Raw genomic sequence first — 53376 nt, 5'->3', positions numbered from 1 at the left:
CCGCGCAACAGATATAGCTTCTCTGTCAGATTTTCTGTTTCTTCCGCAACATCGCGTGTAGATGATGCCCAGATTGCCAAACCTGCAACAGCAGTTACGGCCAGCCCGGCGGGGCCGCCGAAGAAGGCAAGCGTGGAGCGTGCAGCGGCAGCGGCGTTGCGCAGCACAATCATGCGCGCGGCGGTGACGGCCGAGGCACGCTGTACGGTGACCAGGCCGGTGGCGGCACTGCGGCTGGTAACGGTGAGCGCGGCCATCTGCGCACTGAGCATGCCGACGCCTGCACTGACGGTGCGCGCCACGATCAGGGCCGCCAACATGGCGACCGCTTCGCCGGTGTAACCGACCATCGTCTGCATGCTCTGCACGGTTGATCGCAGTGCGGGCTGCAGATCGTCATAGAGCAACAGCGCCTCCTCTTCGGTGGCCGAGAGGAAGAGCTTCCAGTCACCGAGCAGGGTGTTGGTCTGAGCGTCGGCCATCTCCAGCGCCTTGCCGGTGCCGGTGATCGCTTCGCGCATGCGGTTGAACTCATCGGCACCCTGGCCAACCATCGCCAGCATCGCCGGTGCGGCCTCAGAGCCGAACAGGGTGGCGGCCTGGTTGAGATCGAGCTGCTCCTCTGCGAGCTGTTCGATCATCGACTGATAGCCGACAAACTTGCCACTGACATCGGTCACCTTTAGACCGATCGCTTCGATCAGTCCTGCGGCCTCCTTGGAGGGTTTGTTCAAGGCGATCAGAGAGGCGCGCAGTGCGGTGCCTGCCTGTTCACCTTTGAAGCCTGCGTTTAACAGCATCGAGACGGCGGCGGTGGTCGATTCAATATCCTGGTTGAGTGACTTGGCCACTGGTCCCACATAGCGCATCGCATCGCCGAGCTTCTGCATGTTGGCCTGGCTGCCAGAGATGGCGGCGGCGTAGACGTTGGCCACGCGCGTCGCCTCGCTCGCCTCGAGTTCGAACTGCGAGAGTGATGAGCTGACGATCTCGGTGGTTCTGCCCAGGTCGGATTGGGTGGCGGCGGCCAGTGCCATGACACCGTTTTGCGAGTCGATGATCTCGTTGACCGACTGACCGACTGACCGACTGACCGGCCGAGGCGAGGTGGTACTGCGCCTCGGCGACCTGGCTGGCAGAGAAGATCGAGACCTTGGCCTGATCGCGTGCCGCCGAGGTGAGGCGCTCCATCTCATCGGCACCGGCACCGGCGACGCTGGCGACGTTGGCCATCTGCTGGTAGAAGCTCGCGCCGGTGGTGATCACGCTCCTGATGGCGACCGAGGCGGCCGCGACCGAGGCGACCTGCAGCGCCATGCTCTTGAAGTCTGCCGCTGCCGATCGGGCCAGGTTGCCTGCGCCCCTGGTGTCGTTGCCCAGGCGGTCGACATTGCGGCCAGCGGTCTTTGCCTGGCGGCCGGTCTGCTCGACCTCTGCGCCCAGGTGATCGAACTCCCTGGCAGCGACGCGCACCTCGCCGACCATCTGACCGTTGTCAGCTTGTAGTCGGAATTTTACGGTGCGCTCTGTCATTTCGCCTCAATCAATAGTTGGTTGAACTTCTTGGCGTAGTGTTGCGAGAAGATATGCAGCCCTCTCATCAGCTCGTTGCCCTGCTCGACCTCGTGGTAGCCCATCAGTCGATCGATGGCGCTCCAGTCCAGGCGATGCAGTTGGCCATTCGGCACCAGGTGCCACTCGTTGCCGACCACCTCGAAGAGTTCAACGACCGGCCAGTTCTCTGGCAGTACTTCGACGTCGTCGCTGTGCTGCCTGCGCTTGATGATGTTTAAAAAGATCTCGGCGGTAGCGTCATCGACCAGACCATCAAGCTGCTCTTGTATGGGTGCCTGTCGTCCTTGACGGGCATGGTGAAAATGCTCAGCGGCCAGGTGCTCGGCCGCCTCGGTTAGTTTTTTCCGCGTCCACCGTTGAGCTTGGCGAAGTAGGCGCGAACCATCGCGGCGGTGTAGGGCGTTGCCTCGAACACCTCGGCCTGGTTCTCCTCGCTGTACTCGATCAGATTGCCGTCGAGATCTCGCAGGCCATCCCAGCCGAGCAGCACCTGGTTGAGCAGGGCTGCATCGCCACCGTCGTCGCTGTTGGCGTTGACCAGTGCGTCGATCTCGGATTTTTCCAGCGACTTGAATCGCGCGTTAAAACGGCGCTTCACCATCTTGTCGTCGTCGGGCAGTGAGAGTGAGACCTCGGCGGTGAAGTTGTCGCTCATCAGTTTTAGAGCCATCTGTCTGTTCCTTTATCGGTTATTTAATGGGGTGTTAAATCGCGCTTGATGCTTAGTAGAAGATCAGCATCAGTTCGTCGTCACCGTTCACGCCTTTGGCGATGAAGGGCAGCTCGTATGCCTGGTTGCCTTCGCGGCCGCCGACGCTCACCTCCTCATACTGCGCGGCGCGCACCAGGGGGCGGCAGCGGTTGCCCGTGCTCTGGCCGATGGTGGCGTAGATCTTCTGCGCGGTGCCGTCCTTCCAGGCGGTGAAGGGGTCGAAGTCGGTCAGGGCGATCGCCTCGGGGTCGACGCTGCCACCGGCGTTGCGCATGCCGGAGATCTCCAGCCCCTTGCGACCGTCGGCGGCGTTGATGTCGTTGCGCACCTTCACCTCGTTGCCGATGCGCAGCTTGAGGCTGTTGACGGCGGTCTTGGTCATGTCGACGCTGGCGATCTGCAGACCTGCGTTTTCGCAGGGCTCTGGATCGTGGTCATAGACCGCTGCCTGGGGGATGGGGATATTGGTCGGGTCGTTGTAGATCCCCTTCATGTCGAAGTTAAAAAGGCCATAGCCGCCGACGGTCATCTCCAGCTCGAAGGTGCCGCGCACGCCGGTGACGGGATACTTGAAGCCGTCGTGGTGGAAGTAGGCGGTGAGCGACTTCATCGCGGTGCGATCGGAGAGCGGTGCGTAGATCCAGGAGTCGTCGGGGGTGCCGGTGACGCTGGTGAGGGCGATCACATAACCGGCCTCGACGCTCATCGCACACGCCTGCAGCAGGTGGTCGATCTCTGGCTTGCGCAGGGTGCCATCGATGCCACCGCCCTTGAGTTCGATCGGTAGCTTGAGGTCGTAACCCTTCGCGCCGATTACGTGGCCACTCGGTGAGCGGTTCCAGTTGACGGTGTCGCGTACGCGCTTGTCGCCGGTCGGCTTAATCTCTGAGCCCTTGTTGATCAAGATGCCCTGATGGCCGCTGCCGGGGTCGGTGCCGTAGGTCGCCTCGAGTACGGTTAGTAGCGCTTTTAATTCACTGTCGTATGACATGGTGTTCTCTCCTCAGTTGTTCTTACTTGCTACGCGCAGCGCGTTTCTTCACGGCGGCCTTTTTCTTCGGCGCGGCCCTCTTCTCGGGCTTCGGTGCGGGCACCTCTTTGCCGAGCACGTTGTGCTGCTGCAGCAGGGCGGCCTCTTTGGCCTCGTACTCGATCGAGTCGCCGACCTTGACGGGCTTCTTGGTCGTGGGGTGCTTCATCGCTTGCAGTACTTCGTAGAAAGGCATCGCTGTGCTCCTCAGTTGAGTTGTCTGATCTGGTTGCCTGGAAGGGTGTAGATCTCCTGCCAGAAGATGCGGCCGCCCTTGATGGTGACCAGGCGACCACCGTCATATTCGAGGCCGCGCTTGCCGCTGCCGGGTATCCAGTTGAGCAGTGCGCTCTGGATCTGTTCGCAGTGCGCCTCGATCAGATCGGAGGCGTCACCGCCGCGCGTGTCGCGGCCGGTATCTTCAACGATGACCACGGCGTAGCTGTCGTTGACCTTCTGCACCACGCCAGTGCCTGCGGTGTTGGCTCCAGCCTGGCGGCGTAGGCGGAAGACATAGACGCCAGGCGTCGAGGTGCGTCCCTTGGTGATGGCGTTGATATCCGAGACACCGGCCACCTCTTTGAACACCTTGGCGGTGTCCTGGTCGCTGATGCGGTCGATGATCTCCTGGCGTGTGGTCAATGGAGTAGCTCCTCTGCCCAGTCGAGCGCGATCGCATCGAGGTCGTTGGCGTTTCCTCTGGATAGGCCGAGATACTCACGCGCTGGCACGGCTGCTGGTCCTGGGGCCATGTCGGCTGTGCCACCGTGTTGATGGATGGCGGCATAGATCAGGTTGCTGCCCCACTCAACGGCGTCACCACCGACCACCTCATACTGGATCGAGTCGAGCAGGTTGCCTTCACCCTGCAGCAGGCTCTGGCCCTGGTGGCGCGTCTCTGCGTAACGCTCAGACCACTCATCCCAGGGCGTGCCGTCGGGTGCCGTCTTCTCATCGGAGATCCTGCGACGGGTCTGGCTCTCCAGCTCCATGCCCAGGGCATCGAGCAGCGGCAGCAGATCGGGGTTCTCCAGGGTGTGGAGTACTTCGCGAACCTGATGGAAGCCTTCACCTTTAATGCGGTAGCTGGTGCCGGTCATTTAGAACACTCTCCCACCGCCGCGCTTGAAGCGACGACCGGGGCCGGTCACGACGGCGGCACCGCCCTGGCTGGTTGATGGTTCACCGCCGCCGAGGCTCGCCTTGCCGTCGGCGAGATCTCGCAGCCAGCGCAGCGCACGATCGTGGCGCTTGGTGACCTTCTCCAGCTCCTGGTCATCGTTGAGCAGGTAGCGGGCGATGTCTTCGCAGTAACCAGGCAGGGGGCTCGATGAGATCTGCGAGGCCGAGAGCGGCAGGGTGTGACGCTTACCGAGATAGGAGTCGATGGTCTGGCTCGCCGTTTCGAGTGCCTGGTTGATGTTGACCAGGGCCGCGTCGGCCGCCTCGATATCCTCGGCTGCATAGGCCGAGCGATCGCCACTCTCGGCGGTCAGTTCGAGCAGCAGCGCATCGACCACCGGGTAGCGCTTCGGCGTGGCGAACTGCGCGACCTCGGTGGCATCGAAGCGGTTGATCAGACTGGAGGCGGTTGAGTACATGGTCGGCTAGTTACTCTGCAGGGATCGTGACCGCTTCAACGATGAGGTTCTTCTCATCCTTGAGCTGCTTGATCTGCTCCTTGTTCAGTGCGTCGAGCGCGATGCCGTGACCCTGTTCGTCGAACTTGTGACCGGCACGGCGGAATGATGCGACGCCTGGCTTGGTCTTGATGTAGAGCGCGTCGATCTCTTTGCGCTGTGGTTTGGCTGCTGCCTTCTTCTTCGGCGCGGCCTTCTTTGCGACCTTCTTCTTCGGTGCTGCCTTCTTAACTGTTGCCATGATGGTGGCTCCCTTGTTCGCTATTCAGAGAAAGAGGCGGCGGAGTGTGCCGCCGCCTCTGTCATTCACCGGGTGGGCGTTTAGCCTGCGCCGGTTGAGCCGTAGCTCAGCTGCCAGAGGCCGTATGCACTCGCGGCACGCGCCTCGACGGAGTAGAGGAACTTGCGGTTGAGGAACACGTTCGGGCTGTCAGCACTATCCATCGCGACGAAGACCGGCTTCTTGCGCTCCTGGATGATGAAGGGCTTCATCTGGCGCTTGGTCACATGCAGCATCCACTGGGTATCGCTGGTGATGCGGGTATTGACCTTGAGCTTGGCGGTGCCCTTGTAGGGGTTCTTGGTGCCGTCATCCAGCTCGTCGTTCTCGAGCAGTACGCGCGCCACATCCTCAAGTGCTGGGCCGACCTCCAGGGTGTCTGGCATCAGGCCGAGTGGCTTGCCGCCATCGCGGGTGAACTTCATGATCGCGGTGCGGGCTGCACCGTAACTGGCACGCGCTGCGGCGACAGTGGCTGATGAGAGTGCAGCAGTGCCCTTGTTGCTGACGCTCTGCACATCACCGTTCGCATCTTCAACCGGGTGGTCGGTGTCGTAGTAGAACTGGCCGTCGTAGCACTTGTTGGTGAAGGCTCCGTTCTTGGCGTCGGCATCCAGCTCGTCATAGAGTTCTGCACCGGACTCACCGGATGCAGCCGCCTGGATCGAGTAGCCGCCGAGGTTGCCATCTTCGATGTCGTTGCGATCGACCTCGATGGTGTCCTCGAAGTCTTCGTTGGCGACGACGTAGTTGTTGGCCTTGAGTGCGTTGATCACCTTGTCACCGATCCACTTCTTCATGCCCTTCCAGCCGGTCAGCCACTTGTAGTCGTTCTCTGAGCCGGTGGAGGGCACGATCATGGTGGTGTCTTGCCAGCCGCCAGTGACAGCATCGAACGCCTTCTGGAAGGTCGCCTTGATGTTTCGACTGAGGCCGTCGAGTGACTCCTTGTTAACGATCATGCCTGCCATGCCCATCATGCCGAGCGACTCTGGTTCAAACATTGCCAGCGCCATCTCCGGCGAGGCTGCTACAGGCACTGCAAAAGCAGCGCCCAGGATGCCGACGGCTAGCGCGGCGGTGAGTGCGAGGATCTTTTTCATTGCTGCTATCTCCCTGGTGGATAAATTAGGTTGTTGGCTCGATTACTCGACCCAGACAAAGTTGCCTTCGATGCCGACGACCTTGCCGCACGCTGAGAGCGTGCCGGTGCCGTCGGTCTTGGCGACGGTCTCGTCGTCCTCGATGTAACAGCTCTTGCCCAGTTCGGCCTGGGTGACCGCATCGGTGCCGGAGTTCTTGAACTTGAACGCCTTGCCACGACGCACCTTGATGTTGAGATCACCATCGACACCGGCTGAGTTATCGACCTGCTCTTCGGCGCGGCCGAGATAGGTGAGAGTGGTGGCGGCTGCGCCGCCCTGGGCGTAGCCGGTGGCGTTGGCGGCGACCAGGGCACCGGCGAAGATCTTGGTGCTGGCGGCTACGGGTACAGAAAGGATCTCTGCATCCTGGTATGGGGTCTGTCGGTCTTCGGTCAGGGCCATGTTGGCTCTCCTTTAGTTGGTTGCTAACAATGGCCCGGCTTATGCCTGGCCGAACTTCTCCAGATCCTCGGCGGTGTTGCCGAAGATCTCCGAGATCTCTTGAGTCTCCGCGTTGAGCGCGGTGGCCTTACCACTACCGTCGGGGATCTCCTTGCCGCCGAGGGCGCTGTCGGGTGCGACGACGGGGGCAGACTCAACAAACGCCTTGAAGCGATCGAGGCCACCCTCTTCACGACATGCCGCCGTGTGGTACTCCTTCGTTGCGGGCGTGATCTTGCCTGCCTCCAGGGCGCTGTTGATGGCGGTCTCGATGTCGGTGTCGAGCTGCGCCTGGTCACGATCGGCGAGCTGCTGCTCGGCGTTGTTGGCGCGTTCGACGGCGGCTTCGTAGTCGCCACGCGGGATAAACTTGTCGAGGCTGGGTGCAGCGCCTGCGCTGTTGAGTGCGGTTTGCAGATCGCCGTTGATCTTCTCGATGGCGTTGAGCGCATCTTCGTTGGTGGCGTCGTCGCTCAGGCCGAGCGCCTTTAGGATCTCTTTCATTGCGGTTTCCTCGTGGTCGATTGAACCGGGATTTGCCTCCCGATTAAGGGCGGTTAAATGGAGGTTGGGGCGATTGGTGAGCCCAACCGATGAGAGGCCGACGATGCGGCGTGTCGCCTTCTCGAAGACCAAGACGGGGGAGAGGTAGCGGTACTCCTTGGCGGCGATGGCGTTGCGGCCGTTCTCGGTCCACTCGACGCGCGCCCAGATGGCACCGTCGCGGATCTCGAACGCCTTGCCCCAGCCGGTGGCCGGTGCCTTCTCGCCCTGGGGTGCTTTGAGTTCGGTGGCGTGCTCCCAATCGAAGGGGAGGTCGCGACCTGCTTCCTGCTGCAGAGCGTGTAGATAGTCGAGCACGCCCTGGGGGTTGTCGTTGAGCCAGGCGCGCTTGTCGCGGCCAATGACCTCGGGACCGGCCGGGATCAGCTCGACCCACTCGGGCACGCTGCCATCGGTGGGCAGCTCAAAGCAGAGCGCCACGCGCTCGGTGGGGGCGAGTGCGTGGCACATGGCGGTGGCTAGGTGTGCGTTTCCGTACATGCCGCCAGATTAGGCGGCGGGCGATCTCGAGTGACGGGGGAACGTGTTCCGGGGGAGAGGTATGAGGTTCTATTTCACGCTATCAGCCGATTTGGGGTGGATGCAAGGTTGAATGTTTATTGTTGTAGGAAGTAGCTCACGGTATCTTCATGTAGCCCTGTCTTGGTGTGTTTTATTGCCAATATTTCATGCAGGTATGTGAGCTTAAAATATTTCACAATTGTATCGATCTCAGAGAGCCTGTCATATTCCGAAAGATATTCATGTAAATGAGTGAACAGTAGCGATATTCCAAGGAACACTTCCTCGTTCTCTTTCTCAAAAAGTTCAACATCATGTATGCACTTTAATTGCAATACGGCTCCTATAGACAACGTATTTGGAGTGGGTTCATTAGTTCCTTCGAATGGAGCAAACAATTCCGAGTCGAGTAGTTCCTGTAGTTCTCGATGAAGGAGTTCGATCATTCTGAAGATGTCTTGTTTGTTATCTTCAATTTTTCGTCGCTCTTCTGCCTCCTGCGCAATTTCGTGCGCTCTCCGAAGCTCGGCACGTGTTGCTGATAGTTCTTTCTGATTTTGATAGATCGTCCAAAGGAGGCCGATGACACCTACTAGGCCGATAATGGGGTTGAGGGTGCCACCGATGAAGTCACCGAAGACTCCCCAGTCGGCTGGATCGTTGGAGAGATCGTGCCCGGCCTGCAGGTGGAAGTGGTTGTAGTAGATCCAACCGACGATGCAGGATGAAACGATGGCCAGCGCGGCGAGCATACCAAGGATGATCCTAGTTCCACGGCCCTGTTTGTCTGAGTCATTCATCTGCAGTCCTTTTCCTTGATATTGAATAGAGCCGACGCTACCAGCGAGAGGTTTGGTTAGCAATATAGGGAATGGTGTCGTGTGTTCCACGCGGTTAGTGTCTGATGCGTATGGAAAATTGCGCGGATAGGTTGGCCGTGGAACATCTGTTTCACACCCTGGCCAGTAGGTTGATCAGCAGGCGAGACACTTTATGGCCTACTTATGTCCCTGTTGGCCGTTGAATAATCCAAAAAAACAGACTCGACTCGGGTTAGGGTTACCCCTGGCCACTACCGGATGAGAAGCACGCTAATCATGATGCAGAAGATCACCATCACCAGCACGATCTCACGGTGCGCACTTCGCACCTGGGGCGGCCTGTGCCTGGTGAGCGAGGTGATCGGTGTTTGGGAGGTGCTCAAGCTGATCTGGGGTGAGGCGCACCCTCCAGATAAGCAGGTAAGGGTACTGACCCCTTATCCAGACCCCTTATCCATTAATTGTTCCTATCTCTTTGATTAATACCTTCAATTTTATTCTCAGGTAAAGTGTTATAGATTTCATCAATTTCTCTTGGCTCAGTTATCATTTTGTTAGCAATAAAGTTAACAAGCTTAAATAACTTATTAACAGTTACCAGATCATCTTTTAGATCAATCTCGCCTGGATGTACTGCTTCATTTCCTATGACTCTAACGCTGTCTAATGCTTGCTGAACTTTTGGAGGTAATCCTGATTCAACTAAGGCTTTTATATCATTGTTGATGTTGGTTCCAGATTGTCCAAGATGTGCGCATAATTTTTGTATTGATAAGCGTAATAGTGCTGCTGCACCTCTAGGAGATAAGTTAGCTATTGTCCTTGCTTCTTCATAGTCATGCTTTATTTCGTCAGGTAAATCTGAATTTGGTGGCTCAGAAGCTGAGTGAATAGGAAAAATAATTTTATCACCTAGCCATATTGTAGGCGATGAGCAATTTTGACAACTAGATATTAAAAAACTCTCATTTTGGTACTGTTGTCGAAACCCATTTGAGTCAGAAGCCCCCGCCATAAAAAACCAAGATTGCTTTGCATAGACATGGCAGTTAGGGCAATTAAAGGCCTTTAGGCTTTTCTCTGGAGATATGTACTCTCGTTTCATTTAAATCCTTTGTATATTATTTTTCCTAACGCCGCACTCTGCGGCAAATTTGGAGTGCAGCGGAGAATTTGTCCGACAGCAGTGCCTTGTTAAGTTCCGACGCCGTAGCAGTAATAACCAACAACCCTTAGTAACGGCGCAAATTCCAAAGATTCAACGTCTTCAACTTTATCCCAGTTTCTTTCTACTTCTTGGGGATTAAGCCCGCCTAACGTAAAAGCATTCGTTACAGTCGCTCCTGAATTCTCATCTTGCAATCCATTAATATCTTCTACCGGTAAATGACCTAAGTATAAGTCTTGTTTTACAAACAAACCTACCGTTAGTTCTACCTCGACAGTATCATTGTGCCCATTATCAAAAAGAACTTTTGTATCTCCGTAAATTGGTAGTCGCTCATGCTCCCCAGGTTCACTTGGGAATAGACCTTCATCCCATTTTTTTTGAGCTGTTACAAAACAGGACTCCAGTTCGTTACCATCCTCGTCCCATACAGGCTGCGCGTAGAAATCAGGCTGAAGGGTCATCGGCTTAGGCGCGGAACAACTTATACCAAAACTCATATAGCTGCTTCTAAAGTCGCAGAGTACAGGTGCAGTCACTGCGGCTTGCCACTTATGCTTGCCTGTTGAGACAGGGCGATATAAGTCTATTTGAAGTTTTCTAGCTCTTTTTAAGGCAGCCTTTGTAAAACCTGACGGGCACACCAAAGCCCCCTTGTGAGCCCTGACATCTTGGACCAAGCCCTGGAATTCTTCGACGCCTTTAACATCGATTGGCTTTGCGTAGTCTTTGCAATCAATAACTATCTGCATTGTGTACTGACCAATATTTTGCTCAACTAGTACGTCAATTTGCCTTTTCGTTTCGCTATCAACTCCATCAAGCATGACATTATGTTGAACAGTGGCATCAGGGGATAATTTCTTCTGGATCATCGCCACTAAGTACTCAAGTTCTTTCCAGTCAGGTTTCTTATTCTTTGTAGCTTCCGTCATACAGTGGTTCCAACTTGGATTTGAACTTAACAGTATATCAGGCCGCTTACTCAGTATTGGTGATAGTGTGTAGGCGGCATATCATTTGATAACGAGGGGCGTAAAAGACTGCTTTTCCATGCATTAACAACAACCTGGAGTCGTTCCCTCAACCTTTTATTATTCAATAGAATCGATAGCGCCATAGTTTACCCATGATTACATGTAGGGCCTTTCTTACAAATCTTCAGGTTACCTTTAATGACTGTTATTAGGCTGGCTGCAGCCAAAGTCGTTCATCAAGTATGTAGTCCGCTACTGGCCGACTCCTGCCAAAACCACTGAATTCCTCCGCATCCCTACCTGATAAAGTTTCCTATAGCGATTAAAGCGGACGTTAACTGGATTAGATGATGAGATCCTATACTATCCAAAAGCTAACTTGGTTCAGTCCGGCAAGTAAGCTAGTCATCCTTTAGTCGCTTTGATGGTCTACATCTTCCATTATAGGAAAGACGAACATCCTTACTTTTGTTCTTGTTAACCACTTGAAGGTGATACTGAATATCAGAAAACTCAACGTAAATCTTCAAGTCCTCTTTGAACCTCCAGTTGTTATATGTGTTGTCACTCTCCCAATAGTAATACCCCTGTACACTCATTTCCTCAGGGTGATGATCAGACATAGAGTATCCACTAATGCCATGCGCACCTGCTGATAGATGGGTGATTTTTAGTGTTTTCTTGTCCATGCAGATACTTGCTTGCCTATCCTTCATTTCAAGGGCCTCTTGGTCGCCTATGGCTGCAACATATGAAAGTCCTGTACAGGAAAAGCACAAATCAGCCGCAACAAGGTTTGTAGTGCCACTCAAAGCGCAAACCACTGCAATTCCGCGAACTAACTTCAACATCCGACTATAAGTCATAGAAAGCTCCCTGTTATACGTACCGCTAAGCATACTAGACTTCCCCTAACGCTGTAGAAAACCAACATGTACAAAAGACTACTTAAGGGTGGTAGCGGTCATTGCAGATCACGCGTATCACCAGAACCCTGACTCGCGGGGCACTTTGCCTCTGGGGTGGTCTGTGTCTGGTGAGTGAGGTTGTGGGAGAATGGGAGGTGCTAAAGCTGGTTTGGTCACCATTGACGTTATCTGGGGGGCGGTGCTGCCCTGCAATAGCGTTTAACTGCCGTTTAAATTGCCCAGGGCGGCGATTTCGGGGTGATGCGGGTATGACGGCGGCGGTAAAAGGGGCTCAGAGGCGCTCAGAGGCGCTCAGGCGGTGGTTGTGTTTTGGTCGTTTGAGGCTGCCTCGATCTCGTGATCGTGGCCACCTGCGGCGATGAAGCCCTCCCAGGTATCACCCCAGCGGTCGGCCTCTTCCTGGGGGGCGGCTGTTTCGAGCGCCTCTAGGCGTGCGGCCGTATCACCTGGCAGGGGTTCCTGGCCGAGGATCTGCAGTGCTTCTTGTAGTTGTGGGCTGATGTTCATTTCTTGGTTCCTTTATCTCAGAGTCGTTTGATCGGCTGGGGTGGCGGTGTCTTGATCTCTTTTTTCAGTGCGACCTGCTTCTTCTTGAGCTGCTGCTTGGCGGCCTTGGGTCGGCTCAGTTTGCCGGGGTTGGTATCCCAGCCTGGATCGATGCCGACCGGCACACGCTCGACCTCGCCGGTGCGCTTGTTGGTCCAGTTGCGCATGCCGCCCTTGGGTGGCTCGGTGAGGTAGTTGCCGCTGGCGACCAGGCGTTCATGTTCGCGCTTGGAGATCTGGCGCACATGGCACTTGCAGCCCCAGCCGTTGGGCGGGAAGTGGGCATCCCACCAGGGGTGATCGATCGGCAGGATAGTGCCCACCCAGGCGACGTGCTCCTCGCGGTGGTTCTCTGAGGGCCCCAACTGGTAGAGCAGATAGGGGTGGCTCTTCTGGGTGCGCTCGGCGCGTTGCCACTGGCCAGCGGCGCGGGCGGTGCGCAGGTTGGCGTTGTAGATGGTGCGTAGGCGACGCGGGCTGCCGAGCTGGACGATCTTCTCCTCGCCGGTGAGTGGGTCGTCCATCACGCGCTTACCCCACCAGCCGAGTTTCTGCAGTAGCGGGGTGAGCTGGGTGGAGAACTGCTGATAGGTGAGGCCGTGCTCGAGCGCCTCATCGACACCGGCATGCAGTGCCTGCAGGATGTCGGTCTCCATCGCCTTGGCCACGGTGAAGGCGGTGGCGTGCTCTTCGCGCCAGACGTCGCGGAAGTCGAAGCCTGGTTTGAGCTTCTTGGTGCGGAAGTAGGCGAGTGCCTCTTTGGGTACGGGGCCGGGGAAGGTGTTGTCAGCTTGGCTATTCATAGGCATTATTCACAGAGGAGCTATTGCAGGGAGGTGAAGCATGAACATGGAAGCTTTGGCAGCAGGCGCGAAAGCCATCGAGGACGCCATCTACAGGGGCGCAGCGTCCAAAGGGTTTCAGATCAGTGAGATCCAGTGGCATCCCAATCCATTCCAGGTCGGTAAAATCGCGGCCACCAGTCAATTTGAAATGATCGCCACGATTCCGGCGAACGGCATGCCCGCCTATTTCTCTCCTAGCGAGCTTGAAAACTACCCCCTTGGCATCGGTACCGAACTCACCGAGATGAAAATCACGGCTGTTGTCACTCAGCTGGATAAGGTGCGCCACGGCCGGTCGCTTCCGAACGCCATGAGTCATGGCTGACCTTTCCACGCAGTTGTTGCACAACCAAACGACCCACAAGCAAGGAGTATGAAAATGGCACGGAATGAAAAGACCTCGAAGAAAGTTGCATCCATCGCCTCCAAGGGACTTAAAGACCCGAAGAGTCTGACGCCGGGCGAGATTAAATCGCTGGCTGCTACTGCATTGACTCAGGCACCCGACAAGAAGAAGCCTGCCGCTAAGAAGAAACCCGCCGCGAAGAAGCGTTAGTCGATTTCCGAGAGTTCGCATATTCGCGTTACGCAGGTAGTTGGAATTCTGATCACCCCAGACGCCTGAATACTTCGCTCATCATTGATGTCGGCCATGTTCGGGGCCAGCGCCACTACGCTGGCCCCTTCGTGTATTAGGAAGCCGACGGATACACACGGTGTCGCCTCTGGCTCGTCAAACTCAGATAAGTACTGCCACTGCCCCAGCGGCTGCCGACTATCCAGCCATTCCACAAGCACTAACCGCACGTCGGGTTTATTGCTGCTCAACGTCACCCACTCCTCTGGCCTTGAAACTCTGCAGGGCTAGGGTCTTGACCACTTCGGCGCTATCCATCTCCAGTTCGGTGAGACCGGCGAGAAACTCCTCGAAGCTCTGCGACTCGTTGGCCAGCAGCTGGATCGGGTCGACGATCGGGGCGAGCTGCTGCTCCCACTCTTCGAGGGCTTCGGCCTCCAGCTCGTCGATCGCATCGCTCGGTGCGCCTTCGCGGTTGAGCGCGGTGGCGCTGTGGCTGCAGTGTTGTGCGTGGTTCTCGGCGGTGGCGGTGGCGATGGGAGGTGTCGCGGCGGCGGGTGCACTGAGCAGCAGATCCCCGTCCTCTGGATCGGTGAGGCTGAGCTTGTCGCGGATCTCCGACTCTTTCACCTGCAGGCCGAGCGGGACAAACACCTCCAGGGCTTTTGCCAGCGCCTCGATATTCTCGGGCTGCGGTATGTTGATCTCGGCGCGTGGGTAGTTCTCCTGGGGGCCGAAGTTGAGATCGACGAAGGGGCGAATGACGTCGCGGTTGAGAGTCTCGGCCAGATCGGCGGCGTCATCCTCCTGGATATCCTCGCGCACCTCATTGTGCACGTTGGCCTGTGACTGGCTACTGCCGTCGTCGGTGGTCATGGTCTGACCGAGCACCGCCTTGCTGGTCTGCTTGTCGAGCCATTCGGCCAGGCGCTGGAACAGCTCATGACCGCCTGCAGACTTGCCTCCCTCGATAAACTCTATATTCATAGAGTTTGGAATGGCTGCGGCTGCATCGCTGCCGATGTTGGCCACGGCGCTGATCAGCGTGTTGATATCTTCGTTGCTGGCTCCTGGACCGTAGCGGCCGACGCGGATCGGCATACCGAAGACCTCGGCAAAGGCGAGCCAGTCGGTGAGCGCGTAGCTTTTGCACATGTAGGAGACGGCGACCAGGCGCGCCAGACCGCTGCGAATGGGTAGCCCCATTTTTAGCTGTGGCCGATGCACGATGAACTTGTAGGGCTCCAGGGCGATGCCGTTGAGCATGTCGCTTTCATCGAGCAGGCGCAGCTCGCGACCTGTCTCTCGGTCGAATCTAAAGAAGCGCGGGTCACGCCACTCAAAGGCGGCTGGCTGCCAGAGTGCGCCACGGTCCCACATGATCTCGACGGCGCTGTAGCTCTTGCCGAGTGCATCCATGAGTGCTTTTTTCATCGATCTGAACTCGGGGCGGCGGAACTGCTCACGCACCGCCTCGGCGATTTCGAGATCCTTGCTCTCGTCGCTGGCCGCTTCGATGTTGATCGGTAGCTTGGTGACGGCGCGCTTGCGGGTGCCGAGCACTGAGCCGTAGTGCGGCTCGCGCTCCTCCATCTCTTCGGCGAGGGTGAGCTGCTCGTGCGCATCACCCTCGGCGGCACTGCGCAGGATCTGCGCCAGGCGATCGGGGGTGAGGTTCTCGGCGACGGGGTTGTTGCCCCAGATGTTGCGCACGCCGGTGGTGCTGGCGGTGGCGATCTCCTCGGTGAGTAGTTTGGTGCGGATCGGCTGGCCGTTGCGATCAACGATGCGGCTTGTTCTTTCCATTACATGACTCCTCCACGACGTCGACCGAAGCCTGCGGTGGTGCGCACGGTGCGCTGCAGGTCGTCGGCCTTGTTGCTGCGGCGTGGGTTGGTGGCTGAGTGATAGGCGTAGCTCTCGACGTCGCTCAGGCTGGCGAGGTAGGCCATAGCGATGGCGATGGCGCTATCGCCGTGGCGTTTGAAAGCGGCGTTCTTGGTGTCTGAGGTGCGCAGGCCGGGCAGCTTGATGATGCCGTTGATCAGCTGCAGCTGGCGCAGATCGTTTTTGATGTCGGCATCGCGCGGGATCTCGATCACGCCATCCTCGAACGCATTCTGCACCTTGCCCATGTTCTCTCGATACCACTTGTCGTTGAGCATCACCTCGTTGATCAGCGGGCGGCCGTACTTGTCGGCGGTGTACTCGGCCAGCGTGGCACCGCTGCCGGTGGCATCCATGAAGCCACCACCGAAGCGGGGCAGGTGATCGATCATGTGCCAGAGGATCTGCTCTTGCTGGCGGGTCGGTACGTTGTGCATCTCAATGGTGAACGGCACGCTGCGATCGAGGTTCTGCCGGGTAACGATCGGGGCGACGACGGCAAAGTCGGCGTGGCGTGCGTAGTCGCTGCCGTAGTGGTGCTGCTGCTTTGGATTAAGGGCGGTTAAAAGATCGGTTAAACGGTCATTAATCCACTCTTCACACCAGCTGCGCTTGTAGGCTTCGCCCTGGGCGACGAAGTCGTTGTCGAGGGTGAGGCGCAGGATCGGCCGCTCCTCGGGCATGGCGTTCTCGACCAGGATGCCGGGGATGGCCACGCCTGATCCTTCGCGCGGCACGGCGTCCAGCTCCTCGAGCATGGCGGCCTTGTTGGTGTAGCTGTTGCGCACCTTGTCGTACCACGCCTGCTCGTTCTCCCTGGAGTACTCCCACCCCTTCATGAAACAGACGCGCTCGTATAGGCCGTTGGCGACGGCGTTGTCGAACGATACGAAGTAGACCCTGAAGTCGTTGAGCCCGGCGCGTGAATCCTTGATCAGCTGGTTGAAGGGATTGCCTGCACCGTTGTGCGTGGAGATGATGCGGATCTTGCCGCCCCAGATGATCAGCGCGGTGGCCGCATCGATGACCGCTTGCACGTTCTGGTGGAAGGCGGCCTCGTCGATGACGACGATGCCCTGCAGGCCGCGAATGTTGGCGGGGTTGGAGGAGAGGGCGACGATCTGAAAGCCGGTGGCGTAGCGGATGCGATAGGCGGTGATCTGTTTGCTGCTGCCGTCGGGTTGCTGATCTTCAAAGAGGAACACCTCGATGCCGTTCCACCCCTTACCCATTGCCGAGGCCATCACCTTGGCCATGTGGGCGCAGTAGCCGATGAACTCGAGACCCTTCTCCTTGGTGTCGCCGACGTAGTAGACGTTGTCGCCGCCTGCACTTTTTATGCTGGCTGCAGTGATCGCACCATCGAGTGCACTGGCGAAGGTGATGCCGGTGCGGCGACCCTTCTCGGCGATGGCCAGGTCGTGTGCATGACAGAGCTTTATCCAGTCGACCTGGTGCAGCATCAGCAGGCCATCGGCCATCGGGTTATGCCCGGCCGGGATCTCGCGCACGCTGGGTGGCAGCTCCTCCTGGCTGACGGTGCGGATGACGTCCGAGGGTGTAGCGTTCATCACTTAACCCCCAGCACCTGCTCGCGCCAGAACTGTGCCTGGTCGGCGGTGAGCCCCTGCTGCTGTGCGGCCTTGCCGACGGCCTCGGCGGCCTCGTCGAGCGCCTTGGTGCGGGCGGCCTGTTCGATCTGGAACTTGCGGGTGGAGAGGTCTGTACTGATGAGCTTGGGTAGTGCACCAGCGAGTGAGGAGAGCTTCTCCTTATCGGTGCCGTACTCGCGCTCTTCGATGGCATCAACGATCGCAGCGATGCTGGTGGCGATGGTGCCCTGGCTAATGGCGATGTGATCAGCACCGAACACTTGCGCGGCGGCTTTGGCCATTTCAGCCTTCTGGCGTAGTGTTTTGAGCTGTTCCTTCTGCCGCTTGCCGTATCGGCCTACAGCGCTCTTGCTGATTTCGTAGCCCTCTTCCTTGAGCAGCTCGGCGAGTTCGACATAGTCATGAAAGCCACGGCGCACTAGCTCGCCATCGAGCCACGCCTTTACTTCAGGTGGTAGCGTTTCGATGGTGGACTTGCGGCCACGCTGATCGACTGGGGCAGGCTCGGGACGATCACTAGGGTGATAGATTTCCAGTCCGTCTGGCTTGGCCTCTGCCTGCAGGAAGGAGACCCCTGCGTCGGTGATGTAAGCTGCGACCCACTCACTACCCTCAACATAGAGCAGCTGTGCCAAACCGTTATCACCGAGATAGTTGAGCGACCGGCGCACGCGCTCAAGGGTTGGTGAAAGCTCGTGATCTACGCGCACCGTATTAAGGATGGCCTTCTCGCCCATCGGGTGGCCGTCGGCGCGCTGTAGCGCCTGCAGTACTCGTAGGCGGCGGAGTTGGTCGATGTGTTCAGTCGTCATTGGATTCAACCTTGCCGTTGTGTGCACCGATGAGCTGATTCACTGAGCTGGCGATCTTGCTTAGGCGATCGAGTACTGCGCTGAGCGTCCGGCCTTGATCGTCTAGCTTTCTATCAAGGTGATCGTGTTTAACAAACTCACTGTTCATCGTCTCGCGTGTTTCGGTGATTCGCTTGTGCAGGGTTTGATTCTCAGTGTGCTGCTGCTTCGACAGATCGGTAGTCGCATCCTTGTTACCTTTGATCTTGTCGGCGAGGTCTTCGAACTTCTCTTTCACATGCGACTTGTGATCGTTGATGGTGTAACGCACATAACCGATCAGCACTGCCATGATGGTGAGCAGCGCGCCGATTGTTGGCCAACTGACATCACCCACGGCTCTTCTCCCACTGTGACTTACACGGCACGCAGAGGCGTGCGTCGGGCTCCGCCTCGAGGCGCTCGGCATCAAGCACGACGGTGCAGCAGGCGCAGATGCGGTTGCCGTCTTCGTCGTACTCCGGCTCGGGCAGGTCGGCTCTGTCGGCGGCGACTCGTGCCTGGTGGTTTCGTATCGCTGCACGCCGATCGTTTAGCTCGTACTCTTTTGCCTCATCGAACGGGTCAGCGTTGCGCTCGTTGACATACTCGTTCGGGTTTTCTGGTTCGATAGCCACTGCTTATTTCTCCCTGTTGCGTATCCACTCCACGGTGCCGTTGTGGCGCTCCTTGCAGGCGTGGTAGATCTCGGCGGTGTCGATGTGGTTGCTCTTCAAGTCGTTCACGCTGCCCGATCGGGGCAGCGGTAGTTCGGCTGGGCAGCTCTGGGCCATGTCTGCGGGCAGACGGTCAGCGGGGATCTCTGGATCGTCTTCCCAGATTTGCATCGACCCAATGCTGCAGCCCTGCAGCATCAAGGCCGCAACTATTAAGCTCAGGATGGTCGCGCGCATGTTGGCTCTCCTCTGTTTTGATCTGCCGGAATGTGTCCCGCACTTCGGTCTGGCTCTCGGCGTGGGCGACCTCCACCTGCAGGTTCTGCTCGACCTTCTTGGTCTCGCTCTTGATGGCGGTGCCGACGCTGTCGAGCTGCTTGGCGGCGCAGGCGTTACTGGCGTTGGTGTGGCCGCGCAGGTAGGCGAGCGCGGCGACGCTGCTGATCACGACCAGCAGGGCGAAAAAGAGATAGAGGGGATTGGCGGTTAATAGCCGGTTTAACATGCCTTAACTCCTGGCCATCCGGCCTGCAGGTAGCGCGGCTCGAGCTGGTGGAGGATGCGCACCGGGTAGTGGCGGTTCTCCAGCTCTGCCCAGGCGGCGCGATTGGTGTGGTGCTCGACGTGGCCGAACCAGCGGTCGGGGTCATCACCGGCGGCAGCGGCAAGACGGCGGTCCCGTCTCAACCAACCGGGGCCGCCGTTGTATGCAGATAAGGTCATTGCCCAGCGATCGCACTCGGTCACGTCTCTGGCGTGCCAGGGCTTCACACGGTTGAGCAGGTGGCGGTCGTAGATGACCAGGGCAGTCATCGCCCAGCGCGGCGAGAAGGGGGCAGCACCCTCCAGGTGGTCGGGGTAGATCTCGGCGATCCACTTGGCGGTGCTGGGTGTGAACTGTGCCAGGCCATCGGCGTATTGGCTCTGGGCATCAGATCGCCAGGTGCTCTCCTGGTGGATCTGTGCGGCGTAACGGGCGATGGGTGCATCGAGTCCGACATGCGTATGGGCGATGCGGATCAGATCCCGCTTGTAGGCGTTCGCCTTCGATGGGATGCCACCGGCGAGTGCGTTGACGGTGGGCAACAGAATGAGCAGTCCGGCGACCAGGCCGAGCAGCACAAACTGGAGCCCCTGCTTTTCAGCGCGCGCCAGCATCAGACGGCGATACTCAGGCCGACGATGCAGGCGCTGATGATCGCGGCGCGGCGATACCAGGCGGCGTGCTTGCAGCCGAGCGCCTTCTGCTGATCAGGCCGCCCCTCCCTGAACATGGAGCGATCGATCCAGTAGCCGAGGTAGGCAGCGACGGAGATCTTGGCCAGCGACCAGACCAGCACACCGATCTGGTGCTTGGCGGTGAAGGCGATGACGGCGATCAGTAGCAGTGCGGCCAGTAGCCACCAGCCGCCGCGTGCTTTGTCTTGGATGTTCTCGATGAGGTTCACATGATCTCTCCCCTGGTGGTCGTTAATCGAAACGATCAGCTGTAGGGGTTGAGACTATGTGAGTGGGTGGTGCGTGAGGCGAGGGAACGTGTTCCGGGGGAGACCCTAACGGATTAATATCACACTACTTGAATCGCTATGCTGGCACAACATAAAGGAGATTGATGTGGACCTTATCAAGGAAATTATAACGATCTTAAGCTCGCAGGAGTCGTCGTTATCTGATGCGCTATTAAAAACAAAAATTCTCTTACATAAGATTGGGCATAAAGAGCTTGTGGAGTGGGTTAACAATGAGCTGAATGGATATCCTGACAAGTCCTCGGTCCCTGATTATCGAGTTTTACATGCAGAGGTCTTAGCTAATGCCGTCAATCACGCTTATCAGTTTAATCGTATGCAGATTCCGATTGGCCACCTGCCAGAAGAGCAACAAGAAAGTCTTACGAATATTGAGATGGATCAATCATTGGTGTCGCTTGAGAAGCTCGTGAGCAAAGAAGGTAGTCATCTTCGCTCTCCGATACCGATCGAGACAAACTATTTCTTACAAGAAGGGCTCGATGAATCTATTCATATCAACAGTTCCTGGTGTGAGGTTCAGCCCAGTCAGATCATCCAGATATTTATACAGGTGAGATCGAGGTTGTTGGATTTTGTTCTCGAGTTACAGGATGGATTCGGTGAGGGTGCAACTGATGAAGAGTTGAGAGACCGCTCTGGTGAGCTTGATACAAAGGGGCTTTTTGCTACTACGATATTTGGTGATAACGCGAGTATTGGTGATAACGCGATTATCGTTGTTGGAGATAATAACCAGCAGAGCATTGCCAACGTGGCGGTGAAGGGTGACTTCACCTCCCTTTCGGATGTTTTAAAGAAGCACAATGTTGCAGACGATGATATTGCCGAGTTGGAGCGGGCCATCGCGGATGATGGCCAGTTAGATGAAAGCAAAAAAGAGTTTGGTAGTTCAGTAAAGTCGTGGTTGCAGACGATGCTTAGTAAAGCAGTTTATGCAGCCTGGCAAATTGAGCTTGGTATAGCTAGTAATGTGCTCGTTGATGGTCTTAGAAAATTTTATGGGTGGGCGTAAATTGGTGCAGCTAAATGCTGCATGCCTAGAATAGATCACCCTGCTGCTCTTCAATCTCGCCGCGCTCTTTGAGGCGGCGTTTCACTTTTCGGATACCTCGCTCGGTGTAGTGGTGCTGCCGGGCGAGCTGTGCGCCGCTGGCTCCTTCCTTGATGCCGTTGGCGATCTCCAGATCCTTGGCGCGCTTGAGTGACTTCGCGCAGCGTGGGATCTCGATCTCTTCACCGGCGTAGATCTTGACCAGCTGCTGCAGTGCCGGGAAGCCGATCAGCCTGGCGAGCCAGTGGTCGTCGTTCGCCTTGCGCGGTACATAGAGCCAGATACCGCCGCGTGCCTCGACGATCTTGAGCACGCCATCGATGCCGACCACGTCGGCGAGATCCTGGATTGACTGGGGGAAGTGTTCGAGCGGGTTGTCCATGTCACACCTTGGGGATGTAGCCGAGGATGGCGCGGAGTGAGGGCCAGCGGCCGTTGCTCTCGGCCTCGGCGATGATGGCGTCGTGCAGGCGCTTGGGGTTGTGCATGTGGCTCTGCTCTGCCCAGTCACGCTTGGGCCAGAGTTCGTTGAGCCAGCGACCGGCGACCAGCTCCATCGTGTCGGCGGCGGGCACGCTCTCGAGCCCCATCAGCAGCAGCTCGGCCATCGAGCCGCAGACGGTGCGGGTGAACCACTCGGGGATCTGCTCGGGGCTCGGGCAGCCCTTGAGCATCTCGATGGCGGCGGCCGTTTTCGAGAGGGGTTTATTGCTGCTTTGAACGGGGGTTAATGCACTGTCTGTGGCGGGCTGTGCGGCGCTGTTGGTGATGACACCCTCTAACACCTTGCGCAAGTAGTTGTGCTTGGTGAACGGCTGCCAGTTGGGCTGCTGGCGTTTATCACGCATCGCCTCGACGGTTTCCGACATGGCGGCGGCGAGCTGCTGTTCGGTGGCGCGCAGCTGCTGTGATAGCTGAATAACATCATCGGCCAGCACCAGGGCGCGCGACCAGCGCAGCGCCTGGCGGCGTGGCTTGAAGAGGCCAAGGTAGGCGACCAGGTGCGCGGCCGCCTGGCCGATCACCGGCATCTTGCCGAAGAGTTCACGGCCGCTGGCGTCTTCGGTGAGATCCTCCAGGGCGTGCGACATGTTGCAGTGGGGGCAGCTGACGTTCATTGGGCCTCGTAGCGGTTACGCTTGCCGTTGTGTTTGAGGATGACGGTTGGCCGCTTGTCCTCTTCGTCCACGTAGAAGCTGATGAGGGTGCTCCCCTTGGGCAGGTTGAAGAGGATGGTGTGGATGGCGTCTTCGAGGTTGGCCATTGCGATGGCTTCGTCGGTTGGTTTTGGGTATTCGCGGGTCATGATTAGAAGTGCGCCTCTTCGTCTGCTTCGACTGGCTGCCAGTTGTCATTGAGACCGCTACCGGAGAGCGGTACGCAGCTCTCCTCACGGAAGCACTCGTTGGCCTCGCAACGGTGGTGACAGGTGCCGCCGTCTTTGCACTTACGTTTGCCAGCACCTGCTGAGATCCTGCTCAACTCACGGTGAAGCTCTGTCGGTGTATAGCGTTCGATATCTCGCACGACTATTTTCAGCTTTTGTTTGGCATAGCTAACGTCGAGTCCGTATTCGTTGATCATGATTCCTCCAGTTGCATGCACTCGTTAGCAAGGTGAAGGTGAACCGCCTCCAGTGTCTGCATGTGTCGAGTCCAGTTATCTACGCGCACGAATTCTTCGACCCAGTTACGATCGCGACCTAACTTCTCCAGGTATTCGTCTATTGATTCGAGATGGGCACGCTTTTTCTGTTCGACTGATAGAGCGGCGATGATGGCGCGCCAGTGCTTCCCCTCTTTCACCCAGGCGAGGCGCTTCACGCCGGGGGCTTTGTCGTGCTCTGGCTTACCCTTACCGCCGGTGATGTTGTAGGCGATCGCGTCGACGTACTCCCAAGGGAGCTTCATGTCGGCGACCATCGCTTCAACTTTGGTGATGTAGCCCGGCAGACGGTTGTAGTTGTGGGGGCGCTTGCCTTTGGTGAAGACCACGCCGCGCGACTTCAGGTGCTCGATGACATCGTGGCGGCCCTGCTCGTCAAGATCCTTGGAGGAGCGTACGCGGGCGACGGTCCAGAGCATGGCTTTGTAGGCGTCATCCTCGAGGCCGAGGCTCTTCTTGCCGATGTGGATCTTGGCGAGTTCGTCGTTGCGGCTGCTCATGGCTATGCCCTCATCGGCATGACGCCGCCGATGACACCGTCGGAGCGGAATGGAACGATGCTTTCAGGGCCGTGACTGAGGTCGATCTCTGCGCCTGGGAGTGATTCGATCTGCAGCAGGTAGTCTGAGTTGATGTGGATGCCGTTCCCCATGTTGATGGGGTAGCTCTTCTGAATGGTGCCTTTGCCATCACAGCTTGCGCACTCGATCTCATCGCCGTGTACCGCGCCGAATCCATCGCATGTTTTGCACTCGTCGCTGTAGCTGTTGTGGCTATTGCTGAACTCGATCTCACCGGAGCCTTCACACTCTGGGCATCGGGCAACTGACCCTGTGCCGTTACAGCTGGCGCAGGTGCGCTTGGGTGGTTGTTCCCAGGCCGGGATCTTCTCGAATTTTGAGGCGTTGTTGATCGGTTCGATTACCCGGTCTAACGACTCTGGTTTCATAGGTATCTCTGTAGTGACTGATTTCATCAGTGGCACTGATACGATGATGTGACCGTTGGTCGCGTAGGTACGGCCGCTGTAGGTGAACGGCTCGTCGCACCGTCCGTAGTAGCCGGTCGGAGTGCAGAACTGTTTGATATCGATTTCCATGATTAAAGCCCCTCGATCGGTTTGCGGATCTCTTCCCACTCGTCGAGCAGCTCGTGGGTGGCCTTGGTCTTCTCGCCGTGCTCTTCGAGCGCCTCGGCGATTTCGACCAGCTCCTGGGCCATGCGGCTGCCGATGTCGAGTAGCTGGTCGATCTGTTCTGATTTCTTTCCCATGATGGATCTCCTATAACGCTGCGCTCATCTCAGACCCTCCGCTTTGGCGCTTCGCCGGTGAACAGTTCGTTGTTGCCCCAGGTGACGAGGTCGATCTTCTCCAGCCCCTGGGTGAGGGCGAACTGCTCGACGCGGTCGAGGTTGACGCAGATGCGTCGCGCGCTGCCCTTGGCCAGTTCGGCGATGCGGCCGAGCAGGTCGTTGGCGACCTTGACGCGGGTGGTGAAGATGCGGGCGAGGTGCTTGGCGTCGTCGAGATCGGCGGGCTGTGCCTGGACCCAATCGAGCACACGACCGTGGACGCGCTCCCACTTGCGCAATTTATCAGGGAGACGCTCTTCGCCGATGAGCAGGATGGTGCCGCCACCGCTGGCCTCGTAGAGGTCACGCACGATCTCGACTGCCTTCTTGTCGGCGAGGTGGTCCATCTCATCGATGATCAGCGGGCGGTTGCTGAGTGCGAGCTGCTCGGCGGCCTGTTCGGTCATCGAGGCGATGGTGCTGCTGGGTGCGCAGCCCATCTCGGAGAGCACGTTCTCGAGGAAGGCTTTCTTGGTCCAGGCGCTCATGCACTGGACGTAGTAGGCGCGGGTCTTGTTGGCGACATACGCGGCGGCGGTGCTCTTTCCCCAGCCGCTCGGACCGTAGAAGGTGACCATGCCAGGCAGGTGCGGTGCACGCTGCATGGTGCGTTGCACGGCGGCCATGCAGATGGTGACGTTGGCCAGTGGTGCCACGGTCATTGAGTTGACCAGATCAGGTTGTTCGTTCATTGTTGGTTCTCCATTAAAGTGTTTTTAAAGCACGCCTCGCAGTTGCCGCTGCGAGGTTTTTTATTGGGCGATGCTTAGCCCGAATTCTTGATGCACGGTGTGTTCGGCGCTCCACTCGTTGGTGCTCTGGCAGCGCTCATGCCAGGTGCGATCCTGTTCGTTGATCTCTTCCCCTGCGGTGATGGCCGCGTCGAGTTCTGCCCAGCGCTGGTATCGCTGGCGTGGGGTTTGCGGTAGCTCGCGCACCTCGGCCGGTGTCTCCTGCAGCTGCGCGGCGATGGCCAGCTCCTCGGGGGTGAGGGCGCGCTTCTGCGGTGTGCGCTGCTGGTGGGTGGTGGGCATGAACATGCGCACGCTGCCTGGCTTGGGCAGTGGGGTGTTGGTGGTTGGCACCAGGTTGTTGAGTTCGACGCTGTCCATGCGCTGCTCGGCCTTGGCGGCGATCTTGGTCGCCTTGATCATGGCGGTGCGCTGGCGCTTGTGTTCACGCGCGGCGCTGGTGTCACCGAAGCCGGTGGCGTCGATGCACTTGGCCTCGCCGATGTAGCGGCTGTCGAGGGTGTAGAGGTGCACGTTGTCGTGGAGCTTGTCGGGGTCGAACCGCACGACGATCTTTTTGCCTTGGAACTCGTAGAGGGTATCGCTGTGGTAGCGGTTCTTGCCGATGCCGGAGGCCGCGCCTGCATCGAGAATGATGGTGCCGTCGTTGCCGACCTTGATCGCTTCGGCGCTGAGCAGCCAGAGGCGGCGCTGCTCTTCGGTGGCCTTGCGGATGGTGGCTTTCTCGTAGCTCTCGTTGAAGACCTGGTCGTATGACTTCACACCGCCGCATAGCTCGGTGCGACGCAGGGGTTTTGCGTTCCAGGCGGGGATCTCTTTGTCGAGAATGGCGAGGAAGGTGGCCAGTGGGATCGCCTTGCTGCCGTAGCTCTCTGGCTTGGCCATCGGGTTCTCGCCGGTGTAGGCACCGGAGAGGCTGGGGTGCTTGTCAATGTACTCACCGAGGCCGCCGACACCGAAGGCGCGCTCGATCGGTTTGGCCTGGCCGTGACCCTTGCCATTCAATACTGAGGTCCAGTGAACTTTGATGCCCAGCGTGGGCATGATGCCGAGCGGGTCGTCCTCTTTCACCTTGAAGCGATAACGGTTCGCGACGCCGCCAGTCATCCATTTATTGGCGGCTGCTCGCGTGTTATCGATGGTTGCATCGTCAGGGATGCCGTAGTTCTCGATCATGTCGCCAAAGGCGAGGCGCAGCATGTCGGTGTGCTCTGTTTGATCGGTGCGGTAGGCGAGGATCTTGCGGCTGTAGATGTCCTGCCAGAACCAGGTCTTCGGTCGGCCGATGGTGCCGTCGGGCCACATCACAAAGACGTTGTGCTGGTAGCCATCGCCGTTGATCCACTGCATGGCGTGCAGATCTTGAACGTGGCGCTGCTGCGCTGGATACATGCGCATGAGTGCGTGCTCGCCTTCGCGCATCAGTACGCGCAGGGTGAGGGGGATCTCGCGCTCGATGCGACGCTCGAGAGTGCGCAGGCCGGGAATGCTCCAGCCTTCCTCCTGGGCGGCACGACTGAGGCGGTCGTAGCAGGCGGCGGCGGGCTGCTCGAGGCGCAGGTAGTCGGTCTTGAAGAAGTCCCAGGCGTCATTGTCGCAGCTGGCTGTAGCGGTGCGGCCGGTGTAGCCGCTGACCAGGGCGGCGAGCCAGTCGCTGCGATCATAGTGGGTGACCTTGGAGTAGTGGCGGTAGAGGGTCGCCTTGCTCATGCCTGACTGCTCGGCGGCCTGCTTCCAGGCTTCGCTCTTTTTGGTGCCGGTTTCAATGAGCGTTAAAGCGGCATTTATAGCGGCTAAACGATCCTCTGCCTGCTGCTTCTGTTTGGCCGGTTTGGCTTCGTAGTTCTCCCAGAGTCCCTCGCGGCTGTAGTGGTGGATCTCGTCACGCTTGGGGGTTGAGGCAGGGGCTGCCTCTTTGGGCTGCTGCTGGATCAGCAGCGCCGCCTGGGTCTCGGTGGGCAGGGCGCTGATGTGGTACTCCTTACCGCCGCCACGACCGGCGCGCTTGCGGTCTTGCCATTCGCCTTTTTTTGCGCGCCTGATGACGGCGCTTTTGGTCTCTGGCATGCCGGACATGCCCGCCAGTTCCATTGCGCTATACCACTCCCTGGCATTCATCATTCGGCACCCGCGAAGAGATCCAGCTCGGGTTCGTCGCAGGCGACGTTGGCGCGGTGGTAGGCGACACCGCCGAGGATCTTGGTCAGTGCCTCGGCAGTCTCTTCGGGATCGGCCTGATCCTGGTAGAACTGCATCAGTAGGGTCATGCCCTGGCTGATCACCAGCTGCAGCTCGTTGAGATCCATCATCTCGGCCGCTTTCCCGGTAGGGATATCGATCAGCAGCTTGTGACCACGCAGGGCGAGATACTGGGTGACGTAGTCGATGCCACAGGCGTGCTCGTAGGCGGGGATCTTCGAGGCGGGCATCTTGCCGTTGGATAGCCACTTATAGAGGGTGTCTTCGGTCTCATCGATCAGCTCAGCGATGGCAGGAACGGTGCGGCGGTGGTGCTGCCGGGCGTAGTCCTTACAGAGTCGAAATGCCTCGCGTAGATTCGAGGGTTGGAGCCGTCTCCACGCGGCCTTTGTTTTTGGAATTCTCATCGCGTCACCTGTTCAAGATTTATGGGTTGTACGCAGCACGGCGGGCACCTAGTCTGGAAGCATGAAATCGACACGATCATCACGCCGCCTTCTTGGTCGCAGCTGCTGCGGGTTTGGTGGTATTCTCGGATGCGTCCGGGTAGCGGCTTGGCCAGATCTCGGAGGGGGGAACGCCAATCACGTCGGCGATGATCTTCTCGGCTTTTGGCCAGCGACGGGCGAGGGCATTTTTTAATGTGTTGCCGTCCTTGTAACCGTTGGCGAGGGAGAGCCTGCGAAGGCTCCAGCCTTTCTTTTCGAGGGCCGCCTTGATATCCGCACGGTGCCAGTCCTCGGGGGCTGCTTTTTGTGTGTGTTTAGTTGTCCTCATGTGGAAAGACATTACCGCACGAACGTGCGGAAAGCAACACGAACGTGTGCGTCATTGTTTCGCGCTCATGTCAGCGGCAGGTTGTTAATTAATATTGATATATAAAACAGTGTGATAGGTGAACTTTGACCAATAATTCAAACAGTGACTGGGACGCTACGCTTGAAAAATTAAAGGGTGACGCCTTCGCTGCTAGGGTCGTTGAACTGATAGAGGAGTTCAAAAATGTGGCCAATCTCGCACGAGCGTGCGGTTTGTCCGAGAGCGTGATCCGCAAATGGCGTGATGAAAAGTCTGAGCCATCACGACCGAACCTGGTCAAGCTGGCCTATAACACTGGGGTTTCGCTCGAATGGCTGATCCTGGGTGATCACCCTAAATATGTTAATGAAATAGATCGAAATGCCGCTATACGTGGGGCTGGAGCGCTTGATCGTGTGGCATTGCACACTGTACTCAGGCTGCTCGACGAGGCACTCGAAGATCGGGGGCTACGGCTGGACGCCGACAAGAAAGCTCAGGCAATAGACCTACTCTACGATCTATACATGGAAACGGAAAATAAGGATGAGTTTGACGGGAAGAAGGTCGCGAAGATCATCAGCCTGGCTGCTTAGAAACAGGGAAACATGGATAAAATCAATAAACTCAAGGAACTGCTTGGTGAGGCAGTACCAACCGATAAACGCTGTATGTGTAGCGGCAGCGTCGATATCAACATCAATCTCACAATTCGTAAGCGTAAAAAAAAGAGTAGTCGATCCCTTCTAACGGGGAAAACAATCATGGAGCGGGGAACGCCCTATTTGATGAGTGATAAGTGGCTAAGCATGGAGGCAGCAAATGATTAACAAAAAGACTGTATTTGTATCGTTATTGATAGCGAGTGGCACGGCGAGTGCCGAACAACTCAAAGGCGGATATCCTGGGTGCATATCAGAGGATCTTTTTGATCAAATGGTCAGCGCCCTGGTGAAGAAAGACGATAGAGCTGTCGGCTATCTACTAAAAAACGGGTGTGTCATGGCCAAGAGTGGCTTGCCGATCACCGTTCTCGATAGAGGGTGGGGCACATCGAAGGTTCGCGTCTATATAGGTGACCAGTCAGTTGTGCTCTGGACTAACTCCGAAAACATTCAGTAGATGTCGCAATCCAAGTGGCGAGCGGTGGGGCAGGGCAGGCTGTCGCAATTTAAACCCTGCCGCGCGCCACACCCCCTTAAACACCCCTCAAAGCCGCGCCACGCGGGGCTTTTCCCACTAAATCCCGGCCCATCCCGTTATGTCCCGCTTTGTCTCATACCTAGTGACCCCCCACAGCGCTACCAGGCTTACTTTTTAACTAGAAAAACATCACTTCAGATCTGTTTATGAGAATGATTTAGGTGATGTTTTGATCGTAATAAACTCTATCTTAGTCATCATCTTTTTGCATAAATGGTCCACCAACGGCATTTTTTAGCTAAACAGTTCTTCACTATTCGGTATGCAAATCGAACTGATTTGCGACTGTTTTCCGCTTTTTTTATGTGGCAATTGTTAAACATTGTCACAACGATGTGTCCTGAGGTTACAAATCCCCTCTTTTTTGTCTTTATTTACTAGTAGAAGGGTCGTAAAGAGTGGCCGTAAGGCGCTGTTATTGCAGGTAATTAACATTCTGTAACATCTTGTAACACTATGTTTTTGCAAGAAATGTTAACAATTCATAAATACTGCACATTGCCTTGACGATCCCTTATCCTGATTAGTAAGTTTATATCCGAGAGCAGGGGTTGGTTATTGGTCCTGCTAAATGACACGGAACAAGGAGATTGATGATGAAACTGTCGAGCAAAGGTCGTTACGCGGTTACCGCTATGATGGATATCGCTATTCACGATCGTTATGGACCGGTTACGCTGGCCGATATCTCATATAGCCAGGGTATTTCGCTCTCATATCTTGAGCAGCTGTTTGCCAAGCTGCGCAAGCATGGGTTGGTTGAGGGGCTACGTGGACCGGGTGGTGGTTACCGTCTGGGTCGCCCGAGTAGCGATATTACAATCGATCAGATTATTACCGCTGTCGATGAGAAGGCGAATGCAGCTCGACAGCCGACTGCAGAGGGTGAAGATCTGACCCAGACGCTGTGGAACGACCTCAGCGATCAGATCCACAACTTCCTCGGCACCATCACCCTGGCACAGTTTGTTGATCAGCCTAATGTGCAGGAGCTGGTTAAGCAGCAGGAGTTTGTGCAGGGACGGATGTATAACTATCGCAGTAGCGCCGCCTGAAGTGGCTCTTAAGTTGGCGTTGAATGCAACGCTGACTGAAAGCGCCTGATAGCCCCCCTAGGGGGGCAGTTAGGATCATCTAGTGGCGTGCCGAGATGTGGGCAATGCCGAGCATCGCCTGCTGGCAGAAGTGTTTGAAACTTGAGTAGAGCTCTTCGTTAAGTTCACGCTTGCTCGGTTTTCGATCAGCGTAGAAAATGCCGATGGTTCTGCCAGCCACTTTGATTGGCATGGCAAAGAAGGGAGCATCGTCGACGATCTCCTTAACGCTCTCCGTCACCATTATTCTGATGTTGTAGGGAGAGTGGGAGTCGACATAGATCGCCTCACCCGTTTCGAGTAGGTAGCGGAAGACGTTGGCGCTCTCGGGTAGTACGTCAAAACTGAACTCCTGCTTCAATTTAATCGCATCCCATCCCACCGTATAACGCGCCTTGAGCAGTTTCCGATCGGGCGTGAGCATGGCAAACAGCACTCGATCCATACCGACGCCACGTGATATTCCCTCCAGTACCATCTCAATCAGCAGATTGACGTCATTACCACTATCGATGGTAGCAGCGAGCTCGCGCAGGATGCTGAGCTACAGCATCGGGTCGGCTTCGGGATAGTTGTCCTGTAGACCTCCCTTGGTGGTGCTTATCTCCTCTTTCTGAGGTGGCTGTTGTACCGGCTGTGGAATCAGGGTGCTGGCGTGTTGTGCACCGTACATACGGGCGATCTCAACGGCGTGTTCGGCGTTCTCCTCGACCAGTCGTTTGGTCTGATCGAGCGGCATTAACAGTAGTTCAGAGACCTTTTCTAGTTGCTCCAGCGCCTCGGGTGTTTTCCAGCCCTGTTCAACGCTGCGAGCCAGGTCATAGCCCATGTTGATGTTACTGGTACGAGGGTTATTACCTGGGACAGGGCTGAGAGAGTGTTCGAGCAGCTCGCCAAGCTGCCACTCCTTGCAGAGACCAAAGGAGAGTTCGCGCAGTGTGAAGCCGAGCGCCGCCTGTTCAGCGCTCTCCGGGGTGGCGTCTGGCTGTTTCAGTGCTTCGTCGAGTGTCTCGCCGGCGTCACTGGCAAACGACCAGAAGGCGATTCTGCCAAGATTGTGCAGCAGGGTGGCGATGTAGACCTCTTCAGGTGACTTGTCGTTGCGTTTCTCGGCAAAGGCGCGTGCCTGAACTGCGGCATGAAACGCCTGCGCCATCTCCTGTGAGACGTGCTCCTGATTGCTCCCCTTCAACACCGATTCGATCATCGCGATTGAGAGACAGAGGCTGCGTACCGCCTCAAAACCGAGTACCACCACCGCGCGGCTGATGGTATTGATACTGCGGCTGCCGGGGTTGTAGTAGATGTTGTTGGCGGCCTTAAGCACGCGTGCGGTCATCGACGCATCCTGCAGGATGATGCGGGCGAGTTCGGCGGCTGAGCTGTCGCTGCTGCCTGAGACGCTGGTGAGCTTGCTGGCGGTATGTGTGAAGACCGGCATCTCGGTCTCGCTCAGCTTCTGTACCCAGCTCTGAAGTTTCTCTTCGTTTGATTCCATCTGCAGCTTTTACCGGGGACCCGGTATGAAATTGGATAGCCAGTGATGGTGCCAGAAGGTGCGCTGGTCAACAACAGATTGAACAAGTTATTTCTGTCTGATGATCGGGGTGATGAGTGTGAATTGAGAGGATTTGTTTGAAAGACTCGATGTCCGACCCCTCCCTGGGTGGGAAAAGGGGGACTGCACAGTATCGTTACTGGCCGACTACAGTTCGAATAGTGGCGTAACAAATGGCATCAGCAGATAGGCGATAACCAGCGCTGTGATGTGGTCGCTATACATAGTGAGGTCGGTGAATAGACTCTCAGAGATCACCGGTACCGCATCGGTTGAGAGATAGATCAAAATTGAGTTGAGGATCAGTTTTCCCATCATGGCTGCGCCCTCCTTACCTTTTATTTCCTTCGTTGAGTTAATTATCGGTATCCCGGCACTGAAACTTCGTGTCGTAGGTCATGGTTGCTATGTGAACCGATTCACAGATCTCGGTATTGGCTGTCAGGAGGTGCTTAAGCTGCCTTGGGATGGGTGTGGTAGAGTGCGATCACATCTGGGTGGTATCCACCGCCTGGAAGTCGATGGGTTTCTGGATTGTTTATGAAAATCAAAGTGTTGTCGTTATTGGTGTTGCTGTTCTCTGGTTGGCAGGCACCGTTGAGTGCAGCTGGTGAGCGAGTTTCAGTTGAGCGCGCGGAGGAGATCCGAAAGCTGCTGGTGTTGACGGGGTCTGACAAGATCGGAATGCAGGTATTTAGCAGCATGATGGAGAGCAATCGTCGCAACCTGCCTCAGGTACCTGATGAGTTCTGGAATGAGGTGATTAAGGAGTTCAAGCCCGATGAGCTCATTGAGCTGGTGGTACCGATCTACGCCAAGCATCTGACCCATGAAGAGGTAAAGGCGTTGGTGCGGTTTTACCAAAGCCCACTTGGCCGCAAATTGATCGCCGCGATGCCGGGAATCACCCGTGACAGCCTAAATCTAGGTCAGATGTGGGGACGCAGTGTTGGTGAACGGGTCAAACGGCGGTTGATGGAGAAGGGATACATCCAGTCGTAGCGGATGCGAATGTCGTGAGAGAGTTTAGATAACGTGGCCGCACGGAAACGATCACAGGGTAGAAAAAAGCGCGGTGGGCGGGCAAAACAGCCGCCCAAACGTTCGTTGCTGCGTGCCTTTCTGTGGCGTGCCGTTCTGATCGTACTGTTGGTGGGGGGTGGTTATACCCTCTACCTCGACTACACCGTACGCCAGCAGTTCGATGGCAAGCGCTGGGCACTGCCGGCTACTGTCTATGCACGACCGATGGAACTCTATGTCGGTGCACCGATCGGTGCCGAGCAGTTCCATCAGGAGCTGAAACTGCTCAAGTACCGTAATCTGGCCAATCCGACCGCAACAGGCAGCTACCTGCGCAAGTCGAATCGCTTCATCCTCACTTCACGTCCCTTCTCCTTCTGGGATGGTGAGGAGCCGAAACAGCAGCTACGTATCAGCTTCAGTGACGGCAAAGTCTCCAAACTCACCGATGGTGCTGGGCGGTCGCTCGATCTGGTACGGCTCGATCCGCTGCAGATTGGTGGTATCTACCCCTCACATAATGAGGATCGGCTGCTGGTGCAGCTGAGCGAGGTGCCTCGCGTATTGCAGCAGGCGCTAATCGCAGTGGAGGATCGCAACTTCCACAACCATCACGGCGTCTCACCGCTTGCAATCCTGCGTGCCGCCTGGGCCAATCTGCGTGCCGGACGGGTGGTGCAGGGCGGCAGTACCCTGACCCAACAGCTGGTAAAGAACTTCTATCTCAGTAGTGAACGCACCCTGAGCCGTAAGGCGCAAGAGGCAGTGATGGCAGTCCTGCTTGATGCCCACTACGAGAAGGATGAGATCCTTGAGGCTTATCTCAATGAGGTCTATCTGGGACAGGATCGTAGTCGTGGTGTGCACGGCTTTGGGCTTGCCGCACAGTTCTATTTCGAGAAGCGTGTTGCCGATCTGAAACTGCACGAGACCGCGCTGCTGGTTGGCATGGTCAAGGGACCCTCCTACTACAATCCGCACCGCCATCCCGAGCGGGCCAAAAAGCGACGTAACCTGGTGATCGATCTGATGCTGCAACAGGGCATGATCGATGCCAGGACAGCCGATTGGTCGCAGCGGCAGAAGCTTGGGGTGCGTAGCGGGCGCTTTAGTGGGGTGACCCAGTATCCCGCCTTTATCGGTGTGGTGCGCAGCCAGCTAAGGCGCGACTACCGTGACGAGGATCTCACCTCTGAGGGGCTACGCATCTTTACCACCATGGATCCTCAGCTTCAGAACGAGGCGGAGCGGGTGCTTAAATCGCGTGTAGAGCAGCTTGAGGCAGCGAAGGGTATTGACAAAAACAAGCTGCAGGGTGCGGTGGTGGTCACCGGTATTGAAGGCGGAGAGCTACTGGCTGCCGTGGGCGGTCGCCATGCGCGTTACGCCGGGTTTAACCGTGCGCTGAACGCGGTACGGCCTATCGGTTCGTTGGTGAAGCCGGCGGTCTATCTGACGGCGTTGATGCAGAAACAGCGCTACACGCTCGCGACCATGCTTGAAGATAAGAAGTTTGCACTGAAGAACCACGACGGCAGCCTCTGGCAGCCACAGAACTACGACCATAAAGAGTATGGCGAGGTGCCGCTCTATGGCGCACTGAGCCGCTCGCTCAATCTCTCCACGGCACGCCTTGGTATGACGGTGGGGCTTGATCGCGTTGCTGAGACGCTTGAGCGGCTGGGTGTCGAACGCGATATTGACCGTTTCCCTTCGATGCTGCTCGGTACCCTGGCGCTCTCACCATTGGAGGTGACGCAGCTCTACCACACGCTGGCCAGCGGCGGTTTCCACACGCCGCTGCGCTCGATCCGTGCGGTACTCGATGTGAATGGAGAGGCGCTGCAGCGCTATTCGTTGCAGGTCGAGGCCGCCCTGCCTCCCGAGGCGATCTACCTGACCAACACAATACTGCAGAAGGTGGTCTTGGAGGGGACAGCCCGTTCGCTGTCGTGGGCGATGCGTGCCAAGGTGAAGGCGGCGGGTAAAACGGGCACTACCGATGATCTGCGTGATAGCTGGTTTGCCGGTTTTACCGGCAACCGGTTGGCAGTGGTCTGGTTGGGACGTGACGATAATAAACCGGCCAAGCTAAGCGGTGCCTCGGGGGCTCTGAAGGTGTGGGGTGATCTGATGGGGCGTATCGATCCTGAACCACTTGCGCTCACCCGCCCCGATTCAGTCGGTATGCACTGGATCGACCCGGAGAGTGGTCTGCGAACGCAGAAAATCTGTCCCGATGCCGTACAATTGCCCTTTATTCGCGGCACCGAACCGCGTTCGGCCGGACCCTGCGTGGGTAAGACGTTGGAGTCGGCGGTCGATTGGATTAAAGGGGTAATTGATGGTGGTCGTTAGGGGATTCATTGTTGTTGTGTTGGCAGCCTGGGTATCGGGGTGTGGAACCGTGTTCGGGTCATGCGGTTCTAGCGATGAGCGTGCGCCAGTGGTTGATCGCGGCTACCCGGTGTGGGATCTGCGCCAGCGTGATGCGCTCAAGTCGTCACGCACTTCACCTGCTGCACGTAGTCGTTCAAGTGATACCGAGGCGGTGCCGCTAGTAAGTGGTAGTGACGATGTCGTTGTCGCGACAGCCATTCCCTACACCCCCAGTCGCTCCAGTTCGAGCGGTAGCAGTGAAGCGGGCTCCACCAACAGTGCCGTGCTGGGGCTGATGAAACGTGCCAAGCAACAGCTTAACCAGGGTGATGAGGAGGGGGCGGCCGCTTCGCTGGAGCGGGCGTTGCGGATCGAGCCGCGCAACGGAGTGCTCTGGCACAACCTTGCCGTGTTGCGACTGCGACAGCAGGATTATGGTCAGGCCGAGAGCCTTGCGCGGAAATCGATCAGCTTCTCCGGCAATAAACGTGCGCTCAAGGCGCGTAGTTGGGAACTGGTTGCTGCAGCGCGTCGTGGTAAGGGTAATGAGCAGGGTGCCCGTGCAGCAGAAAAAGAGGCGAGACGCTATGAATAAACGTCAAGAAATCGACCTATCTATATGAGATTGTGGCACTATTAACGAAGCAGCAGAACGATGCAACTGAATAGCGAGATCCAGCGGGAAGCCGATTTGTCCATCTACTCCGTCAATAAACTGATCGCCGAGGCGCGCCGCATTGCGGCCGACTACCGTCGTGCGACCGGCAAGACGTTGAGCGGTGTGAGCAGTGAGATCGCCCTGCACGATGCCTGTCACCATCTCGATCTGGAGCTGGAGAAGGAGCCTGTTAGCGGTTTTGATGCAGTGGGTCACGGCAAGCGTGACGGCCAGCGGGTGCAGATCAAGGCACGGGCGATCTTCGATGAGAAGAAGGGCGGTCAACGCATTGGTCAGCTCAAGCTCGATAAGGAGTGGGATCTGCTGGTGCTGGTACTGCTCAATGAGGATTTCGAGAGCTTCGAAATCTACGAGGCTGACCGCCAGAGCATCGAAGAGGCATTGAACGAGAACAGTTCTTCAAGCGCACGCAGTAAACGCGGTGCGATGTCGGTCGCCCGCTTTCGCAACATCGGCCACCTGGTCTGGACCCCCGAAGAGGGTGAGGTCGAGGATGACGAGGTCTGGGAAAACCGCGGGGGCTGATCGCTGTTGTCGACTCCCTCCCTCTCTCTATCTACCCTATCTGAACTAACCATGATTACCGACGCACGATCCGCACTGGCCGATGATGGCCCACTGGCTAATGCCATTGAGGGTTTCGCCCCGCGCCCACAGCAGCAGCAGATGGCCGAAGCAGTCGAACAGGCGCTGGAGAACAGTGCCCAGCTGATCGCAGAGGCTGGCACCGGCACCGGCAAGACCTTCGCCTACCTGATCCCCGCGCTGCTCTCCGGCAAGCGGGTAATCATCTCCACCGGCACCCGCACCCTGCAGGATCAGCTCTACCACCGTGATCTGCCGACGGTGCGTGAGGCACTCGGCGTGCCGATCGAGACCGCGCTGCTCAAGGGGCGCTCCAACTACCTCTGTTACCACCGTCTCGAGACCGCCGAGAGCGAGGGACGTATCAACCACTCGCTACTCTCCGATCTGGCCAAGGTACGACGCTGGGCTGCAGGCACCCGCAAGGGCGATATCGCCGAGGTGAGCGGTGTGGCGGAGAACTCCTATATCTGGCCGCTGGTCACCTCCACGGTCGATAACTGTCTCGGTCAGGAGTGTCCTACCTATAAGGACTGTTGCGTACTCAAGGCACGACGTGATGCACAGGAAGCAGAGCTGGTGGTGGTTAATCATCACCTGCTGTTTGCCGATATGGCACTCAAGGAGGAGGGCTTCGGTGAGCTGCTACCGGGTGCCGATGCCTTCATCCTTGATGAGGCGCACCAGCTGCCCGAGATCGCCACCATCTTCTTTGGCCAGTCACTGAGCAGTCGTCAGCTTGGAGATATCGCCCGCGACGCGATCGGCGAGTATCTGCGTGAGGGCGGCGTGCAGGGTGAAATGCCGAGTGCAATCGATTCCATCCAGAAACATGCTCGCGATCTGCGCCTGGCGCTCGGCATGGAGAGTCGACGTGCACCGTGGGCGACGGTCGCCACCGCCCCCAAGGTAGAAGAACTGCTGGCGCTGATTGAGGGCGACCTTGGACAGCTCGAGGCGTGGCTGGAGGAGGTCGCGCCTCGCGGCAAGGGACTGGAGAACTGCTGGCGTCGGGTCGCCGATGTCAGAGTGCGGTTGAAACTGCTGACCGAGAGTGATGACGAAGGCCAGATCAAGTGGTTCGAGACCCGTCCGCGTAGCTTTACCCTGCACATGACGCCACTCGATGTGGCACCGCTCTTTACCGAACGGCGTCAGCGCTACCCCAGTGCCTGGATCTATACCTCTGCGACCCTTGCCGTTGGTGAGGGTTTTGATCACTACATCTCGCGTCTTGGTCTTGATGAGGCGGAGACGCTGCGGCTCGATAGCCCGTTTGATTACGCCAACAACACCCAGCTCTACATCCCGAAAGATATGCCAGAGCCAAGCAGCCGCGACTACACACATGCGGTGGTGGAGGCGGCGCTGCCGGTGCTACAGGCGAGTGGTGGACGCGCTTTTCTGCTCTTTACCAGCCACCGCGCACTCAAACAGGCAGCTGAATTGCTGCACAACCGCGTCGACTTTCCGCTGCTGGTGCAGGGCGATGCACCGCGTGCTGAGCTACTCGACCGCTTCCGTCAATTAGGTAATGCGCTGCTGCTCGGCACCGGCAGCTTCTGGGAGGGGGTCGATGTACGTGGTGAGGCGCTCTCGTTGGTGATTATCGACAAGCTCCCCTTTGCCGCGCCGGACGATCCGGTGCTGAGTGCTCGCATCGATTCGATTCGTCGTAACAAGGGCAATCCCTTCATGGAGTACCAGGTGCCCACGGCGGTGATCACCCTCAAGCAGGGAGTCGGGCGGCTGATCCGAGATGTGAGCGATAGTGGCGTGTTGATGCTCTGCGATCCACGTCTCTATTCGAAGGCCTATGGCCGGGTCTTTCTCAAGAGTCTGCCGCCGATGCCACCCACCCGGGAGCTTGAGCAGGTGCAGCGCTTTTTGAAAGAGATAGTGCCGAGATTCCGCAAGTGAGTAACGACCGATGAAACTACTGGCCATCGACACCGCCACCGAGGCGTGTTCCGCCGCACTCTATATCGATGGTGAGGTGCTGTCGCGATTTGAGATTGCACCACGCCAACACGCCAGACTGATCCTGCCAATGATCGACTCACTGCTGAGTGAGGCGGGTATCGTCGTTGCCGATCTTGATGCACTCGCCTTCGGTCGTGGTCCTGGTGGTTTTACCGGTGTGCGTATCGCCACCGGTGTGATCCAGGGTGTCGGCTTTGCCACTGAACTCCCCGTTGTTCCCGTCTCAACCTTGGCTGCTCTGGCGCAGGGTGCCTGGCGCGAGTTTGGTTACAAGCAGATTGCTACTGCCATTGATGCACGAATGGGGGAGGTCTATTGGGGACGCTACACACTGGCCGATAATGAACTGATGCAGCTACAGGGCGAAGAGTTGGTCATCCCACCCGAACAGGTGGAAGGCGAGGGTAGTGGTTGGGTTGGCATCGGCAGTGGCTGGACGACCTATAGCGATGTGATGCAGTCACAGCTTGTTAACGAGCTGGAAGAACAAAAAGGTGAACGTTTCCCCAATGCACACGACATCGCACTCCTGGCCGTGAATGATTTTCATAATGGAGTGGCCGTTAACGCCGCCGAAGCCCTACCGATCTATCTGCGCGACAAGGTGGCAAAAAAGAAGGGTGAGCAGTAGCCTTGCGTAGTAGGGGATAGAATTAATTATGACTCCTCATATCCCACCATGTAATCCAGATCACAATTTAATCCTGTCCACTTTCTGTTTACAATCGGGGAGTTCGTCGTTCGCTCGCGCTCTCAACTACGAATAGGCAGACGGCGTCGACTATCGCGGACTAACCGCCTTCGCTTCGCTATCCATGGCGGTCAGCGATGGAGTGGTGTCTGATGCCGTGAACAGATATCTCCTATGAGGCTTCAGAGCCTCCGAGGAGTGCTATAACGACTGCTATACTTTTTCCATACGTATCTGGATCACACATACACTGGATGGGGCAGGGTATCGATACAGGCTATGAATCAGCGCTCCGGCACGCATCCGTCCCATCAATCAACGTCACCGATAACCTCCGCTTCGGAGCAGCAGATCCAGGCGTTGGGCACCGAACTTCTCTCTGCGCTTCGTGAGACGGCGGCCTCTCGTTCGGTAGCTGAACAGTGGATGGAACGGCTGCTGACCGGGCTGATGGAAAATGAACGATTTCGTGTACAGGCGTTGCGTTTTGTCGATCTTCTACCTGCCCTCTCCGATGATCTCGATCTGGTTCATCATCTACGCGAATATTTTACTAAGGACGATTTGGCGCTGCTGGGTTTGGGCAGATGGGATCTGCCCAGTTCAGATGAGGGTATAACCTCACGTCTGATTGCAAAGGCGGTGCGCATCTCCATGCTAAGTATGGCTCGCCGTTTCATGGGTGGCAGCGATGCGGGTGAGGTATTCAAGAGCGCCAGGAAACTGCGTCAACGGGGGATGAACTTCAGCATCGACCTGTTGGGTGAGGAGACGGTGAGTGAGGTCGAGGCCGTTGAATACCAACAGGCCTATCTAGCGTTGATCGGCCAGCTCAAGGGACGTGTTGATAAGTGGGATGAGGTATCGTTACTGGATAGAAGTAACAGACGATACTCTCCCCGGCAGTCGCTCTCATTAAAAGTTTCTTCACTCTATTCACAGCTCACCTGCCTCGATCCTGAGGGTGGTATCGAGGCGCTCTCTGAGCGATTGCGTCCTATCTTGCTCAAGGCTCGTCGCAACGGCGCCTTTGTCACTATCGATATGGAACAGTATGAGAGCAAGGAGATTACTCTGGGGGTGTTTAGAGAGCTATTAATGGAACCTGAGTTACGCGACTGGGCTGATGTGGGGATTGCTATTCAGAGCTATCTGCGTGATGCCGAGCAGACCATTCATGAATTGATTGAGTGGGCCCGTGAACGGGGAGCGCCGGTGACGGTGCGGCTGGTGCGTGGTGCCTACTGGGATTATGAGACGGTGGTTGCCAGTCAACAGCACTGGTCCGTCCCCGTTTGGGGAACGAAGTGGCAGACCGATCGCTGTTTTGAACGCTGTGTGCAGTTGCTGATGCAGCATCACCCCACCATCGAGACCGCTATGCGGGGAGTCGCTATTTTTGCGGAAGCATGTTTTGGGCATCCTCGTCGTTCGCTCCCGCTCTCAACTACGAATAGGCAGACGGCGTCGACTATCGCGGACTAACCGCCTTCGCTTCGCTATCCATGGCGGTCAGCGATGGAGCTGCGCACGATCACCGAAAATACACTGCGGCGAGGATTTGCGCCGTTGTCGAAGGAGTGAGGCGCGGTTATCTGAACAGTCCATTTATCGTGATCGGATAATCGTTAGCAGCACAAATCGCTGTGCGCCCCTCTCCTTTACCCTGGCCTCACCGATCAGAGACCGCGCTTGCGTGTGACTACCCCAGGCTGAAGAGGGCTCTGATGCGAATAAGCGTCTGCTCCAGGATAGATTGAGGCTGCTGCTCTACATCGTCTATTTGTGCCGATGCAATCTTCGCAGCTGAGTCGGCCTGACGTTCGGCGAGTAGCTCAGCGAGATAGTTGGCCAGTTCGGGGCGCCCCTGCATCATCTGGGTCATGGTGTCGCGGGAGATCTCTATGATCATCGAGTCGACAATCGGCACAACCGTGGCTGACCTTGGCTCACCGAGCAGCAGCGACATCTCGCCGAAGAAATCCCCCGGTTGAATACGTCCCACAACGGTTTCTGCTTGTCCCTCCTTGGCCTTGCGTACCTCCAACATGCCTTCACGCAGGATGAAGAGTGAATCACCGGCTTCACCCTGGCGAAGCAGAGGTGTTCCTGCATGGGCTAATCGGTTGTTTGACTGGGTCGATAGCTGGCGTAACTCCTCTTTTGTAAATACTACAAAAATAGGGATGTGCAGGATGAGCGGATCGATGTCGCTAAATTCATCGCTCTGTTCGGGCCGTGCAGGGATACGACGAAGATCGAGTTTCGGTATGGGGACTTCGATGCCTGCGTAGTGAAGGTTACGCAGAATGTTTTGATGCACCTTGAAGCGGAAAACCGGCACACGTCCTGCGTCTGGGCACCAGTACAAGATGCGCCACAGGATGCCGCGTTCGGTGTAGTCAGCGATGCTGATGATCGAGTTACGAGGTATGGCCGCTATCTCATCAATCTGATTAACGGCTCCGAGCAGAATGCGTTGTCCCTGGTGAGTGGTGACGTTATATGGCAGCGTCACTTTGATCTCATCGCGGAAGAACTGTTGTGGGCGCGAATAGAGTACTGCCTGGTTGCTGGTGAAGTGGCCATTGGGTACCACCAGAGTGACCTCATTCGGAGTCACAAGATGCACGGCCCGCCAGTTCATCTCCGTTACTCGACCAACCCCGGACTCTTCATCGACCAGTAGCCAATCGCCGATCTCAAACGGTCTTTGCAGTGCCAGCACTATGCCTGAAAAGGCGTCCAGAATGGGACGTTGCAGGGCGAAACCAGCTACACCCATCGAGACGGTGGATGCCGCTATCAAGGTGGTGAGTGATAGGCCATAGACGAGACTCACTACGCCGCAGGCGGCCCAGAACCAGATTAGTGCAGCGATGATTTGACGCAGCAGACGCGGTGCGTGATAGCCATGTGCCACCATTAAACGCTGCCAGACCACCGCATCAATCAGGCGAATTAGCAGAAAGGCACCGCTGATCCAGAGTAGTGTCGATGTCAGGTGGAAGAGTGCGTTGAGAGTGCTTTCATCTGCAATCAAACGACTGCCGAAGGTGTTGGCTGCACCTATTAGGCCGAATGCTGCGGCCAGAAGTAATAGTGGGGCTATCAGTGTTAGTAATGAGTGTTGCTTGTCCGGCGAGACAGTCGGGAGGGAAGACATCTGAGGCTCCTAAAGGTGTGGTTAAACACTCACCTGGAACCCTGTTCATAACTGGCCTCTCTCTGTGCCGCAGATGAAGAGGCAATTAACCTTGTTTATGTGTGGAATTGCTTTGTCATAGATCAAGTGAGCTGGGGTTTCTGAGCGACATCGGTGTTGTTATAGACCGTCTTACGCAGAGCTGAACGTCGTGAATATCTGGTCTCAGAAGGGAAGGGTGACGGTGTGTCGTGGTCGTCCAGTCAGCTTGTCTTAAGTCGCTAGTTATTTCGGATAAGAAAGCGATGCCAGCGCCAGCCCGCGATGGCAAACAACGCGGCATAACCGAGCCACATCAACACCATGTGCCAGTTGATAAGGAGTGCGAGTCGGCTCTCCTGATGGTTGTGCGGATTGTAGTGGACGGTGATGCTATTTCCCGCGGTGATCTGTTGATTATTGGGTGCTATGTCGAGTCCCGTGTAAGAGTTCTCCATCAGCGAATAGCGATAGGCGATCCGGTGGCTATCAACTGCAAGATACTCTGCCTTCCCACGGTAGCCTGCCGTGACTCCATTCTGATTCTTTCCCTGTGTGGCTGAGACAAAGCCGGTGACCTTGCCGGTGACGTTGGGCCAGAACTCGGCACGACTACCATCGTAGAGATTATAGAGGGCGAAGCTGGTACAGAGGGCTGTGAGCAGATAGGCGAATGAGACGAGGGGAAATCTCTTAATCCAGTTGATGATGTTCATGCTTCTCTTCTTCATTAGTTGTTATTTGGTAGATGGTATCAAAGTTGAGGGTGATCGGCTCAGGTGTGGGGGCTTATACAGGGTTATCACACATCGGTCGTTCTACTGGTATTATGCGATGCAATAACTAACAACAAGATCGATACGAGGGGCAATATGGATATCACCAAGGCGCTGGCTGCAAATGAGCTTTTTCAGGGGATGACGGCTTCACTGATTGAGAAGATAGCCGCCATCTGCATACCGACACACTATCTGAGCGGGATCGAGATCTTTGATCGTGGTACCAAGGGTAAGGAGATCTATATCGTTCCTCACGGTCGTGTTGCGCTTGAACTCACCACGATTGGTGAGACGGTGACCGAAGAGCTCGATCAGGCGCTGGAAAATGAGGTGTTTGGTGAGATGGCGCTGGTGCATGACTACCGTCGTAGTGCCCGTGCTACGGCCCTCGAAGATATCGAGCTGCTTAAGATCGATTGTGCCGCGCTACTCGAACTGCTCGATCGTAACCATGAGGATGGTTACAACGTGATGCGTAATCTGGCCAAGATTCTGGCACGCAAGGTGGTCCACACCAACCTGTTGCTGCGTAATGCGATGGTCTAAAGAGGGGCAATACCCTCCTGTTTGCTTCAGCCCAATAAATACCTTGTGAGATAGTATGAAACTCAAGAGAGCCCTGCGAGCAGCACCATTGACATGCATTGCACTAGCAGCATGGATCGCTCCCATAACCGCAGAGGCACGAGAACTGCTTAGTAGTTTCGCCTATGTCGGCTGCAACCGAGTGGGTAGTGGAGTGGAAAATCTGGCGCCGAGCACAGCCAATGTCGCTCAGTTTCTGCAAACCTTCGAGGATATTCAAGCCCTTCCTGTCAAGCCGAAGCACTTCTTTTTTGCCGGTGATTTAGTTCTCGGCATGAAGTCTGATGGGGGGCGTCTGTTACCAAGGAGCTCAATGCCTGGAAGGAGCTGTACGACAGCAGTAATTTCTCAGCTAGTGGAATAGAGTTCATACCTCTTCCTGGTAACCACGAAACGGATGCCTCTAAAAAGAATAGTTCCGGTGACAAAGTCGAGTATCCAGAATCCGCCAATCTTGCCGCGTGGATCACCTGGGTGGAAACCAATCAATTCGTCAGAGCAGACAACGGACCTTCAGGAAAGGAGGAGATGAAACGCGATCTCCTTGCAGAAGACAACAATCAAACTCTGACCTACTCCTTTGATGATATAAATACAGGCGTCCACTATATACTGTTGAATACTGATTCTCTTTCAACGGTTTCCAACCCGAGATTGCCCGAAAAGACAGTGCCTAGCTGGGCACCACTTCATTGGGTAGAAAGAGATTTGGTCAAGGCATCGAATAACCCAAATATCAAGAGAATCGTCGTGCTGGCGCATAAACCGCTGGTGTTGGATAATCCCGGTCCACACGACATCGTCCACAATACGGCACCTTACACGCTGGGTGATTCGCTCCTGAAACTCTTCAGTGAGACACCGAAATTTTCTGGCTATTTCAGTGCTCACTCCCACCAGTGGTTGTATACAGATAAGCTCGGCCCCAGGCAGAATGTGACACAGGTGATCGCTGGTAACGCCGGTAGCAAACTCATTAGCAAGTGGGCTCCAGAGGATGGAACCTACTTTGGCTTTACAGTGGTCAACCTATATGACGATAACACCATCGGCGTAGTTTCCTATGCAAGACCAGCACCCACGCCCTACAACTCACTTGCACCCCAGCCAGCTGCGAAGCCATCGATGGAGATAATCTTTCCCGTTGTCGGTCATGCGAACACCGAGATGAAAAGTACCGTACATTGACACGCTCTTGTGTCTCTCTAGTGGTAGATCAGTGATCCACTGAGTCTTGCATCTGCGCCTATGCTCGTTGCTATGCTGGGGTGCGATCATTAGAAGCTATTAAATATCAATACCTACCAGGAAGATTATTATGACAGGCGAAGCAGATGTTGCAGCCGCAGTATCAGGTTTTTATGAGGCGTTAAATGTGCTGTTTTCCGGCGATGCTGGACCAATGAAAAATGCGTGGTCGCATGCAGGTGACTGCACCTATATGGGGCCTGATGGACTCTATCTGCTCGGCTGGGAGAAGCTAGAACCGATGTGGGACCATGTCGGTTCGCTGAAACTTGGTGGTCGAGTCAATCCAAAGCAGTTGAATACGGTGGTCGGAACGGACATGGCGCTGATCACTTGCGTGGAGAGTGGTGAAAATGAAGTGGATAGTGAGGCTGAAGAGGTGAGCATCCGTTCATCAACGGTATTTCGAAAAGAGGGCGATGCCTGGAAGGTGATCGCTCACCAGACAGATCTGCTGTCCTTTCTGGCAGAGTGAGGAGTCGATTATTTCCAGTGAACACCAAAAGGGTCAGACTCGATTGAAATCACCCGTCAGAGCGATATTCTATATAGCAGCTCCAGAAGTGAGCAAATAGACAGGCAGACTACATGGAGGTAGAAAATGCCGCGATTGCCACGCTATGTATTCTCAGGGCAGCCTCAGCACGTTATCCAACGTGAGAACAACCGCAATCCTATCTTCGTCGCTGATGAAGATTATGCATGCTTTCGACACCATCTATATAAAGCCTCTAACCGTCCTGGATGCCACATTCATGCATGGGTTTTCATGACCAATTATCTCCACCTGCTTCTGACACCTGTTGAAGAGGAGAGCATTGCCAAGACAATGCAGTCGGTTGGGCGACGTTATGTACAGTATTTCAATGCAATCTATCAGCGGACGGGTACATTGTGGGAAGGGCGCTATAAGGCCACGCTAATTGATAGTGACCGCTATCTGTTTACATGCCATCGCTATATTGAACTAAATCCAGTCAGGGCTCACATGGTTTCTCATCCTGGCGAGTATCCATGGTCGAGTTATGCAGCTAATGCACTAGGAAAACACGATAAGCTGCTAACGCCTCATAAACTCTATCTCGGTCTTGGTGATTCAGCAGTCAAGCGTGAGTCCGCCTATCGCCAGCTATTTTCCACGCACCTTGATGAGAAGACCCTTGAAGAGATACGCCAATCCACCCAAAAGGGTTGGGCTCTGGGTAGTGAACACTTCGTTATGGAGGTCGAGCGGCTTCTTGAACGTCGTGTGCAGCCTCTTGCACGCGGCGGTGACCATCGAAGTCAGGCTTACAAAGATCGGAAGCGATGAGTTCTCGTAACGAACCAGATTGTAAACGGCAGTACAGCTCGAAGAACCTGATAAAGCGCTACAAGCTCCAGAATAATAATACGCAGAAACCAAAAGGGTCAGACTCGATTGAAATCACCCGCCTACTGTGCAATATGTTTTAATCCGAGGCCACACCATAACTCTACCTGAACCCCAATAACAGATCGGCAGCTACTCCTATACTACCGTCCTCTCTGCTGAACTGACCAAGCTGGCTGATTACATCTCCGTTGTTGAGTAGCTGGAAAGTGTTTTTTGCATTCAGGGAGATGCCCGAGATGCCTACCTCGTAGAGTCCCCTGAGCGTCTGTCTGTTGCTGTTGTCGATCTGCAGTAGTTTTAGCTTGCTGTATATCTCATCCTTGCGATCGATGCGTCCATCACCGTTTTTGTCGTAATCGGCGAGTGCCATAAAGCCGTTTTCGTGGCCGTTCTGATCGCCGAAGAGTTCACGACCATCATCAATATGTCCATTGCCATTACGATCAAAGGCGAGCATTGCATCGTTGCCGGTGATAAAGCTGGTGCGGTCGAGAATGCCATCGGCATTGATATCGAAGTTCACCCCATTCTCAATCCCGGTGGTCTGGATACCGTTTCCATCCAGATCGAGTGCCAGTGGATCGGCGCGTCGTACCGGCTGCTCGATATTGCTGCTTTGACGTAGCGAGAACTGTTCAAACTCGGTGCGGTTTATCGAAACACTAAGTCGATCCTCGCTCATCTCGATATCGATCGACACGGCTTCAAATCGGACATACTCAATCTCAATCACCGAGTCGGCAGCGAAGATGGTGATATCGGTCGATTCGAAGATCTGCGTCTCGGCAGAGAGATCAAACGACTCAAATTCGCCGGCTCCCTCATTCAGATCGAGAATCTGGCGCAGAAAGTTGGCATAGAAGCGGTAGTTCTCATCAAGCTGCACTTCTCCCTCAGCAGGCAATGCATCCGGATTGCTCTCGGCAGTGAACGTTGCTGGAGCTTGTGCAGGGAGGGCAGTGGGTAGAGGGGGGATTGCGACCGGTATTCGGCCGCAGGCGACATCTGGACGGTTCTCCAGCGCACGTGGATTGCCGGGTACCGGCAGTCGTTCACGTTCAGATTCAGGTTTTCCGGGGGGCGATGCTGAAACAGGTGGTGCTGGGCGACGCTGCACAGCTTGCTGTGCGGAGGGGAGCTGCTCTATGGCCATGACGGATACCTCTGCCAAGTTGGACATTCTCAGAGAGGTATAACGGCCGAACTGTTTTTTACTTTAGTCTTCTCTGTGCTATTTGCTCAGTAGCTCAATCAGGATCTGTTCATAGATCTCGGAGAGTTTGTCGAGATCGCTGACTGAGACCTGTTCGTTGACCTTGTGGATGGTGGCGTTGAGTGGGCCAAGTTCGAGTACCTGCGCGCCAGTTGGCGCGATAAAACGGCCATCGGATGTGCCGCCCGCAGTGTTGATCTCGGGCTCGTATCCACAGCTCGACTTAATGGCACTACGGGTTGCTTCTAGCAGTGCACCACCCTCGGTGATGAAGGGGTTACCGGAGAGCGACCACTCAATTTCGTAGTCGAGCTGGTGGTTGTTGAGAATCGTTTCGACCTTCTCACGTAGACCGGCATCGCTCTGTTGGGTTGAGAAGCGGAAGTTGAACAGCAGGCTCAGCTCGCCGGGAATGATATTGGTTGCGCCGGTACCCGCCTCGATGTTGGAGATCTGGAAACTGGTGGGTGGAAAGTAGTCGTTGCCTCTGTCCCACTCGATTGAGGCCAACTCGGCCAGTGCGGGTGCGGCGTTATGGACCGGGTTTTTTGCCAGATGCGGGTAGGCGACATGCCCCTGGATACCTTTGATGACTAGCTTGCCGTTGAGTGAGCCACGACGACCGTTCTTAACGACATCACCGACCCTGGCGGTGCTGGTCGGTTCACCCACCAGACACCAGTCGATCTTCTCGCCGCGTGCCTCCAGAGTGTTAATGACCTTGACGGTACCATCAGTCGCTGGCCCCTCTTCATCACTGGTGATCAGTAGTGATATTGAACCGTTGTGCTCAGGGTGGTTGGCGACAAAACGTTCCAGTGCGGTAGTAAAGGCAGCGATGGGGCCCTTCATATCGGCAGCACCGCGACCGTGCAGCATGTCACCTTCAACCACGGCATCGAACGGTGCGTGTTGCCAGCGCTCGACGGGACCGGTTGGTACCACGTCGGTATGACCGGCAAAGCAGAAGAGGGGGCCGCTATCGCCACGACGTGCCCAGAGGTTATCAACTTCACCAAAGCGCATCGGTTCAATCTTGAAACCGAGTGCCTGAAGATGTTCGATAAGCATTGGCTGGCATCCGGCATCATCGGGAGTGACAGATGGACTGCTGATTAACGCCTTGGCGAGTTCGAGGGTGTCGCTCATATCGCTTCCTTGTCAGAGACCAAACAGGCTAGCGTAATCGCTATCCTTGAAGCCGATCTGTATCGCGCCGTCGTGATCGAGTACAGGGCGCTTGATGAGAGTGGGGTGTTCAATAAGTAGTGCCACAGCTTTTGTCTTGTTAAGACCGTCGCGATCTTGTTCATCAAGCTGACGCCAGGTGGTACTGCGACGATTAAGTAATAGCTCCCAGTCGACCGATTTGGCCCAGCCATCGATCAGTTTTTTATTGATGCCGTCGGCACGAAAATCGTGGAAGGTGTAGTCGATACCGTTGGTCTCGAACCACTTGCGTGCTTTTTTTACCGTATCGCAGTTTTTAATTCCGTATAGCGTGGTCATGTGATTTTTCTTTATTGTTTTAATTAAAGAGCAGAGACTAAATTACGCGCACGCCGCTGTTACCGAGCATGGCAATTAATTTGATCAGTGGCAGGCCGATCAGGGCGTTGGGATCTTCGCCCTCCATCTTCTCAAACAGGGCGATACCGAGCGCTTCCGACTTAAAGCTGCCGGCACAGTTATAGGGCTGTTCACGTTTGAGGTAGTTGTTGATCTCTGATTCGCTTAGATCACGGAAGGTGACATAGAAGGGAACGACGATCTCCTGAGCCTGTTTTGAAGCTGAATCGTAGAGGCAGAGGCCGGTGAGAAAGGTGACGTGTTTTCCCGAGGCCGCCGTGAGCTGCTGCATGGCGCGCTCATGATCACCCGGTTTGCCGAGAATCTCATCGCCCAGCACTGCCACCTGATCGGAGCCGATGATCAGTGCATCACTATGGCGCTCGGCGACTGCTTCGGCCTTGGCGCGTGAGAGGCGTGCCACCAGTGCCGCAGGCGTTTCATCCTCAAGACGACTCTCATCGACATCGGGTGAGTCGGTCTCGAAGTGGATGCCGAGTTTGTCGAGCAGTGCTTTACGAAAGGGCGAGGTAGAGCCGAGGACAATCTTTCTCTCAGTGGTCATTGCTTACTTCTTTAACTCTCTTATTCAATTTCAATCAGTGCTTCGTCGGGATTAACGCTGTCGCCCTTTTTGATGTGGACCGCCTTGATGGTGCCGGTAATTGGAGCCTGTACCTCGGTCTCCATCTTCATCGCCTCGGTGATCAACAGTGGATCGCCAGCGGCGACCTCATCACCCTCACTGACCAGTACATCGACAATGGTGCCGGGCATCGAGGTCTTCACGTGGCCGGGCTCGGTGGCGCGTAACCGTTTGCTGGTTCCCTTGTCGGCCACACCGGTCTTGCCGGGGCCGCCGGGGGTGAGTGAGACCATCTCGCCGAGGCTCTCGATCATCAGCTCCTCCGGCACGCCATCAATCGACATGTAGAAGGGGCGCTGCTCCTGATCCCACTTGCCGGCACCCGTTACATTAATATGGTAGGTCTCGCCGTGTAGTGTGATGGCGAACTCGGTCGGTGCAAAACAGACCGCACCCGGCGCATCATCGGGGTGTTGCTCAAGCGTTTCGGGCGTGAGTGTACCGGCCTCGCGCTCCTCAAGGAAGGTTTTGCCGATCTCGGGGAACATGGCGTAGATGAGCAGGTCTTCGTCACTCTTCGCCAGCTCACCGATATCACCACGTAGTTTGTCCATCTCATCGTAGAGAATGTCTGCGGGTCGGCAATCGATGATCTTCTCATCACCGATGGCGGCACTGCGAACCTCTTCGTTAATCTCGCCCGGTGCCTTGCCGTAGTGGCCGAGTAGGTAGTTTTTCACCTCGTTGGTGACGGTCTTGTAGCGTTCGCCGGTAACAACGTTGAGGACCGCCTGGGTACCGACAATCTGTGATGAGGGGGTGACCAACGGTGGAAAACCGAGGTCTTCGCGTACCCGTGGTATCTCGTCCAGAACCTCATTGATGCGATCGAGTGCACCCTGATCTTTTAGTTGTGAAGAGAGGTTTGAGATCATGCCGCCCGGAACCTGATTGACCTGTACGCGGGTGTCGAGTCCAGTCATGTCACTCTCGAACTGGTGGTAGTGCCTTCTGATCTCGCGGAAGTAGAAACCGATCTCCTGTAGCAGGGTGAGGTCGAGGCCAGTGTCGTATTCGGTGTTGCGGAAGGCGGCCACCATGCTCTCGGTGGGCGAGTGGCTGGCACCGCTGGCCATTGAAGAGATGGCGGTGTCGATGCGATAGCAGCCGTTCTCGATCGCCTTGAGCTGGCACATCTCGGAGAGACCCGCGGTGGCGTGGCTGTGCAGGTGCAGTGGCAGGTCAACCGCGTCACGCAGGGCGGCGACTAGATCGGCGGTGACCATCGGTGTGAGCAGGCCGGCCATATCCTTAATCGCAATCGAGTCACAGCCCATCGATTCCAGCTCCCTGGCCATGCTGACGAAGGTCTCGGTGGTGTGCAGCGGGCTGGTGGTATAGCAGATCGCCCCCTGTGCATGTTTGTCGACGGCCTTCACCGACTCGATCGCGGTGCGCAGATTGCGGGTGTCGTTCAGTGCATCGAAAATGCGGAAGACGTCGATGCCGTTATCGGCTGAGCGATCGACAAAGGCGCGCACTACATCGTCTGAATAGTGGCGGTAGCCGAGCAGATTCTGTCCACGCAGCAGCATCTGCAGGCGGGTGTTGGGCAGTGCTTCACGCAGGGTGCGTAGCCGTTCCCACGGATCCTCTTTTAGAAAACGGATGCAGGCATCGAAGGTGGCTCCGCCCCAGACCTCGAGTGACCAGTAACCGACACGGTCGAGCCGCTCACAGATCGGCAACATATGTTCGGTGCGCATGCGGGTTGCCAGCAGTGACTGGTGCGCGTCGCGCAGGATGGTGTCGGTAATCTCAACCTTTGGCATCGAAGCCTCTCCGGTTATTCATAACTATGGTTAAAGCCCCATGTTGGCGGCGATGGCTGCGGCAATGGCAGCAGCCAGCTCGCGTGGGCGTTGTCGTGTCGAGTAGTTGATCAACTCGGGGTGGCTCTCAACAAAGCCGGTATCGAAGCGTCCACTACGGAAGTCGGCCGAGCCGAGGATCTCCAGATGATAGGGGATGGTGGTCTTTACGCCGAAGACGCCGATATCGTTGAGCGCACGCTGGGTACGGTTGAGCATCTCATCCCAGTCGAGCGCCCAGACGATCAGCTTGGCGCACATCGAATCGTAGTAGGGGGGGATTTCGTAACCGGTATAGATCGCACCGTCGGTACGCACGCCGGGACCACCCGGTGCAAAGTAGCGGGTGATGCGACCGAAGCTTGGCATGAAGTCGTTTTTCGGGTCTTCAGCATTGATACGGAACTCCATCGCCCAGCCACGACGGGTGATCTCATGCTGCTCATAACGCAGCGCCAGACCTGCGGCGATACGAATTTGCTCCTGCACAATGTCGATACCGGTGATCTGTTCGGTGACGCAGTGTTCGACCTGGAGGCGGGTGTTCATCTCCATGAAGTAGAAGTTGTCTTCGCTGTCCATCAGGAACTCGACCGTTCCAGCGTTCTCATATCCAGCGGCCTTGGCGGCGGCCACCGCATAGTCACCGATCTGTTGACGTTGTTCTTCATTGAGCTGTGGCGAGGGGGCGATCTCGATCAGTTTTTGGTGGCGACGCTGAATCGAACAGTCGCGTTCGAACAGGTGCACTACGCTGCCGTGGCTGTCGGCCAGAATCTGTGCCTCGATGTGACGCGGGTTGATGACGCACTTTTCCATGAAGACCTCGGCACTACCGAATGCCTTGGTCGCCTCGGAGATGACACGGTCGTAGTTGCTGGTGAGCGATTCGGCATCGTCGCAGCGACGAATACCACGGCCACCGCCGCCAGAGGTCGCCTTAAGCATGACTGGGTAACCGATCTTCTCAGCCAGTGTGAGCGCCTCATCGACGCTGGAGAGGTTATCTTCACTGCCGGGGGTGACAGGAATGCCGGCGGAGATCATTGTCTTGCGTGCTTCGGTCTTGTCGCCCATGCGGCTGATGACTTCCGCCTTGGGGCCGATAAAGCGAATGTTGCGCCTCGCACAGGCGGCAGAGAGTTCGGGATTCTCGGAGAGGAAACCGTAGCCGGGGTGGAGCGCGTCACAACCCGACTCGACGGCGATATTGACGATGCGGTGTACGTTCAGATAGCCAGCGACGGTGTCGGGGCCGAGCGAATAGGCCTCGTCAGCTTTTTTTACATGCAGCGCATTTCTGTCTGCTTCGGCGTAGATGGCGACCGATTTGATCCCCATTTCGGCACAGGCGCGTACAATACGCACCGCGATCTCACCCCGATTGGCAATAAGAACTTTTTTAATCAACTGATTTGATCCTTTCCAGGGTGCGAGATGGTGTCGTCAGAGAGAGCGATCTACAGGGCTATATAGTCGATAGAACGGCCATGCATAGGGTTTACGGTAAAGCTTGTTGGGTGTCAACCCGTCACGAGGTGACAGATGTGCCCAAACATACCGACGCTGACCGCCATGGATAGCGAAGCGAAGGCGGTTAGTCCGCGATAGTCGACGCCGTCTGCATATTCGTAGTTGAGAGCGCGAGCGGACGACGAAGAAG

At 56.4% G+C, this 53376-nt stretch carries 70 protein-coding genes and 1 pseudogene (1 of these 71 only partly in view); 20 read left to right on the top strand and 51 right to left on the bottom strand.

Features of this window, described 5'->3' with window-relative positions; translation table 11 throughout:
• The 14 genes and pseudogenes from BOW52_RS03040 to BOW52_RS02980 all read right to left on the bottom strand — a co-directional run.
• Window positions 1–1037, bottom strand: partial view of a phage tail tape measure protein gene (locus BOW52_RS03040; RefSeq protein ID WP_269087625.1) — the 5' end (the start) only. 1522 nt of this gene lie to the left of the window's left edge; the window shows 1037 of its 2559 coding nt (coding positions 1–1037); its start codon is at window positions 1035–1037; the stop codon falls past the left edge of the window.
• Window positions 1038–1110: 73 nt separating this feature from the next.
• Window positions 1111–1317, bottom strand: a pseudogene (locus BOW52_RS17660) (hypothetical protein); the annotation flags it as partial.
• 212 nt (window positions 1318–1529) lie between these two features.
• A complete protein-coding gene (locus BOW52_RS17290; protein WP_236725621.1) occupies window positions 1530–1712 on the bottom strand; it encodes a hypothetical protein in 183 nt (60 codons plus the stop codon).
• A 197-nt stretch (window positions 1713–1909) separates the two neighbouring features.
• Entirely contained in the window at window positions 1910–2245 is a 336-nt protein-coding gene (locus tag BOW52_RS17285; RefSeq protein WP_236725620.1) for a hypothetical protein, read from the bottom strand.
• Window positions 2246–2297: 52 nt separating this feature from the next.
• A complete protein-coding gene (locus BOW52_RS03025) occupies window positions 2298–3278 on the bottom strand; it encodes a phage tail tube protein (protein ID WP_078482614.1) in 981 nt (326 codons plus the stop codon).
• Window positions 3279–3300: 22 nt separating this feature from the next.
• Window positions 3301–3513, bottom strand: coding sequence for a hypothetical protein (locus BOW52_RS03020; protein ID WP_078482613.1), 213 nt, complete (start codon window positions 3511–3513; stop codon window positions 3301–3303).
• 11 nt (window positions 3514–3524) lie between these two features.
• Window positions 3525–3959 (bottom strand): phage tail terminator protein, encoded by a 435-nt coding sequence (locus tag BOW52_RS03015; RefSeq protein ID WP_078482612.1) that lies wholly within the window; start codon window positions 3957–3959, stop codon window positions 3525–3527.
• Window positions 3956–4417, bottom strand: coding sequence for a phage virion morphogenesis protein (locus tag BOW52_RS03010; RefSeq protein ID WP_078482611.1), 462 nt, complete (start codon window positions 4415–4417; stop codon window positions 3956–3958). The genes BOW52_RS03015 and BOW52_RS03010 overlap by 4 nt, the downstream gene beginning before the upstream one ends.
• The gene (locus BOW52_RS03005) at window positions 4418–4918 is read right to left on the bottom strand and encodes a DUF1320 domain-containing protein (RefSeq protein WP_078482610.1); all 501 of its coding nucleotides are present in this window, start codon (window positions 4916–4918) and stop codon (window positions 4418–4420) included.
• A 10-nt stretch (window positions 4919–4928) separates the two neighbouring features.
• The gene (locus BOW52_RS03000; RefSeq protein ID WP_078482609.1) at window positions 4929–5198 is read right to left on the bottom strand and encodes a hypothetical protein; all 270 of its coding nucleotides are present in this window, start codon (window positions 5196–5198) and stop codon (window positions 4929–4931) included.
• 80 nt (window positions 5199–5278) lie between these two features.
• Entirely contained in the window at window positions 5279–6340 is a 1062-nt protein-coding gene (locus BOW52_RS02995; protein WP_330359757.1) for a Mu-like prophage major head subunit gpT family protein, read from the bottom strand.
• Window positions 6341–6382: 42 nt separating this feature from the next.
• Window positions 6383–6784 carry a hypothetical protein gene (locus BOW52_RS02990; protein WP_078482608.1) on the bottom strand — a complete coding sequence of 134 codons (402 nt, stop codon included), beginning with the start codon at window positions 6782–6784 and terminating at the stop codon, window positions 6383–6385.
• Window positions 6785–6823: 39 nt separating this feature from the next.
• The gene (locus BOW52_RS02985) at window positions 6824–7867 is read right to left on the bottom strand and encodes a phage protease (RefSeq protein WP_236725619.1); all 1044 of its coding nucleotides are present in this window, start codon (window positions 7865–7867) and stop codon (window positions 6824–6826) included.
• A gap of 116 nt (window positions 7868–7983) precedes the next feature.
• Window positions 7984–8688, bottom strand: coding sequence for a hypothetical protein (locus BOW52_RS02980; protein ID WP_078482607.1), 705 nt, complete (start codon window positions 8686–8688; stop codon window positions 7984–7986).
• A gap of 297 nt (window positions 8689–8985) precedes the next feature.
• Between BOW52_RS02980 and BOW52_RS02975 the strand changes: the two genes are divergently transcribed.
• Window positions 8986–9192, top strand: a complete 207-nt coding sequence (locus tag BOW52_RS02975; protein ID WP_078482606.1) for a hypothetical protein — start codon at window positions 8986–8988, stop codon at window positions 9190–9192.
• Here the strand turns inward: BOW52_RS02975 and BOW52_RS02970 are convergent.
• The 5 genes from BOW52_RS02970 to BOW52_RS02950 form a co-directional block, all read right to left on the bottom strand.
• Window positions 9167–9814: a DUF4145 domain-containing protein gene (locus BOW52_RS02970; RefSeq protein WP_078482605.1), complete on the bottom strand. Its 648-nt coding sequence runs from the start codon at window positions 9812–9814 to the stop codon at window positions 9167–9169. The two genes, BOW52_RS02975 and BOW52_RS02970, sit on opposite strands and share 26 nt — an antisense overlap.
• Before the next feature lie 89 nt (window positions 9815–9903).
• Complete coding sequence (locus tag BOW52_RS02965) at window positions 9904–10812, bottom strand: restriction endonuclease (RefSeq protein ID WP_078482604.1); 909 nt, start codon at window positions 10810–10812, stop codon at window positions 9904–9906.
• 443 nt (window positions 10813–11255) lie between these two features.
• Window positions 11256–11753, bottom strand: coding sequence for a hypothetical protein (locus tag BOW52_RS02960; protein WP_135621969.1), 498 nt, complete (start codon window positions 11751–11753; stop codon window positions 11256–11258).
• A 321-nt stretch (window positions 11754–12074) separates the two neighbouring features.
• Complete coding sequence (locus BOW52_RS02955) at window positions 12075–12290, bottom strand: hypothetical protein (RefSeq protein WP_078482602.1); 216 nt, start codon at window positions 12288–12290, stop codon at window positions 12075–12077.
• 17 nt (window positions 12291–12307) lie between these two features.
• Entirely contained in the window at window positions 12308–13132 is an 825-nt protein-coding gene (locus tag BOW52_RS02950; RefSeq protein WP_078482601.1) for a phage head morphogenesis protein, read from the bottom strand.
• Window positions 13133–13172: 40 nt separating this feature from the next.
• Here BOW52_RS02950 and BOW52_RS02945 point away from each other — a divergent pair, with 40 nt between their 5' ends.
• Window positions 13173–13499, top strand: coding sequence for a hypothetical protein (locus BOW52_RS02945; protein ID WP_078482600.1), 327 nt, complete (start codon window positions 13173–13175; stop codon window positions 13497–13499).
• A gap of 54 nt (window positions 13500–13553) precedes the next feature.
• Window positions 13554–13730 (top strand): hypothetical protein, encoded by a 177-nt coding sequence (locus tag BOW52_RS16940; protein WP_172840089.1) that lies wholly within the window; start codon window positions 13554–13556, stop codon window positions 13728–13730.
• Here the strand turns inward: BOW52_RS16940 and BOW52_RS16935 are convergent.
• From BOW52_RS16935 to BOW52_RS02895, 10 genes are read right to left on the bottom strand one after another with little or no spacing between them, the layout of a single operon-like run.
• Window positions 13727–14002 (bottom strand): hypothetical protein, encoded by a 276-nt coding sequence (locus BOW52_RS16935; protein ID WP_135621967.1) that lies wholly within the window; start codon window positions 14000–14002, stop codon window positions 13727–13729. The two genes, BOW52_RS16940 and BOW52_RS16935, sit on opposite strands and share 4 nt — an antisense overlap.
• Window positions 13989–15557: a DUF935 domain-containing protein gene (locus tag BOW52_RS02935; RefSeq protein ID WP_078482597.1), complete on the bottom strand. Its 1569-nt coding sequence runs from the start codon at window positions 15555–15557 to the stop codon at window positions 13989–13991. Before BOW52_RS02935 ends, BOW52_RS16935 begins: the two co-directional genes overlap by 14 nt.
• Window positions 15557–17209: a hypothetical protein gene (locus BOW52_RS02930; RefSeq protein ID WP_078482596.1), complete on the bottom strand. Its 1653-nt coding sequence runs from the start codon at window positions 17207–17209 to the stop codon at window positions 15557–15559. The genes BOW52_RS02935 and BOW52_RS02930 overlap by 1 nt, the downstream gene beginning before the upstream one ends.
• The gene (locus BOW52_RS02925) at window positions 17209–18063 is read right to left on the bottom strand and encodes a DUF3486 family protein (protein ID WP_078482595.1); all 855 of its coding nucleotides are present in this window, start codon (window positions 18061–18063) and stop codon (window positions 17209–17211) included. The genes BOW52_RS02930 and BOW52_RS02925 overlap by 1 nt, the downstream gene beginning before the upstream one ends.
• Window positions 18053–18439, bottom strand: a complete 387-nt coding sequence (locus tag BOW52_RS02920; protein WP_078482594.1) for a hypothetical protein — start codon at window positions 18437–18439, stop codon at window positions 18053–18055. Before BOW52_RS02920 ends, BOW52_RS02925 begins: the two co-directional genes overlap by 11 nt.
• Window positions 18432–18719 carry a hypothetical protein gene (locus tag BOW52_RS02915; RefSeq protein ID WP_078482593.1) on the bottom strand — a complete coding sequence of 96 codons (288 nt, stop codon included), beginning with the start codon at window positions 18717–18719 and terminating at the stop codon, window positions 18432–18434. The genes BOW52_RS02920 and BOW52_RS02915 overlap by 8 nt, the downstream gene beginning before the upstream one ends.
• Window positions 18720–18722: 3 nt before the next feature.
• The gene (locus BOW52_RS02910) at window positions 18723–18929 is read right to left on the bottom strand and encodes a hypothetical protein (protein WP_135621965.1); all 207 of its coding nucleotides are present in this window, start codon (window positions 18927–18929) and stop codon (window positions 18723–18725) included.
• Window positions 18892–19263, bottom strand: coding sequence for a hypothetical protein (locus BOW52_RS02905; RefSeq protein ID WP_135621963.1), 372 nt, complete (start codon window positions 19261–19263; stop codon window positions 18892–18894). The genes BOW52_RS02910 and BOW52_RS02905 overlap by 38 nt, the downstream gene beginning before the upstream one ends.
• Complete coding sequence (locus tag BOW52_RS02900) at window positions 19257–19916, bottom strand: transglycosylase SLT domain-containing protein (RefSeq protein WP_078482590.1); 660 nt, start codon at window positions 19914–19916, stop codon at window positions 19257–19259. The genes BOW52_RS02905 and BOW52_RS02900 overlap by 7 nt, the downstream gene beginning before the upstream one ends.
• Entirely contained in the window at window positions 19916–20206 is a 291-nt protein-coding gene (locus tag BOW52_RS02895; RefSeq protein ID WP_172840087.1) for a putative holin, read from the bottom strand. Before BOW52_RS02895 ends, BOW52_RS02900 begins: the two co-directional genes overlap by 1 nt.
• A gap of 166 nt (window positions 20207–20372) precedes the next feature.
• Between BOW52_RS02895 and BOW52_RS02890 the strand changes: the two genes are divergently transcribed.
• On the top strand, window positions 20373–21302 hold the full coding sequence (locus BOW52_RS02890; protein WP_078482588.1) for an AbiTii domain-containing protein: 930 nt from the start codon (window positions 20373–20375) through the stop codon (window positions 21300–21302).
• A 25-nt stretch (window positions 21303–21327) separates the two neighbouring features.
• Here the strand turns inward: BOW52_RS02890 and BOW52_RS02885 are convergent, their stop codons facing one another.
• From BOW52_RS02885 to BOW52_RS02840, 11 genes are all read right to left on the bottom strand, one after another.
• Complete coding sequence (locus BOW52_RS02885; protein WP_078482587.1) at window positions 21328–21723, bottom strand: Mor transcription activator family protein; 396 nt, start codon at window positions 21721–21723, stop codon at window positions 21328–21330.
• Window position 21724: 1 nt separating this feature from the next.
• Complete coding sequence (locus BOW52_RS02880; RefSeq protein ID WP_135621962.1) at window positions 21725–22459, bottom strand: hypothetical protein; 735 nt, start codon at window positions 22457–22459, stop codon at window positions 21725–21727.
• A complete protein-coding gene (locus BOW52_RS02875; RefSeq protein ID WP_078482585.1) occupies window positions 22456–22647 on the bottom strand; it encodes a hypothetical protein in 192 nt (63 codons plus the stop codon). The genes BOW52_RS02880 and BOW52_RS02875 overlap by 4 nt, the downstream gene beginning before the upstream one ends.
• 2 nt (window positions 22648–22649) lie before the next feature.
• Window positions 22650–22925: a hypothetical protein gene (locus BOW52_RS02870; RefSeq protein WP_078482584.1), complete on the bottom strand. Its 276-nt coding sequence runs from the start codon at window positions 22923–22925 to the stop codon at window positions 22650–22652.
• Window positions 22922–23506 carry a phage protein GemA/Gp16 family protein gene (locus tag BOW52_RS02865; protein WP_078482583.1) on the bottom strand — a complete coding sequence of 195 codons (585 nt, stop codon included), beginning with the start codon at window positions 23504–23506 and terminating at the stop codon, window positions 22922–22924. The genes BOW52_RS02870 and BOW52_RS02865 overlap by 4 nt, the downstream gene beginning before the upstream one ends.
• Window positions 23507–23508: 2 nt before the next feature.
• The gene (locus tag BOW52_RS02860) at window positions 23509–24105 is read right to left on the bottom strand and encodes a hypothetical protein (protein ID WP_078482582.1); all 597 of its coding nucleotides are present in this window, start codon (window positions 24103–24105) and stop codon (window positions 23509–23511) included.
• A gap of 2 nt (window positions 24106–24107) precedes the next feature.
• Window positions 24108–24278, bottom strand: a complete 171-nt coding sequence (locus tag BOW52_RS16930; RefSeq protein WP_172840086.1) for a hypothetical protein — start codon at window positions 24276–24278, stop codon at window positions 24108–24110.
• A 29-nt stretch (window positions 24279–24307) separates the two neighbouring features.
• Window positions 24308–25051 carry an AAA family ATPase gene (locus BOW52_RS02855; RefSeq protein WP_078482581.1) on the bottom strand — a complete coding sequence of 248 codons (744 nt, stop codon included), beginning with the start codon at window positions 25049–25051 and terminating at the stop codon, window positions 24308–24310.
• Between the two features lie 60 nt (window positions 25052–25111).
• The gene (locus BOW52_RS02850; RefSeq protein ID WP_172840085.1) at window positions 25112–27202 is read right to left on the bottom strand and encodes a transposase domain-containing protein; all 2091 of its coding nucleotides are present in this window, start codon (window positions 27200–27202) and stop codon (window positions 25112–25114) included.
• Between the two features lie 26 nt (window positions 27203–27228).
• On the bottom strand, window positions 27229–27717 hold the full coding sequence (locus tag BOW52_RS02845; protein WP_078482579.1) for a hypothetical protein: 489 nt from the start codon (window positions 27715–27717) through the stop codon (window positions 27229–27231).
• Window positions 27718–27796: 79 nt separating this feature from the next.
• Window positions 27797–28087, bottom strand: coding sequence for a helix-turn-helix domain-containing protein (locus BOW52_RS02840; protein ID WP_078482634.1), 291 nt, complete (start codon window positions 28085–28087; stop codon window positions 27797–27799).
• Window positions 28088–28212: 125 nt separating this feature from the next.
• Between BOW52_RS02840 and BOW52_RS02835 the strand changes: the two genes are divergently transcribed.
• From BOW52_RS02835 to BOW52_RS02820, 4 genes are all read left to right on the top strand, one after another.
• Window positions 28213–28704, top strand: a complete 492-nt coding sequence (locus tag BOW52_RS02835; RefSeq protein ID WP_078482578.1) for a helix-turn-helix domain-containing protein — start codon at window positions 28213–28215, stop codon at window positions 28702–28704.
• Between the two features lie 12 nt (window positions 28705–28716).
• Entirely contained in the window at window positions 28717–28938 is a 222-nt protein-coding gene (locus BOW52_RS02830; RefSeq protein ID WP_078482577.1) for a hypothetical protein, read from the top strand.
• A complete protein-coding gene (locus BOW52_RS02825) occupies window positions 28931–29230 on the top strand; it encodes a hypothetical protein (RefSeq protein ID WP_078482576.1) in 300 nt (99 codons plus the stop codon). The genes BOW52_RS02830 and BOW52_RS02825 overlap by 8 nt, the downstream gene beginning before the upstream one ends.
• A 677-nt stretch (window positions 29231–29907) precedes the next feature.
• Window positions 29908–30366, top strand: a complete 459-nt coding sequence (locus tag BOW52_RS02820) for an Rrf2 family transcriptional regulator (RefSeq protein ID WP_078482575.1) — start codon at window positions 29908–29910, stop codon at window positions 30364–30366.
• 79 nt (window positions 30367–30445) lie between these two features.
• Here BOW52_RS02820 and BOW52_RS02815 read toward each other — a convergent pair whose 3' ends face one another.
• The 3 genes from BOW52_RS02815 to BOW52_RS16925 form a co-directional block, all read right to left on the bottom strand.
• Entirely contained in the window at window positions 30446–30889 is a 444-nt protein-coding gene (locus BOW52_RS02815) for a GAF domain-containing protein (protein WP_269087626.1), read from the bottom strand.
• Window positions 30890–30949: 60 nt separating this feature from the next.
• Window positions 30950–31903, bottom strand: a complete 954-nt coding sequence (locus BOW52_RS02810; protein WP_078482573.1) for an HDOD domain-containing protein — start codon at window positions 31901–31903, stop codon at window positions 30950–30952.
• Between the two features lie 207 nt (window positions 31904–32110).
• Window positions 32111–32281: a hypothetical protein gene (locus tag BOW52_RS16925; protein WP_172840084.1), complete on the bottom strand. Its 171-nt coding sequence runs from the start codon at window positions 32279–32281 to the stop codon at window positions 32111–32113.
• 222 nt (window positions 32282–32503) lie between these two features.
• Between BOW52_RS16925 and BOW52_RS02805 the strand changes: the two genes are divergently transcribed.
• From BOW52_RS02805 to BOW52_RS02775, 7 genes are all read left to right on the top strand, one after another.
• Entirely contained in the window at window positions 32504–32965 is a 462-nt protein-coding gene (locus BOW52_RS02805; RefSeq protein ID WP_078482571.1) for a DUF2059 domain-containing protein, read from the top strand.
• Between the two features lie 33 nt (window positions 32966–32998).
• Window positions 32999–35344, top strand: coding sequence for a penicillin-binding protein 1B (gene mrcB / locus BOW52_RS02800; RefSeq protein WP_135621960.1), 2346 nt, complete (start codon window positions 32999–33001; stop codon window positions 35342–35344).
• Window positions 35345–35393: 49 nt separating this feature from the next.
• Window positions 35394–35960, top strand: coding sequence for a tetratricopeptide repeat protein (locus BOW52_RS02795; RefSeq protein ID WP_172840083.1), 567 nt, complete (start codon window positions 35394–35396; stop codon window positions 35958–35960).
• Between the two features lie 60 nt (window positions 35961–36020).
• The gene (locus BOW52_RS02790; protein WP_236725617.1) at window positions 36021–36569 is read left to right on the top strand and encodes a hypothetical protein; all 549 of its coding nucleotides are present in this window, start codon (window positions 36021–36023) and stop codon (window positions 36567–36569) included.
• 51 nt (window positions 36570–36620) lie between these two features.
• Window positions 36621–38549, top strand: a complete 1929-nt coding sequence (locus tag BOW52_RS02785; protein ID WP_078482568.1) for an ATP-dependent DNA helicase — start codon at window positions 36621–36623, stop codon at window positions 38547–38549.
• 10 nt (window positions 38550–38559) lie between these two features.
• Window positions 38560–39243 (top strand): tRNA (adenosine(37)-N6)-threonylcarbamoyltransferase complex dimerization subunit type 1 TsaB, encoded by a 684-nt coding sequence (gene tsaB / locus BOW52_RS02780; protein ID WP_078482567.1) that lies wholly within the window; start codon window positions 38560–38562, stop codon window positions 39241–39243.
• 339 nt (window positions 39244–39582) lie between these two features.
• Window positions 39583–40788, top strand: coding sequence for a proline dehydrogenase family protein (locus tag BOW52_RS02775; RefSeq protein WP_078482566.1), 1206 nt, complete (start codon window positions 39583–39585; stop codon window positions 40786–40788).
• A gap of 217 nt (window positions 40789–41005) precedes the next feature.
• On the opposite strand, the gene BOW52_RS02770 is transcribed toward BOW52_RS02775, so the two are convergent.
• Both BOW52_RS02770 and BOW52_RS02765 read right to left on the bottom strand, forming a co-directional pair.
• Entirely contained in the window at window positions 41006–42469 is a 1464-nt protein-coding gene (locus BOW52_RS02770; protein WP_078482565.1) for a mechanosensitive ion channel family protein, read from the bottom strand.
• 260 nt (window positions 42470–42729) lie between these two features.
• Complete coding sequence (locus BOW52_RS02765; protein WP_078482564.1) at window positions 42730–43218, bottom strand: DUF3592 domain-containing protein; 489 nt, start codon at window positions 43216–43218, stop codon at window positions 42730–42732.
• Window positions 43219–43359: 141 nt separating this feature from the next.
• Here BOW52_RS02765 and BOW52_RS02760 point away from each other — a divergent pair, with 141 nt between their 5' ends.
• The 5 genes from BOW52_RS02760 (at window position 43360) to BOW52_RS02745 (ending at window position 46411) form a co-directional block, all read left to right on the top strand.
• Entirely contained in the window at window positions 43360–43812 is a 453-nt protein-coding gene (locus BOW52_RS02760; protein WP_078482563.1) for a Crp/Fnr family transcriptional regulator, read from the top strand.
• Between the two features lie 55 nt (window positions 43813–43867).
• Window positions 43868–44215: a hypothetical protein gene (locus tag BOW52_RS17280; protein WP_078482562.1), complete on the top strand. Its 348-nt coding sequence runs from the start codon at window positions 43868–43870 to the stop codon at window positions 44213–44215.
• Window positions 44179–45039: a metallophosphoesterase gene (locus BOW52_RS02755; RefSeq protein ID WP_078482561.1), complete on the top strand. Its 861-nt coding sequence runs from the start codon at window positions 44179–44181 to the stop codon at window positions 45037–45039. The genes BOW52_RS17280 and BOW52_RS02755 overlap by 37 nt, the downstream gene beginning before the upstream one ends.
• A 130-nt stretch (window positions 45040–45169) precedes the next feature.
• On the top strand, window positions 45170–45574 hold the full coding sequence (locus BOW52_RS02750; RefSeq protein ID WP_078482560.1) for a YybH family protein: 405 nt from the start codon (window positions 45170–45172) through the stop codon (window positions 45572–45574).
• A gap of 126 nt (window positions 45575–45700) precedes the next feature.
• Entirely contained in the window at window positions 45701–46411 is a 711-nt protein-coding gene (locus BOW52_RS02745; RefSeq protein ID WP_078482559.1) for a transposase, read from the top strand.
• Between the two features lie 163 nt (window positions 46412–46574).
• On the opposite strand, the gene BOW52_RS02740 is transcribed toward BOW52_RS02745, so the two are convergent.
• The 6 genes from BOW52_RS02740 to BOW52_RS02715 all read right to left on the bottom strand — a co-directional run bounded on the left by BOW52_RS02740 (window position 46575) and on the right by BOW52_RS02715 (window position 53123).
• Window positions 46575–47627: an EF-hand domain-containing protein gene (locus tag BOW52_RS02740; protein WP_135621956.1), complete on the bottom strand. Its 1053-nt coding sequence runs from the start codon at window positions 47625–47627 to the stop codon at window positions 46575–46577.
• Between the two features lie 78 nt (window positions 47628–47705).
• Entirely contained in the window at window positions 47706–48836 is a 1131-nt protein-coding gene (dapE, locus tag BOW52_RS02735; RefSeq protein WP_078482557.1) for a succinyl-diaminopimelate desuccinylase, read from the bottom strand.
• A gap of 12 nt (window positions 48837–48848) precedes the next feature.
• Window positions 48849–49196 (bottom strand): ArsC family reductase, encoded by a 348-nt coding sequence (locus BOW52_RS02730; RefSeq protein ID WP_078482556.1) that lies wholly within the window; start codon window positions 49194–49196, stop codon window positions 48849–48851.
• Window positions 49197–49233: 37 nt separating this feature from the next.
• Window positions 49234–49821, bottom strand: coding sequence for a Maf family protein (locus BOW52_RS02725; RefSeq protein ID WP_078482555.1), 588 nt, complete (start codon window positions 49819–49821; stop codon window positions 49234–49236).
• Between the two features lie 20 nt (window positions 49822–49841).
• A complete protein-coding gene (gene oadA / locus BOW52_RS02720; RefSeq protein ID WP_078482554.1) occupies window positions 49842–51674 on the bottom strand; it encodes a sodium-extruding oxaloacetate decarboxylase subunit alpha in 1833 nt (610 codons plus the stop codon).
• A 30-nt stretch (window positions 51675–51704) separates the two neighbouring features.
• A complete protein-coding gene (locus tag BOW52_RS02715) occupies window positions 51705–53123 on the bottom strand; it encodes an acetyl-CoA carboxylase biotin carboxylase subunit (RefSeq protein WP_078482553.1) in 1419 nt (472 codons plus the stop codon).
• Window positions 53124–53376: the final 253 nt, after the last annotated feature.

It is taken from the genome of Solemya pervernicosa gill symbiont (assembly GCF_002020875.1).
Taxonomy (GTDB): domain Bacteria; phylum Pseudomonadota; class Gammaproteobacteria.
The sequence above is the reverse complement of the archived record's forward strand: the minus strand, read 5'-3'. Positions and strand labels throughout refer to the sequence as shown.

Excerpts from the sequence above, each read along its gene's own strand:
- BOW52_RS03000 (WP_078482609.1), bottom strand. The coding sequence starts at position 5,198 with ATGGCAACAGTTAAGAAGGCAGCACCGAAGAAGAAGGTCGCAAAGAAG.
- BOW52_RS02830 (WP_078482577.1), top strand. The coding sequence starts at position 28,717 with ATGGATAAAATCAATAAACTCAAGGAACTGCTTGGTGAGGCAGTACCA.
- BOW52_RS02725 (WP_078482555.1), bottom strand. The coding sequence starts at position 49,821 with ATGACCACTGAGAGAAAGATTGTCCTCGGCTCTACCTCGCCCTTTCGT.
- BOW52_RS02980 (WP_078482607.1), bottom strand. The coding sequence starts at position 8,688 with ATGAATGACTCAGACAAACAGGGCCGTGGAACTAGGATCATCCTTGGT.
- BOW52_RS02970 (WP_078482605.1), bottom strand. The coding sequence starts at position 9,814 with ATGAAACGAGAGTACATATCTCCAGAGAAAAGCCTAAAGGCCTTTAAT.
- BOW52_RS17280 (WP_078482562.1), top strand. The coding sequence starts at position 43,868 with ATGAAACTCAAGAGAGCCCTGCGAGCAGCACCATTGACATGCATTGCA.
- BOW52_RS02750 (WP_078482560.1), top strand. The coding sequence starts at position 45,170 with ATGACAGGCGAAGCAGATGTTGCAGCCGCAGTATCAGGTTTTTATGAG.
- BOW52_RS02745 (WP_078482559.1), top strand. The coding sequence starts at position 45,701 with ATGCCGCGATTGCCACGCTATGTATTCTCAGGGCAGCCTCAGCACGTT.
- BOW52_RS02825 (WP_078482576.1), top strand. The coding sequence starts at position 28,931 with ATGATTAACAAAAAGACTGTATTTGTATCGTTATTGATAGCGAGTGGC.
- tsaB (WP_078482567.1), top strand. The coding sequence starts at position 38,560 with ATGAAACTACTGGCCATCGACACCGCCACCGAGGCGTGTTCCGCCGCA.
- BOW52_RS02855 (WP_078482581.1), bottom strand. The coding sequence starts at position 25,051 with ATGAACGAACAACCTGATCTGGTCAACTCAATGACCGTGGCACCACTG.
- BOW52_RS02810 (WP_078482573.1), bottom strand. The coding sequence starts at position 31,903 with ATGGAATCAAACGAAGAGAAACTTCAGAGCTGGGTACAGAAGCTGAGC.
- BOW52_RS02930 (WP_078482596.1), bottom strand. The coding sequence starts at position 17,209 with ATGAACGCTACACCCTCGGACGTCATCCGCACCGTCAGCCAGGAGGAG.
- dapE (WP_078482557.1), bottom strand. The coding sequence starts at position 48,836 with ATGAGCGACACCCTCGAACTCGCCAAGGCGTTAATCAGCAGTCCATCT.
- BOW52_RS02955 (WP_078482602.1), bottom strand. The coding sequence starts at position 12,290 with ATGAACATCAGCCCACAACTACAAGAAGCACTGCAGATCCTCGGCCAG.
- BOW52_RS02885 (WP_078482587.1), bottom strand. The coding sequence starts at position 21,723 with ATGGACAACCCGCTCGAACACTTCCCCCAGTCAATCCAGGATCTCGCC.
- BOW52_RS02865 (WP_078482583.1), bottom strand. The coding sequence starts at position 23,506 with ATGAGCAGCCGCAACGACGAACTCGCCAAGATCCACATCGGCAAGAAG.
- BOW52_RS02805 (WP_078482571.1), top strand. The coding sequence starts at position 32,504 with ATGAAAATCAAAGTGTTGTCGTTATTGGTGTTGCTGTTCTCTGGTTGG.
- BOW52_RS16930 (WP_172840086.1), bottom strand. The coding sequence starts at position 24,278 with ATGGGAAAGAAATCAGAACAGATCGACCAGCTACTCGACATCGGCAGC.
- BOW52_RS16940 (WP_172840089.1), top strand. The coding sequence starts at position 13,554 with ATGGCACGGAATGAAAAGACCTCGAAGAAAGTTGCATCCATCGCCTCC.
- BOW52_RS02985 (WP_236725619.1), bottom strand. The coding sequence starts at position 7,867 with ATGTACGGAAACGCACACCTAGCCACCGCCATGTGCCACGCACTCGCC.
- BOW52_RS02785 (WP_078482568.1), top strand. The coding sequence starts at position 36,621 with ATGATTACCGACGCACGATCCGCACTGGCCGATGATGGCCCACTGGCT.
- BOW52_RS02860 (WP_078482582.1), bottom strand. The coding sequence starts at position 24,105 with ATGGAAATCGATATCAAACAGTTCTGCACTCCGACCGGCTACTACGGA.
- BOW52_RS03010 (WP_078482611.1), bottom strand. The coding sequence starts at position 4,417 with ATGACCGGCACCAGCTACCGCATTAAAGGTGAAGGCTTCCATCAGGTT.
- BOW52_RS02770 (WP_078482565.1), bottom strand. The coding sequence starts at position 42,469 with ATGTCTTCCCTCCCGACTGTCTCGCCGGACAAGCAACACTCATTACTA.
- BOW52_RS02925 (WP_078482595.1), bottom strand. The coding sequence starts at position 18,063 with ATGACGACTGAACACATCGACCAACTCCGCCGCCTACGAGTACTGCAG.
- BOW52_RS16925 (WP_172840084.1), bottom strand. The coding sequence starts at position 32,281 with ATGATGGGAAAACTGATCCTCAACTCAATTTTGATCTATCTCTCAACC.
- BOW52_RS02820 (WP_078482575.1), top strand. The coding sequence starts at position 29,908 with ATGAAACTGTCGAGCAAAGGTCGTTACGCGGTTACCGCTATGATGGAT.
- BOW52_RS02880 (WP_135621962.1), bottom strand. The coding sequence starts at position 22,459 with ATGAACGTCAGCTGCCCCCACTGCAACATGTCGCACGCCCTGGAGGAT.
- BOW52_RS02910 (WP_135621965.1), bottom strand. The coding sequence starts at position 18,929 with ATGCAAATCTGGGAAGACGATCCAGAGATCCCCGCTGACCGTCTGCCC.
- BOW52_RS02945 (WP_078482600.1), top strand. The coding sequence starts at position 13,173 with ATGAACATGGAAGCTTTGGCAGCAGGCGCGAAAGCCATCGAGGACGCC.
- BOW52_RS02790 (WP_236725617.1), top strand. The coding sequence starts at position 36,021 with ATGCAACTGAATAGCGAGATCCAGCGGGAAGCCGATTTGTCCATCTAC.
- BOW52_RS02900 (WP_078482590.1), bottom strand. The coding sequence starts at position 19,916 with ATGCTGGCGCGCGCTGAAAAGCAGGGGCTCCAGTTTGTGCTGCTCGGC.
- BOW52_RS03025 (WP_078482614.1), bottom strand. The coding sequence starts at position 3,278 with ATGTCATACGACAGTGAATTAAAAGCGCTACTAACCGTACTCGAGGCG.
- BOW52_RS02995 (WP_330359757.1), bottom strand. The coding sequence starts at position 6,340 with ATGAAAAAGATCCTCGCACTCACCGCCGCGCTAGCCGTCGGCATCCTG.
- BOW52_RS02775 (WP_078482566.1), top strand. The coding sequence starts at position 39,583 with ATGAATCAGCGCTCCGGCACGCATCCGTCCCATCAATCAACGTCACCG.
- BOW52_RS02840 (WP_078482634.1), bottom strand. The coding sequence starts at position 28,087 with ATGAGGACAACTAAACACACACAAAAAGCAGCCCCCGAGGACTGGCAC.
- BOW52_RS02845 (WP_078482579.1), bottom strand. The coding sequence starts at position 27,717 with ATGAGAATTCCAAAAACAAAGGCCGCGTGGAGACGGCTCCAACCCTCG.
- BOW52_RS03020 (WP_078482613.1), bottom strand. The coding sequence starts at position 3,513 with ATGCCTTTCTACGAAGTACTGCAAGCGATGAAGCACCCCACGACCAAG.
- BOW52_RS02765 (WP_078482564.1), bottom strand. The coding sequence starts at position 43,218 with ATGAAGAAGAGAAGCATGAACATCATCAACTGGATTAAGAGATTTCCC.
- BOW52_RS02990 (WP_078482608.1), bottom strand. The coding sequence starts at position 6,784 with ATGGCCCTGACCGAAGACCGACAGACCCCATACCAGGATGCAGAGATC.
- BOW52_RS02730 (WP_078482556.1), bottom strand. The coding sequence starts at position 49,196 with ATGACCACGCTATACGGAATTAAAAACTGCGATACGGTAAAAAAAGCA.
- BOW52_RS02740 (WP_135621956.1), bottom strand. The coding sequence starts at position 47,627 with ATGGCCATAGAGCAGCTCCCCTCCGCACAGCAAGCTGTGCAGCGTCGC.
- BOW52_RS03005 (WP_078482610.1), bottom strand. The coding sequence starts at position 4,918 with ATGTACTCAACCGCCTCCAGTCTGATCAACCGCTTCGATGCCACCGAG.
- BOW52_RS02870 (WP_078482584.1), bottom strand. The coding sequence starts at position 22,925 with ATGATCAACGAATACGGACTCGACGTTAGCTATGCCAAACAAAAGCTG.
- BOW52_RS02960 (WP_135621969.1), bottom strand. The coding sequence starts at position 11,753 with ATGCTTAGCGGTACGTATAACAGGGAGCTTTCTATGACTTATAGTCGG.
- BOW52_RS02905 (WP_135621963.1), bottom strand. The coding sequence starts at position 19,263 with ATGTTAAACCGGCTATTAACCGCCAATCCCCTCTATCTCTTTTTCGCC.
- BOW52_RS02850 (WP_172840085.1), bottom strand. The coding sequence starts at position 27,202 with ATGGAACTGGCGGGCATGTCCGGCATGCCAGAGACCAAAAGCGCCGTC.
- BOW52_RS02760 (WP_078482563.1), top strand. The coding sequence starts at position 43,360 with ATGGATATCACCAAGGCGCTGGCTGCAAATGAGCTTTTTCAGGGGATG.
- BOW52_RS02875 (WP_078482585.1), bottom strand. The coding sequence starts at position 22,647 with ATGACCCGCGAATACCCAAAACCAACCGACGAAGCCATCGCAATGGCC.
- BOW52_RS02975 (WP_078482606.1), top strand. The coding sequence starts at position 8,986 with ATGATGCAGAAGATCACCATCACCAGCACGATCTCACGGTGCGCACTT.
- BOW52_RS02950 (WP_078482601.1), bottom strand. The coding sequence starts at position 13,132 with ATGAATAGCCAAGCTGACAACACCTTCCCCGGCCCCGTACCCAAAGAG.
- BOW52_RS17285 (WP_236725620.1), bottom strand. The coding sequence starts at position 2,245 with ATGGCTCTAAAACTGATGAGCGACAACTTCACCGCCGAGGTCTCACTC.
- BOW52_RS02965 (WP_078482604.1), bottom strand. The coding sequence starts at position 10,812 with ATGACGGAAGCTACAAAGAATAAGAAACCTGACTGGAAAGAACTTGAG.
- BOW52_RS02935 (WP_078482597.1), bottom strand. The coding sequence starts at position 15,557 with ATGGAAAGAACAAGCCGCATCGTTGATCGCAACGGCCAGCCGATCCGC.
- oadA (WP_078482554.1), bottom strand. The coding sequence starts at position 51,674 with ATGCCAAAGGTTGAGATTACCGACACCATCCTGCGCGACGCGCACCAG.